36 protein-coding genes and 2 rRNA genes (1 of these 38 running past the window's edge) are annotated in these 43,270 nt (G+C 71.4%); 25 read left to right on the top strand and 13 right to left on the bottom strand.

The features are described from left to right. Both LY12_RS25545 and rrf read left to right on the top strand, forming a co-directional pair. Window positions 1-129 (top strand): 23S ribosomal RNA (locus LY12_RS25545); the annotation flags it as partial. A gap of 95 nt (window positions 130-224) precedes the next feature. After that, window positions 225-341, top strand: a 5S ribosomal RNA gene (rrf, locus tag LY12_RS25540). A gap of 418 nt (window positions 342-759) precedes the next feature. Here the strand turns inward: rrf and hisS are convergent. The 5 genes from hisS to LY12_RS25515 all read right to left on the bottom strand — a co-directional run bounded on the left by hisS (window position 760) and on the right by LY12_RS25515 (window position 6,685). Then, window positions 760-2,037, bottom strand: coding sequence for a histidine--tRNA ligase (hisS, locus tag LY12_RS25535; RefSeq protein ID WP_253860026.1), 1,278 nt, complete (start codon window positions 2,035-2,037; stop codon window positions 760-762). A gap of 47 nt (window positions 2,038-2,084) precedes the next feature. Beyond that, window positions 2,085-3,614 carry an MFS transporter gene (locus LY12_RS25530; RefSeq protein ID WP_253860025.1) on the bottom strand — a complete coding sequence of 510 codons (1,530 nt, stop codon included), beginning with the start codon at window positions 3,612-3,614 and terminating at the stop codon, window positions 2,085-2,087. After that, entirely contained in the window at window positions 3,611-4,285 is a 675-nt protein-coding gene (locus tag LY12_RS25525; protein ID WP_253860024.1) for an LppX_LprAFG lipoprotein, read from the bottom strand. Before LY12_RS25525 ends, LY12_RS25530 begins: the two co-directional genes overlap by 4 nt. A 228-nt stretch (window positions 4,286-4,513) precedes the next feature. Further along, on the bottom strand, window positions 4,514-4,966 hold the full coding sequence (locus tag LY12_RS25520; protein WP_253860022.1) for a flavodoxin family protein: 453 nt from the start codon (window positions 4,964-4,966) through the stop codon (window positions 4,514-4,516). Window positions 4,967-4,972: 6 nt separating this feature from the next. Next, window positions 4,973-6,685 (bottom strand): phospho-sugar mutase, encoded by a 1,713-nt coding sequence (locus LY12_RS25515; protein ID WP_372493643.1) that lies wholly within the window; start codon window positions 6,683-6,685, stop codon window positions 4,973-4,975. Between the two features lie 94 nt (window positions 6,686-6,779). Between LY12_RS25515 and LY12_RS25510 the strand changes: the two genes are divergently transcribed. Next, window positions 6,780-8,132 carry a PucR family transcriptional regulator gene (locus LY12_RS25510; protein ID WP_253860020.1) on the top strand — a complete coding sequence of 451 codons (1,353 nt, stop codon included), beginning with the start codon at window positions 6,780-6,782 and terminating at the stop codon, window positions 8,130-8,132. 99 nt (window positions 8,133-8,231) lie between these two features. After that, a complete protein-coding gene (locus tag LY12_RS25505; protein ID WP_253860019.1) occupies window positions 8,232-8,549 on the top strand; it encodes a hypothetical protein in 318 nt (105 codons plus the stop codon). Window positions 8,550-8,627: 78 nt separating this feature from the next. On the opposite strand, the gene LY12_RS25500 is transcribed toward LY12_RS25505, so the two are convergent. Together LY12_RS25500 and LY12_RS25495 are read right to left on the bottom strand one after the other, a co-directional pair. Next, window positions 8,628-9,446, bottom strand: coding sequence for a purine-nucleoside phosphorylase (locus LY12_RS25500; RefSeq protein ID WP_253860018.1), 819 nt, complete (start codon window positions 9,444-9,446; stop codon window positions 8,628-8,630). 119 nt (window positions 9,447-9,565) lie between these two features. After that, complete coding sequence (locus tag LY12_RS25495; RefSeq protein ID WP_308292174.1) at window positions 9,566-11,305, bottom strand: serine/threonine-protein kinase; 1,740 nt, start codon at window positions 11,303-11,305, stop codon at window positions 9,566-9,568. A 112-nt stretch (window positions 11,306-11,417) separates the two neighbouring features. On the opposite strand from LY12_RS25495, the gene LY12_RS25490 reads away from it, so the two are divergent. The 6 genes from LY12_RS25490 to LY12_RS25465 all read left to right on the top strand — a co-directional run bounded on the left by LY12_RS25490 (window position 11,418) and on the right by LY12_RS25465 (window position 20,087). Next, window positions 11,418-13,361 carry a methylmalonyl-CoA mutase family protein gene (locus tag LY12_RS25490; protein WP_253860017.1) on the top strand — a complete coding sequence of 648 codons (1,944 nt, stop codon included), beginning with the start codon at window positions 11,418-11,420 and terminating at the stop codon, window positions 13,359-13,361. Further along, window positions 13,358-15,553 carry a methylmalonyl-CoA mutase gene (gene scpA / locus LY12_RS25485; RefSeq protein WP_253860016.1) on the top strand — a complete coding sequence of 732 codons (2,196 nt, stop codon included), beginning with the start codon at window positions 13,358-13,360 and terminating at the stop codon, window positions 15,551-15,553. The genes LY12_RS25490 and scpA overlap by 4 nt, the downstream gene beginning before the upstream one ends. After that, window positions 15,553-16,569, top strand: coding sequence for a methylmalonyl Co-A mutase-associated GTPase MeaB (meaB, locus tag LY12_RS25480; RefSeq protein WP_253860015.1), 1,017 nt, complete (start codon window positions 15,553-15,555; stop codon window positions 16,567-16,569). Before scpA ends, meaB begins: the two co-directional genes overlap by 1 nt. Before the next feature lie 114 nt (window positions 16,570-16,683). Further along, window positions 16,684-17,139, top strand: a complete 456-nt coding sequence (locus LY12_RS25475) for a hypothetical protein (protein ID WP_253860014.1) — start codon at window positions 16,684-16,686, stop codon at window positions 17,137-17,139. A 496-nt stretch (window positions 17,140-17,635) separates the two neighbouring features. Further along, window positions 17,636-18,919 (top strand): M20 family metallopeptidase, encoded by a 1,284-nt coding sequence (locus tag LY12_RS25470; protein ID WP_253860013.1) that lies wholly within the window; start codon window positions 17,636-17,638, stop codon window positions 18,917-18,919. A gap of 379 nt (window positions 18,920-19,298) precedes the next feature. Beyond that, entirely contained in the window at window positions 19,299-20,087 is a 789-nt protein-coding gene (locus tag LY12_RS25465) for an endonuclease domain-containing protein (RefSeq protein ID WP_253860012.1), read from the top strand. Window positions 20,088-20,293: 206 nt separating this feature from the next. On the opposite strand, the gene LY12_RS25460 is transcribed toward LY12_RS25465, so the two are convergent. Next, window positions 20,294-20,746: a gamma-glutamylcyclotransferase gene (locus tag LY12_RS25460; protein WP_183779356.1), complete on the bottom strand. Its 453-nt coding sequence runs from the start codon at window positions 20,744-20,746 to the stop codon at window positions 20,294-20,296. Between the two features lie 84 nt (window positions 20,747-20,830). Between LY12_RS25460 and LY12_RS25455 the strand changes: the two genes are divergently transcribed. Beyond that, window positions 20,831-22,231: an NAD(P)H-quinone dehydrogenase gene (locus LY12_RS25455; protein ID WP_253860011.1), complete on the top strand. Its 1,401-nt coding sequence runs from the start codon at window positions 20,831-20,833 to the stop codon at window positions 22,229-22,231. A 71-nt stretch (window positions 22,232-22,302) separates the two neighbouring features. Next, a complete protein-coding gene (locus tag LY12_RS25450) occupies window positions 22,303-23,088 on the top strand; it encodes a VOC family protein (RefSeq protein ID WP_253860010.1) in 786 nt (261 codons plus the stop codon). Between the two features lie 20 nt (window positions 23,089-23,108). Here LY12_RS25450 and glpK read toward each other — a convergent pair whose 3' ends face one another. Both glpK and LY12_RS25440 read right to left on the bottom strand, forming a co-directional pair. Continuing rightward, entirely contained in the window at window positions 23,109-24,614 is a 1,506-nt protein-coding gene (glpK, locus tag LY12_RS25445; protein ID WP_253860009.1) for a glycerol kinase GlpK, read from the bottom strand. Between the two features lie 13 nt (window positions 24,615-24,627). Continuing rightward, window positions 24,628-25,377, bottom strand: a complete 750-nt coding sequence (locus tag LY12_RS25440; RefSeq protein WP_253860008.1) for an MIP/aquaporin family protein — start codon at window positions 25,375-25,377, stop codon at window positions 24,628-24,630. 259 nt (window positions 25,378-25,636) lie between these two features. Here LY12_RS25440 and LY12_RS25435 point away from each other — a divergent pair, with 259 nt between their 5' ends. Together LY12_RS25435 and LY12_RS25430 are read left to right on the top strand one after the other, a co-directional pair. After that, a complete protein-coding gene (locus LY12_RS25435) occupies window positions 25,637-27,394 on the top strand; it encodes a glycerol-3-phosphate dehydrogenase/oxidase (RefSeq protein ID WP_253860007.1) in 1,758 nt (585 codons plus the stop codon). 171 nt (window positions 27,395-27,565) lie between these two features. Next, complete coding sequence (locus tag LY12_RS25430) at window positions 27,566-28,150, top strand: GNAT family N-acetyltransferase (RefSeq protein WP_253860006.1); 585 nt, start codon at window positions 27,566-27,568, stop codon at window positions 28,148-28,150. Window positions 28,151-28,277: 127 nt separating this feature from the next. Here the strand turns inward: LY12_RS25430 and LY12_RS25425 are convergent, their stop codons facing one another. The 3 genes from LY12_RS25425 to LY12_RS25415 form a co-directional block, all read right to left on the bottom strand. Further along, entirely contained in the window at window positions 28,278-28,694 is a 417-nt protein-coding gene (locus LY12_RS25425) for a DUF1707 SHOCT-like domain-containing protein (protein WP_253860005.1), read from the bottom strand. Window positions 28,695-28,832: 138 nt separating this feature from the next. Next, window positions 28,833-30,629, bottom strand: a complete 1,797-nt coding sequence (locus LY12_RS25420) for an acetyl/propionyl/methylcrotonyl-CoA carboxylase subunit alpha (protein WP_372493640.1) — start codon at window positions 30,627-30,629, stop codon at window positions 28,833-28,835. A gap of 99 nt (window positions 30,630-30,728) precedes the next feature. Beyond that, entirely contained in the window at window positions 30,729-31,007 is a 279-nt protein-coding gene (locus LY12_RS25415; RefSeq protein WP_253860003.1) for an SAV_915 family protein, read from the bottom strand. A gap of 106 nt (window positions 31,008-31,113) precedes the next feature. On the opposite strand from LY12_RS25415, the gene LY12_RS25410 reads away from it, so the two are divergent. The 11 genes from LY12_RS25410 to LY12_RS25360 all read left to right on the top strand — a co-directional run. Next, a complete protein-coding gene (locus LY12_RS25410) occupies window positions 31,114-31,869 on the top strand; it encodes a hypothetical protein (protein ID WP_253860002.1) in 756 nt (251 codons plus the stop codon). 245 nt (window positions 31,870-32,114) lie between these two features. Next, window positions 32,115-33,314: an isochorismate synthase gene (locus LY12_RS25405; RefSeq protein ID WP_253860001.1), complete on the top strand. Its 1,200-nt coding sequence runs from the start codon at window positions 32,115-32,117 to the stop codon at window positions 33,312-33,314. 14 nt (window positions 33,315-33,328) lie between these two features. Next, window positions 33,329-35,005, top strand: a complete 1,677-nt coding sequence (locus LY12_RS25400; RefSeq protein ID WP_372493642.1) for a (2,3-dihydroxybenzoyl)adenylate synthase — start codon at window positions 33,329-33,331, stop codon at window positions 35,003-35,005. Further along, entirely contained in the window at window positions 35,005-35,676 is a 672-nt protein-coding gene (locus LY12_RS25395; RefSeq protein ID WP_253860000.1) for an isochorismatase family protein, read from the top strand. The genes LY12_RS25400 and LY12_RS25395 overlap by 1 nt, the downstream gene beginning before the upstream one ends. 64 nt (window positions 35,677-35,740) lie before the next feature. Then, entirely contained in the window at window positions 35,741-35,995 is a 255-nt protein-coding gene (locus tag LY12_RS25390) for a phosphopantetheine-binding protein (protein WP_253859999.1), read from the top strand. 109 nt (window positions 35,996-36,104) lie between these two features. Then, the gene (locus tag LY12_RS25385) at window positions 36,105-36,965 is read left to right on the top strand and encodes a siderophore-interacting protein (protein ID WP_253859998.1); all 861 of its coding nucleotides are present in this window, start codon (window positions 36,105-36,107) and stop codon (window positions 36,963-36,965) included. A 61-nt stretch (window positions 36,966-37,026) separates the two neighbouring features. Next, entirely contained in the window at window positions 37,027-38,028 is a 1,002-nt protein-coding gene (locus LY12_RS25380; protein ID WP_253859997.1) for an ABC transporter substrate-binding protein, read from the top strand. 10 nt (window positions 38,029-38,038) lie between these two features. Then, entirely contained in the window at window positions 38,039-39,055 is a 1,017-nt protein-coding gene (locus LY12_RS25375; protein WP_372493639.1) for a FecCD family ABC transporter permease, read from the top strand. A 173-nt stretch (window positions 39,056-39,228) separates the two neighbouring features. Next, window positions 39,229-40,158, top strand: a complete 930-nt coding sequence (locus LY12_RS25370) for a FecCD family ABC transporter permease (protein ID WP_301303219.1) — start codon at window positions 39,229-39,231, stop codon at window positions 40,156-40,158. After that, on the top strand, window positions 40,155-40,928 hold the full coding sequence (locus tag LY12_RS25365; RefSeq protein ID WP_253859995.1) for an ABC transporter ATP-binding protein: 774 nt from the start codon (window positions 40,155-40,157) through the stop codon (window positions 40,926-40,928). Before LY12_RS25370 ends, LY12_RS25365 begins: the two co-directional genes overlap by 4 nt. Window positions 40,929-40,990: 62 nt before the next feature. Beyond that, on the top strand, window positions 40,991-43,270 hold the beginning of the coding sequence (locus LY12_RS25360; protein ID WP_253859994.1) for a non-ribosomal peptide synthetase. It continues 8,304 nt past the right edge of the window; only the first 2,280 of its 10,584 coding nucleotides appear in the window; it begins with the start codon at window positions 40,991-40,993; its stop codon lies beyond the right edge, outside the window.

The raw sequence follows: 43,270 nt of genomic DNA, 5'->3' as shown, positions 1-43,270 counted from the left end.
CCTAGATGAGGTCTCCCACCCGTGATGGGTTAAGGCCCCCAAGAGATGATTGGGTTGATAGGCCAGACATGGAAGCGCAGTAATGTGTGTTGGAGTGGACTGGTACTAATCGGCCGAGGACTTGCCCACGAAGATGCTACGCACCCACTCTACGATCCTGAAACACCACACCACCCCACACGCGGGTGTGTGGGGAAGCGACAGCATGTGTTGTTTCGTAGTGTTTCGGTGGTGATAGCGGTAGGGGTACGCCCGGTCCCATTCCGAACCCGGAAGCTAAGCCTGCCAGCGCCGATGGTACTGCATCCGAAGGGGTGTGGGAGAGTAGGACACCGCCGAACTTAACCACAAAAGAAGGGGCCTGTCGGCTCGAGAACCACCCCGTCCTCGGGGTCACGGTCTCGCCGACAGGCCCCTCTTCTTTTGTGCTCTATACACAACACCACACCACCGAGCCCTTTTTCGTGTGCTCGATCAGGACTTCGGCAGGGGCGGATCCGTCGATGTCGGCGCCGAGAATTATCGGTTTCGGAGGCCCGGTTTCGGAGGCGACGGATCCGCCGTTTTGTGCATGCGGTTCGGTGTGTGCGGGTTCGGTCGACTATGCGGACGCTGTTACCGCGCCCGGATTTCTATCGCACTGGGTATCGCTGGCCCGCCCGGATGCTCATTGCGCCGGGTTATCGCGGTGCCCGGTTGCCACGGTGCACGGTTTTCGATGGGTGCCGCGACAACCGGGTGAGCCCGTTGTCGGTGGGCTCAGTCGTCGCCGCGGAGGGGGCGTTCGTCGAGCGTTCCGGCGTCGCCGTCGGCGCGAAGGTGGACGAACGATGTGAAGCCGGCGGCTTCCATGCGCTTCAACTGTGCGGCGAACTTGCCGCTGCGGCCGACGGGTGCGACCGATCGGCTGTCGCCACGCAGCTCGCGTGCGGTCGCGAGGACCGTCGAGGTCGGCACGTCGGCGTCGTAGAGCACCGCGAGGCGATCGCGCGTGGGCGGCTCCGACAGCAGATCCACGATGCGTTCGAAACCGATCGAGAACCCGCACGCGGGAACGTCGGTTCCGAGGGATCGGCCGATGAGGTTGTCGTAGCGGCCGCCGCCCGCAACCGAGCCTGCGGCGTCCGGTGCGGCCACCTCGAAGATGTGCCCGGTGTAGTAGCCCATGCCGCGCACGAGCGTCGGATCGAACTCCCACGCGACCGCGTTCTGCGCCCCGATGTCGGTGAGGCACGTCGCGGTGGTGGCCAGATCGTCGAGGACGACGTCCGGCAGGCTGGGGAGCACCTCGGCGAGCCTTGCGGCCAGTTTGTCGCCGGGAACGTCGCCGAGCGCCTCGATGCGGTCACGGGCGGCCGAGACCACCTCGGAACCGAAACCACGTTTCGTCAGCTCGCTGCCGACACCGTCCCAGCCGATCTTGTCCAGCTTGTCGAGCGTGATGAAGAAGCCGTCCTGAGCCTCCAGCGGCACACCGGCCTCGGTCGCCAGTGCCGACAGGAACCGGCGGTCGGAGATCCGTACCGTCGTGCCGGTGAGACCCACGCGGTTGAGAGCCTGCGTGGTGGCCTCGATCAGTTCGGCCTCGGCGAGCATGCCCGGTTCGCCGACCATGTCGATGTCGCACTGGTAGAACTGGCGGTACCGGCCCTTCTGCGGCCGCTCGGCACGCCATACGGGTCCGAACTGGAACGAACGGAACGGGGTGGGCAGCTCGCCGCGGTGCTGACCGTAGAACCGCGCCAGCGGAACCGTCAGGTCGTAACGCAGGCCCATGTCGACCAGCTCGGCGAGCTCGGTGTCGGCCTCGACACGCTCGGGCAGGCCGCGGCGCAACACCTGGAAGATCATCTTCTCGTTCTCGCCGCCCTCTCCGCCGGAGAGCCGCTCGATGCGTTCCAGGGCGGGAGTCTCGATGCGCTGATAGCCGTAGCGGCCGTACACGTCGGTGATCGTCGACAGCACATGGTCGCGCACCGCCACCGCCGAAGGAAGCAGGTCACGGGTGCCCCTCGCGGGGCTGTTGTCGATCTTCACCAGGGAGTCCTCGAACATCGGGTACGGGCATCGAATACCCGCTGAGTCTATCGAGCGCGTCGTGGACCGGTGAGCAGGGCGAGACCCGCGCCCACGAGGCACACGACGGAAGTGATCGCGAAGATCTCCGTGTACTGGGTCAGCATCGCGTCCTGCAGTTCGGCCGCATACTCGGCTGCGGCCCTGTCGAACGCCGCATCGCTGGGGTAGAGCATCGGCAGCGGTGTCTGCAGGTCCGCGGTGAGGCTGTGGAACCGGTGCAGCCCCCACGCCGACAGCGCCGAGATGCCGACGAGCATGCCCGTCATCCTCGCCACGACCACCGCCGCCGACGCCAGCCCGTGCTGACCGGCAGGCACGACCCGCAGCACGACCGCCGACAGCGGCGCGATGACCAGGCCCAGGCCGACGCCGACCACGATCAGATCCGTGTCCAGCCGGGGCAGCGTCAACGGGCCGAGCTCGTGCGGGGTGGACAGCACGTCGGCGGGCCAGTGCGACATCAGCAGGAACCCGCAGGCAGCGATGAGCAGGCCCGCCCCGGCCACCCAGCGTTCCGCGATCCGGTTCGCCAGCAGACCGCCGATCACCGCCCCCACCGGCAGCGCGACGAGGAACCGCAACAGCAGCAGCACCGCGCCCTCGTCCCGTTCGCCGAGCAGCGTCTGGGCGAACAGTTCGACGTCGACGAGCGTCACCATGAGCGCAGCCCCCGCGGCAAGACTGGCGCCGAGCGCGGCGAAGAACGGTCGCAGCTGCACGTTCGCTGTGTCGAGCAGCCGCGTGCGCGCCGTGGCCTCCCACGCGACGAACGCCACGAACGCCGCGGCCGCGGCGATCAGCGTTGCAGGGCCCCAACTCGGCAGGACCTGTTCCTGCGGCTCCGGGTTGTACAGCGCGACGACCAGTAGGCCCAGCGCCACCGCCAGCAGGCTCGCACCCACCACATCGGCCTTCTGCCGCTGCGCGGGACGTCCACCCTGGATCGACCGGTGCACCACGACCATCGCCAGCAGCGCGAGCGGCACGTTCACCCAGAACACGGCCCGCCAACCGGCCAGCCCGGCCAGCGCGATCCCGTACACCGGGCCGAGGACACTGCCCAGTTCCTGCGCGCCGCCGACCGCACCGAGCACCGCCGCCCGCCTGCGCTGCGCCCACAGGTCCGCAGCCAGCGCGAGCGTGACCGGAAGGAGCGCACCGCCCGCGACGCCCAGCACCACGCGTCCCGCCACCAGGAACGGCACCGACTCGGCCGCGGCCGTCAGCACCGACCCGGCGATGAACACCGTCAGGCACGTCTGCAGCAATGCCTTGCGGCCGAACCGGTCCGACGCCTGGCCGAGGAGTGGCATCGCGGCGACGTAGCCGAGTAGATAGCCCGTGACGATCGGCGTGACCCGCTCGATGCGGTTCAGCGGAACCTGCAGGTCCTCGACGATCTGCCGCAGCAGTCCGAGCACGACGTAGGTGTCCAGCGCTCCGAGCAGTACCGCGAGGCCGCCCGCGCTGATCGCGAGGCGGCGTGAGCCGGTGGCCGCGGTCGGGTCGGTGCCGGTGGCGTCGGGGGTGGTCACTGCGGAGACTCGACGGTGACCGGTTCGTTCACGTCGGACAGGGTGATGTCGACGGACGCATCGCCGGAGAACGTCGCCGTGGCCTTGACCGGCAGGCGGGACTCGTCGTCGCGGATCCAGAACGCCACGTCCGCCGCCGACGGCACGCCGGGCAACACCTCCGCCAGCACGTTCCGCGGAAGCTTGCCCTCGACCTTGAAGGCGTCGCCACCGGCGACCTCCTCCCTGGCGATCGTGCGCGGGTCCTCGAGGCTGGAGACGAGTCGGGCGACACCGCGGTCCGGGTCGAGCACCGCCGACGGATCGTAGATGCTCGACACCATCGACGCGGGCAGTTGCTGATAGCCACCGGTCGGGCCCTTGAGGTGCAGGGAGTCGGCGGTGAGCACGAAGTCGATCTCCACCAGCCGGCCTGCCTGGGTGATCGTGCCGCTGCCCTCGGCCTCGCCGTCGGCGGTCAGGTCGCCGTCCAGCGACTGGATCATCAGCCCCTGGACGTTGCCGTTGACCTGGATGGCGAAGTGCGTGCTGTCGATCTCGGCCGTGGCTTCGGCTGCGTCGTCGACGAGCGTCGCCGCGTCGGGAAGCGATTCGTCGGAGGCGGAAGAACATCCGCTGGCGGTGACGGCCGCGGCGACCAGCACCCCGGCGAGCAGTCGACGTGTGCGCATGCACCGAAAGGTACTGGGGCGCGGAGCGTCACCTTGTGGGCGGTGGTGGGAGAGGGGCCGGCCGTACTGGGACGCGAAGCGTCACCATTCCGTGCGGTACCAGTCCACGCGCATCTGTTACACCGAGTGAGCGCTCCGCGGGGTGGAACTGCCCCCAAGGGCACCTTGGGGGCGCTCAATGCCACCAAGGTGCCCTTGGGGGCGCCAACCCTGTGGGCTGAGTGGGGGTCACTCCATGAGGTGGGCGGCGGAGGTGGCGCCCAGTTCCCAACAGGCGGCGAGGTCGTCCTTGCCGGGTTCGCCCATGACGGTCACGGGCGCGGTCGCCTGCTGCCAGCCCAGCCCCGTCGTGACGGTCGTGATCGCCTTCTGCGCGCCCTCGACACCCTCGTTGCCGTGCACGTAGTACCCGAACGGCAGACTGCGCGTCGCGTCGAGGCACGGGTAGTAGACGGTGTCGAAGAAGTGCTTCAGCGCGCCCGACATGTAGCCCAGGTTGGCCGGCGTGCCGAGCACGATCCCGTCGGCGCCGAGCACGTCGGACGCGGTCGCCGACAGTGCAGGCCTGCGTACGACGTCGACGCCCTCGATCTCGGGGTCGGTCGCACCCGACACGACCGCCTCGAACATCGCCTGCAGGCTCGGCGACGGTGTGTGGTGAACGATCAGCAGCGTGGCCACGGCGTCTCAGGGTGCCTCGGCCGGTGCGGACTCGGCAAGCACGCGGTCGAGGTCGCCGCGCAGCGCGGTGAGCCGTTCCGCGGCGCGGGCCCGGGCCGCGGTGAGTTCGCCGCCGGGTGGTTCGGTCACCTCCAGGTAGGCCTTCAGCTTCGGTTCCGTGCCCGACGGCCGCAGCAGCACGCGGACGCCCTGGCCGCGCAGCCGCAGCACGTCGGCATCCGGCAGCAGGTCCTCGGCCGTGACGGCGACGCCGCCCAGTTCGGTGGGCGGTTCCGCGCGCAGCCGGGCCATCAGCTCGGCGCGCGCGGTCAGATCGGCGATGCGCAGCGACACCTGGTCGGTGGTATGCACGCCGTGACGGCCGGCGAGGTCGTCGAGCACGTCGAGTACGGTGCGTCCGCCCGCTTTCAGCGTGGCGACCACGTCGCACGCGACGAGTGCCGCGGAGATGCCGTCCTTGTCCCGCACGACATCCGGGGCGACGCACAGCCCGAGCGCCTCCTCGTAGGCGAACACCAGGCCCTCACCGGCCCGGGCGAGCCATTTGAAGCCGGTCAGCGTCTCCGCGTACCGCGCGCCGTGGGCCCGTGCGATCTCGCCGAGCAGTGACGACGACACGATCGTCGTGGCCACCAGCGGTGCGTCCGACTCGGTGACCGTGCCGTCCTCCTCGACGATCAGCTCACCGGCGGAGCCGCCCTGACCGGCGCGGTCGAGGCCGGACAGCACGTGCTCGCCGAGCACGACCCCGGTGTCGTCGCCGCGGAGCATCCGCCACGCGCCGTCGCGCCCGGGGACACCGAGGGCACACCGGTCCGCGTCCGGATCGAGCGCTATCGCCACGTCGGCGCCGACCTCGGAGGCCAGGGCGAGCAGCCGGTCGGTGGCGCCCGGTTCCTCGGGGTTGGGGAACGTGACGGTCGGGAAGTCGGGGTCCGGCGTGCGCTGGGTGTCGACCAGGTGGACGTCGGTGAACCCGGCGCCGCGCAGGGTGGCCTCCAGTACGTCGGCGCCGACGCCGTGCAGCGCCGTCGCCGCGATCCGCACGTCCCGTGCCCCTCCTCGCGGCAGACTCGTCGTCGCGGCGAGGTAGGCGTCGAGCACGTCGGCGGTCGCCGCTCCACCGGTCCGCGGCACCTGCCGCGCCGGGGGCGCCCCCTCGATGGCCGCTTCGATCCGCCGGTCGGCCGGGGGCACGATCTGCATGCCCGTGTGGTCGTAGAGCTTGTAGCCGTTGTCGGCGGGCGGGTTGTGCGATGCGGTGATCTGGATGCCGGCGGCCGCGCCGAGATGCCGCACCGCGAACGCCAGCAACGGCGTCGGCACGCCACCGGGCAGCACCGACACGGCGAACCCGGCCGCCGACAGCACCTCGCCCGCCGCGGCGGCGAACCGGTCCGACCCGTGGCGGGCGTCGCGGCCGATCACCACCGCCGCGCCCGCGTGGCCGGAGTCGGCGAGCCACTGCGCGACCCCGGCGGTGGTCCGGACCACCACCGCGGCGTTCATGCCGTTCGGTCCGGCCCGGACCGGGCCCCGCAGTCCCGCGGTGCCGAACGCCAGCGGTCCGGCCATCCGGTCGGCCAGGTCGGCGACCGCCGCCGTGTCACCGGCCATGGCACGCGCGAGCACGGCCTGCAGTTCCTTCGCGGTCGACTGATCGGGGTCGTCGGCGATCCACCGGTACGCGGCGTCGCGCAGGGCCGGCGTCAGGCTGATGGGTTCTGTGGGCTCGGGCACCGGCCCATGTTGTCAGGCGACGGCGGCGCTCGATAGCTTTGCTCTCGCCTGAGCCGAGTGGGGGTGGCCTGCAGTGTTGTCCGGTGCCGCGTTGTCCGGTGCCGCGCTGGTCGGTCCGGCCGCGCGGGAGGAGCTGGCGCGGATGGCGCCTGCGTTCCGGGAGCAGGCCGGGGCAGTGGCCCAGCGGATCATCGAGCAGATCCAGTACACGATTCCCGAGTACCAGCGGCCGTTGGAGGGCGCGTTCGGGAAGGCGATCCGCGACGGCGTCGAACAGGGCGTCGTCGATTTCCTCGACCGGTTGCTCGGCAACGCGCCCGTCGACGACCGCACGAACGAGGTGTTCCGCCAGCTCGGCAGATTCGAGGTCGCCGAGGGCCGCGGGCTGGAGGTGCTGCACTCGGCGTTCCGGCTGGGAGTGCGCGTCGGCTGGAAACGGCTCGCGGAGATCGGCCTCGGGGCGGGGCTGCAGGTCGAGACCATGTGTGAGCTGGCAGCGGCCCTGTTCGCCTACATGGACGAGCTGTCCGAGCTCTCGCACGAGGGCTACACCGCGGCGCAGCGGCGTGCCGCCGGGGCGCTCGAACGGAGGCGCAAACGGTTGCTCGAGGTGCTCGTGGCGGAGCCGCCCGCGCCGAGGGAGGTGCTCGAAGAGCTGGCGGCCGCCGCCTCGTGGCCGCTGCCGCAGCGCCTGGCCGTCGCGGTCGTCGACCCGCAGGGCGACGGTCCGGCCGGTTACCCCGACCTGCCCGACGACGTGCTCGTCGACCTCGAAGGCGGCGCGCCGTGCCTGGTGCTGCCGTGGCGGGAGGCGACCGGCGACGAGCCTGGCGAGGGCGGGTTCGCCGACGTCGCGCTACGCGGCAGAGGCGCGGTCGTCGGCCCGCCCGTTCCGGTGGAGGAGGCCGCGCACTCGCTGCGGTGGGCCCGCAGGCTCGCCGAGCTGCGCGCGGCGGGCGTCGTCACCTCACCGTCGTCCGTACCCGCCGCCGCATCGGACGACAGGGCATCCGACACCGCCGCATCGGACGACAGCGCACTCCACGCCGGCACATCCGGCGGCAGTGCACCCGGCGGTCCCGACGACGTGCTGCGCGCCGACGAACACCTGCTCACGCTGTGGCTGCTGAGCGACCCGCCGTTGGCCCGACTGCTCAGCGACAAGGCCGTGGCGCCGCTCGACGGGTTCAATGTGCGCCAGCGCGAGCGGCTCGCCGAGACGTTGCTGGCCTGGATCCAGCGGCGCGGCAGCGCCCCGGACATCGCTGCGCAGCTGGGCATCCACCCGCAGACCGTGCGCTACCGCATGCATCAGCTCGAACAGCGCTACGGCGACCGGCTCTACGACCCCGACGGGCGCGTGTGGATCGCCACCGGGCTGCTGGCGCGGAACCTGCTGCGCAAACAGGACGCCGCGCCGGCGTGACTGTCCGTGCACGGCGGGCGCGGGCACGTCCGCCCCGGGAAAGTGGCGTGCAGCACACTTCCGCGCGGACGTGACCGTCGTCGTCGCCGGGGCACGCCGGTGAAAGCGGACATCGACCGCGTGTCGGTGAGCAACCGGCCCCTTCGTTTTGTCAGCCCGGTGACAACCGGCTTCGCGACGCCGTCCGGCTACTCGAACGGGTTATTGTCGGGCACCACCCCGACGGGGGAGATTGACACCCGGCTCGAGCTGGTTCGGCTCGCGAACCGCCCGGTGTGGCGTGCGACGACGGTGTCGCCGCCTCGGTCACCGGGTGCCGCCGTTCGCGGGGACATCATTCCCAGGAAAGGACCCTCGATGACGCGCAGGGAAGTCACGGACGTGCCGATCATCACCGGCACCACCACGTCGAAGTAGCCGCCGCGCGGCGCACCTCGCCCGCCGGCCGGAGTCAGCCCCGGCCGATCGGCCCGCCCGGTGCCGGGTCCCGCGGGGTCAGGCGCCGGCGGCCAGGTCGCGCAGCAGCGAGCCCATGCGCTCCGCCGCGGCCCTGCCCGCCTCGATGACCTCTTCGTGGTTGAGCGGCTCGCCCGTGATCCCGGCGGCCAGGTTCGTCACCAGCGACAGCCCGAACACCTCCAGCCCGGCCGCCCGTGCCGCGATCGCCTCGAGCACGGTCGACATGCCGACCAGGTCGGCGCCCAGAGTGCGCAGCATGCGGATCTCGGCGGGCGTCTCGAAGTGCGGTCCCGGCATCGCCGCGTACACGCCCTCGGCCAGCGACGGGTCGATCGACGACGCCACCTCGCGCAGCCTGCTCGAATACAGATCGGTCAGGTCGACGAAGTTCGCGCCCACGATCGGCGACGTGGCCGTCATGTTCAGGTGATCGGAGATCATCACCGGCTGACCGACCTCGAACCCCTGCCGCAGACCGCCCGCGGCGTTGGTCAGCAGCACCGTCTTCACACCTGCCGCGGCGGCGGTGCGGATGCCGTGCACGACGTTCGCCACGCCACGGCCCTCGTACAGGTGGGTGCGGCCCAGCATCACCAGCGCCCGCTTGTCGCCGAGCGACACCGAACGCGCGGTACTGCCGTGACCGACGGCGCCGGGCTTGGCGAACCCGGGCAGCTCGCCCAGCTCCACCTCGGCGTCGGGCGCGCCGATGACGTCGGCGGCGGGTCGCCAGCCCGAGCCCAGCACGATCGCGATGTCGTGCCGTTCGCATCCGGTGCGCTCGGCGAGAACGGTGGCGGCGTGCTGCGCCGCCTGGTGGGCCTGGTCGGTGGGGGAAGAGTTCGAATCCGTCACGATCGCGCAGGTTACTGCAGGCCCGGCCACGCCCGCGGCGGGAACATCGGACCGGCCTTCCTCCCCCGAGGACGGCTCGTCGGGCGATGTCGCCCCGGTTGCCGCGGTCCCGCGGATCGTCAGTCCGTTTGGCGGAACGTCGGGACGATGCGGTCGAACAGGTGCTGCCTGCCGAGCCGCTCCTGGTCCACCGGAACGGTCACGGCGACCACCCACAGGCCGGTGCTGGTGGGGAACACGTCGGCCGTGGTGCTGCGGTTGATCGCGCGACCGTCCTCACCGGAGTCCTCGCCGCGGCCGCCGCGTTCGGCGGTGCGGTAGGTGATGCGCACGCCCTCACCGTCGTGGACCTTCTCCTGCTGCACGAGCGTGAAGTCCGGCCGGGCCCACGACTCGCGCAGCCGTCCCACGTACTGCTGGGCGCTCAGGTCCTCGCCCGCGAACCGCTCCACGCCGAGCGTCCGTGCCCCGTCGGCCGAGACGAACTGGATGTGCGTGCTGGTGGGCAGCGTGTCGGCGGGACGCTGGGTGACGAATCGCTTCCAGTCGGCGGGCACACGGACCGTGAACAGCCCGCCCTTCGCGCCGCGCATGTTGGTGGCGTCGCCGTGGCGAAGCTGCAGCGGCTGCGGTGCGGCCGGCTCGGCCTCTTCGGCGGTGCGTTCCGGCTGCGCCCCTTCGGCGGGCGGGCCGAGTGACTGCCCCGACACGGTGCGTACCAGCAGGAACCCGCCCGCGACGGCCAGCAGGAACACCACGATGACCGCCACCGAGATCAGCACGAGCCGCCTGCGCGAGGCGGGCTCCGGTTCGGCGGCACGGCTCGGTCTCTGCGACGGCGTGAACGGCAGCGGTCCCGGGTCGGCGGCCAGCTCACCGGACCCGGAGCCGTCCGCCTGGGCCGCTTCCGGGGCCGACGCGGCGTCCTGCGCCGCGGGCAGCCTCGGGATGATCTGCGTGGCTCCCGGGTCGTTCCCGCCGGCCGCCGCCGTGTCGTCGAACAGCGATGCGGGGAACACTTCCTCACCATGTGCGGGCAGTATCGGCCGCAACCTGCGGCGCACCTCGGCGAGGGGCGAACGCTCGCTCGGCTCCTTGGCCATCAGCCCTTGGATGACACCGGCGAGCGGGCCGGGCGACGGCGTCGGCGGGCTGCCCCGGACGACCTCGGTCACGGTGGCGAGCGGGTCGCCGCCCTCGTCGTAGGGCGGGCGCCCCTCCGTCGCGGCGAACAGCGTCGCGCCGAGGCCCCACAGGTCGGCCGCGTAGGTGACGGCGCCGCCCGAGGCGACCTCCGGCGCGATGAACGCCGGGGAGCCGAGCATCATCCCGGTGTGCGTCATCGTCACTTCGGAGACGTTGCGGGCGATGCCGAAGTCGGTCAGCTTGATCCGCCCGTCGTCGGCGATGAGCACGTTGCCCGGTTTGACGTCGCGGTGCGTGATGCCCGCAGCGTGGGCAGCCTCCAGCGCGGCAGCCACCGCCTCGGCGACCGTCGCCGCCTGCGCCGTGGTCAGCCGCTCGCGGTCGCTGTCGAGGATCGAGGCCAGGCTCCGCGAGTGCAGCAGCTCCATGACGACGTACGGATCGTGGCCCTCGCGGACGACGTCGTGCAGCACGACGACGTTCGGGTGTGACAGCGCCGCGATCGCACGTGCCTCGCGCAGCGTGCGTTCCCGCAGCTCGGCGAGTTGCTCGGCGGGCACACCCGGCGGGACGTGCACCTCTTTCAGCGCCACCTGCCGTTGCAGGAACTCGTCGGTCGCGACCCAGACCGTGCCCATCGAGCCGGCACCGAGCACGGAGTCGAGTCGGTAGCGGCCTGCGACGACACGCGGCTGGTCTGCGGACACGTACACATTCTGGCGGTCATCGGCGTTTGCCGGCGGCCGGGTACCCGCCCGCCGGTGTAGCCGGGTCGCGATCAGCCTCACACTTGACGGACGGCCGCGGGTCCTACCATCACTCGGTATGACGGAAGTGGCAGGGACGCCAGGTGCGGGCGGCCCGGAATCCCGGCGGGCCGGTTCGACAGCGGGTGCGGCCTCGGCCCCGAGCCTGTCGCTCGCGGCCGAGTTCGACACCCCCGATCACGAGACCTGGCAGCGGCTCGTCGCGGGCGTGCTCGGCAAGACCGGTGCACTGCCGGAGGGGTTCGACGGCGCGCCGGAGAGCCTGCTGACCACCACGACCTACGACGGCATCGAGATCCAGCCGCTGTACACGGCGCGTGACGACGTGCCCGAGGCGGGGTTTCCCGGGTTGCCGCCGTTCGTGCGCGGCCGCCGCCCCGAAGGCAACGTGGCCGCCGGGTGGGACGTCCGTTCCCGCCACGGACACGGCGACGCGCGCGCGGTCAACCGCGAGCTGCTCGCCGATCTGGAAAGCGGGGTCACCTCGGTGTGGCTGCGCGCGGGCCGTGGGGGCGTGCCGGTCGAGTCGCTGGCCGACGCGCTGCGCGAGGTGCGGCTCGACCTGGCGCCGGTGACCCTCGACGCGGGTGCGGACTACGTGGCCGCCGCCGACGCGCTGCTGGCCGTCCACGCCGAGCACGGAGTGCCCGACGCCGAGGTCGGCGGCTCGCTCGGTGCCGACCCGATCGGTGTGGGCGCACGCACCGGCACCGCCGGTGACCCGGAGCCCGCCGCAGCGCTCGCCGCACGGGTCGCGGCGCGGTACCCGCTGCTGCGCACCGTCGTCGCCGACGGGCTGCCGTTCCACGAAGCGGGCGGATCCGACGCCCAGGAGCTCGGTGCGACGATCGCCGCCGGTGTGGCCTACCTGCGTGCGCTGGTCGAGAGCGGCCTCGACGTCGACACCGCCGCCGGTCAACTGGAGTTCCGCCTCGCCGCGACGGCCGACCAGTTCCTGACGATCGCGAAGCTGCGCGCCGCCCGCAGGCTGTGGGCGCGGGTCGCCGAGGTGTCGGGTGTGACCGGCTCCGGCGCCGCCATGCGCCAGCACGCCGTCACCTCGCCCGCGATGTTCACCCGCCGCGATCCGTGGGTGAACCTGCTGCGCACGACGATTGCCGGGTTCGCGGCGGGCGCGGGAGGTGCCGACGCCGTCACGGTGCTGCCCTTCGACGAGGCCCTGGGCAGGCCCGAGGAGCTGTCGCTGCGCATCGCGCGCAACACGCAGGCGATCCTGCTCGAGGAAACCAGGCTGGCAGGCGTCGTGGACCCGGCGGGCGGGTCCTGGTACGTCGAGAAGCTCACCGACGAGCTGGCCCACACTGCGTGGCGCGAGTTCACCGCGATCGAGCGGGCGGGCGGTGTGGTCGCCGAGCTGACCTCGGGCGCACTCGCCGACCGACTGGCCGAGACCCGGCGCGAGCGGTCGGAGCGGATCGCCACCCGCCACGACCCGATCACCGGTGTCAGTGAGTTCCCGCTCGCCGGCGAACAGCTCCTCGAACGCAGGCCGACCGAACCGGACGGCCTCGACGGCGGACTGCCGCGCGTGCGGTACGCCCAGGACTTCGAGGCGCTGCGTGACCGCGCCGACGCCCACCTCGCCGCCACCGGCTCGCGCCCCGCGGTCTTCCTCGCCACGCTCGGCACCCTCGCCCAGCACACCGCGCGCGCCACGTTCACCACGAACTTCCTACAGGCGGGCGGCATCGAGCCCGTCGATCCCGGCGAGACCGATTCGGTCGCCGACCTCGTCGCCCGATTCCGCGAGAGCGGCGCTTCGGTGGCGTGCCTGTGCGGCACCGACTCCGCGTACGCCGAGCAGGCCGCCGACGTCGCCGCGGCGCTGCGCGATGCGGGTGCCACCGCGGTGTGGCTCGCCGGCGCGGCCCCGGACGGCGTCACCGTCGAGGGCACCATCCACTCCGGATGCAACGCGCTCGCCGCCCTCGCGCGCATCCTCGACACACTGGGAGTCGACGAGCAGGGAGCCGCCCGATGAGCATCCCCGATTTCTCCGATGTCGACCTCGGCGCACCCGCGGCCGGTGACCGCGAGCGCTGGGCCGAGGCACTGCAGTCGGCCACCGGCAAGGGAGCGGACGCGCTCGAATGGGAGACGCCCGAGGGCATCGGCGTCAAACCGCTCTACACGGCCTCCGACCTGTCCGATGTGGACTTCTTGAACACCTATCCCGGTGCGGCGCCGTTCCTGCGCGGCCCGTATCCGACGATGTACGTGAACCAGCCGTGGACCGTGCGGCAGTACGCGGGCTTCTCCACAGCCGCCCAGTCCAACGCCTTCTACCGGCGCAACCTCGCGGCGGGCCAGAAGGGACTGTCGGTGGCGTTCGACCTCGCCACGCACCGCGGCTACGACTCCGACCATCCGCGCGTCGCCGGTGACGTCGGCATGGCGGGCGTGGCGATCGACTCGATCTACGACATGCGCCAGCTGTTCGACGGGATTCCGCTCGACAAGATGTCGGTGTCGATGACCATGAACGGCGCGGTGCTGCCGGTGATGGCGCTCTACATCGTGGCCGCCGAGGAACAGGGCGTCGCACCGGAGAAGCTCGCGGGGACCATCCAGAACGACATCCTCAAAGAGTTCATGGTCCGCAACACCTACATCTATCCGCCGCAGCCGTCGATGCGGATCATCTCCGACATCTTCGCCTACACCTCGCAGCGGATGCCGAAGTTCAACTCGATCTCCATCTCCGGTTACCACATGCAGGAGGCCGGAGCGACCGCCGACCTCGAGCTGGCGTACACCCTCGCCGACGGTGTCGAGTACCTGCGTGCGGGCGAGGGCGCGGGCCTTGACATCGACGCGTTCGCGCCGCGGCTGTCGTTCTTCTGGGCGATCGGCATGAACTTCTTCATGGAGGTCGCCAAGCTGCGCGCGGCCCGCCTGCTGTGGGCCAAGCTCGTCAAGCGGTTCGGTGCGCAGAATCCGAAGTCGCTGTCGCTGCGCACGCACTCGCAGACCTCGGGCTGGTCACTCACGGCGCAGGACGTCCACAACAACGTCGTGCGCACGTGCGTCGAGGCCATGGCAGCCACCCAGGGTCACACCCAGTCGTTGCACACCAACGCGCTCGACGAGGCGCTCGCACTGCCCACGGACTTCTCGGCGCGCATCGCCCGCAACACGCAGCTGGTGCTGCAGCAGGAATCCGGCACCACCCGCGTGATCGACCCGTGGGGCGGCAGCGCGTTCGTCGAGAAGCTCACCTACGACCTCGCCCGCCGCGCGTGGGCGCACATCGAGGAGGTCGAGGCGGCCGGCGGCATGGCCAAGGCGATCGACGCCGGCATTCCGAAGCTGCGCATCGAGGAGGCCGCCGCACGCACCCAGGCGCGCATCGACTCCGGCCGCCAGCCCGTCATCGGCGTCAACAAGTACCGCCCCGAGGCCGACGAGCAGATCGACGTGCTCAAAGTGGACAACGTCGAGGTCCGCGCGCAGCAGCTGGACAAGCTGGAGCGGCTGCGGGCCGAACGGGACCCCGGCGCCGTCGAGGACGCGCTGCGCAGGCTCACCGCGGCGGCCGGGGACGGCAGCGGTGTCGGAAACGGTGACGGCAACCTGCTCGAACTCGCCGTCGACGCGGCCCGTGCCAAGGCGACCGTCGGCGAGATGTCCGAGGCGCTCGAGAAGGCGTGGGGGCGCCACGCTGGGCAGATTCGTACGATCTCGGGTGTGTACCGCGACGAGGTCGGCAAGACCGAGGGCGACGGCGGCATCGACACCGCACGGCAGCGCGTCGAGGCCTTCGCCGAGCAGGAGGGGCGCCGCCCGCGCATCCTCGTGGCCAAGATGGGCCAGGACGGCCACGACCGCGGCCAGAAGGTGATCGCCTCGGCGTTCGCGGACGTCGGTTTCGACGTCGACGTCGGCCCGCTGTTCTCGACTCCCGCCGAGGTGGCCGCCCAGGCGGTCGAGGCGGACGTGCACGTCGTCGGCGTCTCGTCGCTCGCGGCGGGACACCTGTCGCTCGTGCCCGCCCTGCGGTCGGAGCTGGCCGCCCTCGACCGGGAGGACATCCTCGTGGTGTGCGGCGGTGTCATCCCACCGCAGGACTACGACGAGCTCCACGCCGCGGGCGCCGCCGCGATCTTCGGCCCCGGCACCGTCATCGCCGACGCCGCGGTCGACCTGATCGACCAACTGGAGCAGGACGGATAGTGCCGCGCCGCAACGCCGTCGACGTCGCCGCGTACGCGAAAGGGGTGCGCGCCGGTGACCGCGGCATGCTGTCGCGGGCGATCACACTCGTCGAGTCGTCGAAACCCGAGCACCGGCAGCAGGCACAGGAACTGCTCGTCGAACTGCTGCCGCACGCCGGTGGTGCACGGCGGATCGGCATCACCGGCGTTCCCGGGGCGGGCAAATCGACGTTCATCGACCAGCTCGGCACCGAGCTGACCGAGGCGGGCCACCGCATCGGTGTGCTCGCGGTGGACCCGTCGTCGACTCGGACCGGCGGGTCGATCCTCGGTGACAAGACCCGCATGGCGCGGCTGGCCGTCGACCCGTCGGCGTTCATCCGCCCTTCGCCGACGTCCGGCACGCTCGGCGGTGTCGCCCGCGCAACCCGCGAGACGATCGCGCTGATGGAAGCGGCCGGCTACGACGTCGTGCTCGTCGAGACCGTCGGCGTCGGCCAGTCCGAGGTCACCGTCGCCGGCATGGTCGACTGTTTCCTGCTGCTCACCCTCGCCCGCACCGGCGACCAGCTGCAGGGCATCAAGAAGGGCGTGCTCGAACTCGCCGACGTCATCGCGGTGAACAAGGCCGACGGCGACCACGCCCGTGACGCCCGGCGTGCCGCCCGCGAACTGTCCGGCGCGCTGCGCATGCTCTACGGCGCCGACGCGACGTGGACTCCGCCCGTGCTGACCTGCAGCGGCCTGACCGGCGAGGGACTCGACGAGGTGTGGGGCAAGATCGGCGAGCACCGCGCCGCGCTCGAATCCACCGGCGAACTGGAGGCCAAGCGCACCCGCCAGCGCATCGACTGGACGTGGGCGATGGTGCGCGACCAGCTGCTCGACCGTCTCGCCGAGGATCCCGGCGTGCAGAAGGTCGCGGGCGAGGTCGAGCGCGGTGTCCGCGACGGCACCCTGACCGCGACCCTCGCCGCGGAACGGATCCTTGCCGCGTTCGGGTACGGCTTCGGCGACACACCGAGTGGGGGCTGACCACCCCGCGGATTCGGCGGCAGACTGACGGTGATGTGTGCCTGTCGAGTGTCTTCTCGTGTCGGGTCCTCTCGCGTCGGGTCCGCCGCTCCGCCGCCGCGTTGCGGCCGGGCCGTGCGCCGGATCGTGGTCCTTGCGGTACTGGCCGTCGCGTGCGGCGGCGTGTGGTTCGGCGTGGCCGCGGCCGGCGCACCCGCTGCGGCCGGCGCACCCGCTGCGGCCGGCGCACCCGCTGCGGCCGGCGCGACCGCCGCGGTCGCGGGATCGGCCGTGCCCGACGAGGCGCAGGACGCGGACGGGTGGGGCGCCGGCGTGACGCGTGCCGGCACTGCTGGGTCCGATGCTGTGGGGCCCGATGCGGTCGGGTCCGGGTCGGCCGGCGACCGGACGGCAGCGGTCACGGTGGTCGCGCAGGGAGGCGACTCCGGACCGGAACTCGATCCGCAGACCGAGGCCGACCAGGAGAACGCGAAGAACAAGCTCGTCGTCGGTCTCGCGGCGGCCGCACTGCTGGGCATCATCGTGTGGGGGCGCATCATCCGCCGCAAACGCGCCAAGAAGGACGACTGAGCTCCGGTCCCACTTGGCGGGCGCACTGAGCTCGGCGCACTGCAGTCGGGCCGACTGAGCTCGAGCCGCGGAACTCGGGGCAGGCTGAGCGCCGGGACGGCCGAGTGCTGGGACGGCCGAGCGCTGGGACGGCCGAGCGCCGTGACGTTCGGGTGCTGGGCGTTCGGGTGCTGGGCGTTCGGATCCGGGGTCGTTCGCCCGGCGGTGGCGGTCGGGCGGTCGCCGCGGAGAGGTGGGCGAGGTGTCGCCGGACGGTACGTCTGTGCAGGTCGATGTGCGTTCGGCGACGACCAGTGGTCATCGGTCGCGCGGTGGCCGGTAGCGGACGAAATTCGCATCGCCGCTCGCCGCAATCTGCCTACCGTCGGTCTCCCCGCTACGACATCCGGGTCTCGCGCTCACCTGTTCGGTGCAACACTGGGAGCAGGATTCATGAGGTGACGTCCGCGCGCCGTGGACAGGGTTCGGCGTCGGCGGGCGTGCGCGGAGGTGTGCGGTGACCGTTCTCGACTCGCGACCCGAGGTGCCGGGCGACCCGGACGGCTCGTCGGACGCGGTGCTCACCGATTCCGGTGTGAGCATGGCGCCGGTGGCCGACCTCGGTGCGGGCAGAGGGCCGGACTGGCTGGACGACTGGCTCGCCGACCACGCGGGCGACGTGCTGGCCTGGCGTCGGCACATTCACACCAACCCGGAGCTGGCGCGGCGCGAGTACGGCACGACGGAACTGGTTGCGGGCCTGCTGGAATCAGCGGGCCTGACGCCGCGGGTCATGCCCTCCGGAACGGGCCTGATCTGCGACATCGGCGACGGTCCGACCTGCGTCGCGCTGCGGGCCGACCTCGACGCGCTGCCGCTGACCGAGGCGAGCGGGCTGCCGTTCGCCTCGACGGTCGACGGCGCGGCTCACGCGTGCGGCCACGACCTCCACACGACGATCGTGCTGGCCGCGGGTCTGGCGCTGGCGCGTGCCGCCGACCGGCTGCCGGGACGGGTGCGGCTGATCTTCCAACCGGCCGAGGAGGTCATGCCCGGCGGTGCCCTCGACGTCATCCGCGCAGGCCACCTCGACGGCGTCGACCGGATCTTCGGTCTGCACTGCGACCCGCGCGTGGAGGTCGGCAAGGTCGGAACCCGCGTCGGGGCGCTGACGTCCGCGGCCGACCTCGTCGAACTCCGGCTGACCTCGCCGGGCGGGCACACGTCCCGGCCCCACCTGACGGCCGATCTCGTCCACGCGCTGGGCACGGTGATCACGTCGTTGCCGTCGGTGCTGTCACGGCGCGTCGACCCGAGGTCGGGCACGGTGCTCGTGTGGGGCTCGGTGCACGCGGGTGAGGCCCCGAACGCCGTGCCCCAGGACGGGCTGCTGCGCGGCACGTTGCGCACCGCCGACGAGGACACGTGGAAGCAGCTCGAATCGCTCGTCGAGTCGTCGGTGGAGTCGATGCTGGCGCCGCTGGGCGTCGGCTACGAGCTGAACTATCAGCGCGGGGTGCCGCCCGTCTTGAGCGGGCAGGACAGCACGGAGCTGCTGCGCGGCGGTGTCGAGGCCGCGCTCGGTGCGGATGCCCTGGTCGGCACGGAACAGTCGTCCGGTGGTGAGGACTTCGGCTGGTACCTGCAGCACGTGCCGGGTGCGTTCGCGCGGCTGGGCGTGTGGCCGGGAGAGGGCCCGAAACGCGACCTGCACCAGCCGACCTTCGAGGCCGACGAACGCGCACTGCTCACCGGTACGCGAGTCCTGGTCAACACCGCCCTGGCGGCCTTCAACCCCTGACCCGCATGTTGCGGGTTCCGGGGACCGTGTTGCGGATTCGGGGGACCGTGTTGCGGGTTCCGGGGATCGTGTTGCGGCAACTGGGTTCGTGTCGTGGGCCGGACAGGCGTGTTCGGCAGGCATGAGTGGCCCAACGGTCCTCAAGTTGTCCACAACGAGATCGGTTATCCACAGATTTGCTCACAGTCTCCTGCGGTGCCTCCCAGCAGGTCACAGTGACTGCATGTTCACACCGAACTGGGACCGTCATGGTGCGGCGAAGCGAAGCGCTCTCTTGTCCGCGCTCGGGGAACAGACCGTTCGGTCGGCGCTGCGTCACGGGTTACTGAGCCAGCCGTGGCGCGGGGTGGTCGTCGATCCGACTCGTTCGCTGGACATCGTGACCCGGAGTGCCGCGGGGCTCCTCGCCGCCGGTCCGGGCGCGGTTGTCTCGCACGGCACGGCAGCGGTGCTGCACGGATGTAGTGCGGCCGAGAACGGCGAGTTACACGTGACCGTGCCCTATGGCAGCACGGCCCGCTCACGTGGCGGGTTGACCGTGCATCGAGACAGATTCGCCGAGGACGACGTCGAATTCCGGTATGGCCTACCGGTTCTCTCGCTTGCTCCGACGTTGGTGGAGCTGTTGTGCGTCGAGCGGAGATGGGTAGCGCTGGCCACTGTTGACCAGGCGTTGGCGGCCGTACCGGACGACGAAGCCGGCGCGTTGGTGCAGAGCATCCGGAGCAGACTCGACCTCCGGGACGACCGGCGCGGAGTGCCGGGTGGCCAGGCGCTGCTGCAACTGGCGACAGGGGCCGCCGAGTCTCCACAGGAAAGCAGATTGCGCCTGCTCGTGGTGGACGCCGGGTTCCCCGCGCCGATCCCACAGTTCCAGGTGTTCGACCTCCGCGGCCGGCTGTCCTACGTGTTCGACCTGGCGTGGCCGGACGTCAAGATCGCGTTGGAGTACGACGGGTACGAGGCGCACGAGGATCGCGGTGCCTACGACGCCGAACGTGACCGGCGGATGGCGGAGCGTGGGTGGCTCACCGTCAGAGTCCGGAAGGAACGGTTCGCGAACCCGGAACCCGTACTCAACGAACTGTGGCGAGCATTCGAGACGCGGGGCCGACCGCTCGCGCCGAGTGCAGCCGACCGGCGACGCACGCAATCGGCGCGGCGCTGAACTCGGCCGCCCAGACGCGAGGCAGCCGTGGGGCTAGGGAACGGTGTGGTCTGGTGCGCGGCGTGTTTGGCGGTCGGTCAGCTGCGCGCTGACGAGGCGACAGGAATCCGCAACATGGCCTCCGGGAACCGCAACACGGCCCCCCGAATCCGCAACACGGGCCCCCAGAACCGCAACACGCGCCGGGTGTCGCACGCGGGGTTTGGTTACGGGCCGATGCCCTTGCAGGGGCGGGTGCGCAGGTCGGCCACGTAGTCGGCGGGCGCGCCCGCGGCTTCGGCGGCGTCGGCCAGCACGCCGAGGTAGCGCGCCGACGGCAGGCCGCCCTCGTAGGCGTCCAGCACGTACAGCCACGCCAGCACCGAACCGTCCATGGTCTGAACCCGGAGGCGGATCTTGTTGTGCAGGCCGAGCTCGTTGCCCTCCCAGCGGTCGAGCTGACCCTCGTCGAGCGAGGTGACGTCGTAGAGCACCACGAACACCCGGGAGTCGGGGTCCTCCACGATCGTGGAGAGCGCACCTTCCCACAACAGGTCTTCGCCGCCGAACGTCAACCGCCAGCCTTCCAGCCAGCCGGTTCCCGCCATCGGCGAGTGCGGCGCTCGCTCGGCCATCTGGGAGGGTTCCATGTTGGACCCGTACGCGGCATAGAGAGGCACGGCGACAGCGTAACGGCCTCTCGGGAAGTCGGAACCCGGCCACGCCTAAAGTGGGACCGGACGGCGTGTGAGGAGGCACCAGACGTGACCAAGATCGTGATCATGGGCGGCGGACCTGCCGGGTACGAGGCCGCACTCGTGGCGGCTCAGCACGGCGCGGACGTGACCGTCGTCGAGCGGGACGGTCTCGGTGGCGCCTGCGTGCTGTACGACTGCGTGCCGTCGAAGACGTTCATCGCGTCGTCGGGCGCCAGGGCGAGCCTGCACGGCTTCCGTGAGCTGGGTGTCGACGTCGACCTCGAGGACTCCCGCGTGGACCTGTCCACCGTGCACGGCCGGGTCCGCGGACTGGCGCTCGCCCAGTCGGCCGACATCCGCGCCCGGGTGCAACGGGAGGGTGTGCGGGTGATCACCGGCGCCGCGCGGTTCTGCGACGACGAGCCGGGCCTGGCCACGCACAAGATCGCCGTGGCGGGCAAGGACGGCGACGAGGTGCTGGACGCCGACGTCGTGCTGATCGCCACCGGTGCCACCCCGCGTGTGCTGCCCGGAGCCGTTCCGGACGGCGAGCGCATCCTCGACTGGCGTCAGCTCTACGACCTGCCCGAACTGCCGGAGCACCTCGCGGTCGTCGGGTCCGGTGTGACGGGTGCCGAGTTCGCGTCGGCCTACACCGAGATGGGCGTGAAGGTGACGGTCGTGTCCAGCCGTGACCGCGTGCTGCCGCACGAGGACGCCGACGCCGCTGCCGTGCTGGAGGAGGGCTTCTCCCGGCGCGGCACGTCCGTGGTCAAGCATGCGCGGGCCGACCGGGTGGAGCGTACCGAGAAGGGCGTGACGATCCATCTGGCCGACGGGCGCACCATCGAGGCGAGTCACGCGCTGATGACGGTCGGTTCGGTGCCGAACACCGCCGACATCGGCCTCGACCGGGTGGGCGTCGAGACGGCGCAGAACGGGTCGATCCCCGTCGACCGGGTGTCCCGAACCAGCGCGCCCGGCGTGTACGCCGCGGGTGACTGCACCGGGCTGCTGCCGTTGGCGTCCGTGGCGAGCATGCAGGGGCGCATCGCGATGTGGCACGCGCTCGGCGAGGGTGTCGCGCCGATCCGCCTGCGCACGGTCGCCGCGAACGTGTTCACCCACCCGGAGATCGCGACGGTCGGCATCGGCCAGCAGGCGATCGACTCCGGCGAGGTGCCCGCGCGCACGATCATGCTGCCGCTGTCGACCAACCCGCGCGCCAAGATGGAAGGCGTCCGGCACGGCTTCGTGAAGCTGTTCTGCCGCCCGGCCACGGGCGTGGTCGTCGGCGGTGTGGTCGTGGCGCCGACGGCGAGCGAGTTGATCCTGCCGATCGCGCTGGCCGTGCAGAACCAGCTCACGGTGGAGAACCTGGCGCTGACGTTCTCGGTCTACCCGTCGCTGTCCGGGTCGATCACCGAGGCGGGCCGGCAGCTGATGCAGCACGACGACCTGGACTGACGCTGATCGACGGCGCTTGCCCACCGGGTGCGCCGTGTCACACTGGACGCCAGGAGAGGAAAGGGGCGTCCGTGACCTTCCGCGACACCGCCTGGCCCGAGGGCGCGCCCTGCTGGGTCGACATGATGGCCGACGACGTCGACGAGGCCACCCGCTTCTACGGCGACCTGCTGGGCTGGGAGTTCGTCGACACCGGCGAGGACTACGGGCACTACTCGATCGCGATGGTCGACGGCCGCGCCACGGCGGCGATCGGCCCGAAGCCGCCGGGTGTGCAGGCGCCCTCGGCGTGGAGCACCTACCTCGCGGTCGACGATGCGGATGCGGCAGCGCAGCGGATCACTACGGCGGGCGGAAAGCTCATCCTGCCGCCGGGGGACGTCGGCGAGGCGGCGCGGATGGCCGTCGCGGTCGACCCCGCCGGCGCGGTGTTCGGTATCTGGCAGGCGGGTCGCACCACGGGGGTGCAGATCGCGAACGTGCCCGGCGCGCTCACCTGGAACGAGTGCGTCGTCCGCGACTATCCGGCCGCGAAGCGGTTCTACGCCGAGGTGTTCGGTTACGGCTTCGACGAGCCGTCCCACGGCGACTTCCAGTACGCCACGATCCGGGTCGACGCCGGTGACGGTGCCGAGGCGGCCGAGGTCGGCGGTATCGGCACGCTGCCGGACGCAGGGGTGGCGGAGATCCCGCCACATTGGACGACGTACTTCGCGGTCACCGAGGTGGACGCGGTCGTGACGCGACTCGTCGACCTCGGCGGCACCGTGCACGGCGGACCGGTCGACTCACCGCGCGGCAGGCTCGCGGCGGTCGCCGACCCGGGCGGCGCCTACTTCCGGGTGATCGAAAGCTGACGCCGCCGGGCCGGTACTGCTCACTCCACCCAGTCGAAGGTCTTCGTGACCGCCTTCTTCCAGTTGCGGTACTCGCGCTCGCGGCGCACCTCGTCCATGGCCGGATCCCACTCCTTGTCCTTGGCCCAGTTCGACCGGATGTCCTCTTCGGACTGCCAGAATCCGACGGCCAGTCCGGCGGCGTAGGCGGCGCCGAGGGCGGTGGTCTCGTTGACCTTCGGCCGGATCACGGAGACGCCGAGAATGTCGGCCTGGAACTGCATCAGCAGGTCGTTGACCACCATGCCGCCGTCGACCTTGAGCGTGCGCAGCGGCACTCCGGAGTCGGCGTTCATGGCGTCGATGACCTCGCGCGTCTGGAACGCCGTCGCCTCGAGTACCGCCCGTGCGAGGTGACCCTTGTTGACGTAGCGGGTCAGGCCGACGATCGCGCCGCGGGCGTCCGAGCGCCAGTACGGTGCGAACAGCCCCGAGAACGCGGGCACGAAGTAGGCACCGCCGTTGTCGTCGACGGTGCGCGCGTGGCCCTCGATCTCGGCGGCCGAGCCGATCATGCCGAGGTTGTCGCGGAGCCACTGCACCAGGGAGCCGGTGACGGCGATCGACCCTTCGAGCGCGTACACGGTGGCCTTCTCACCGATCTTGTAGCAGACCGTCGTGAGCAGGCCGTTCTCGGACAGCACCTTGTCGGTGCCCGTGTTGAGCAGCACGAAGTTGCCGGTGCCGTAGGTGTTCTTCGCCTCGCCGGGCGACAGGCAGGCCTGGCCGAACGTCGCGGCCTGCTGGTCGCCGAGGATGCCGGCGATCGGCACGCCGCCGAGCGCGCCGCGTTCGCGCACCGTGCCGTACACCTCGGACGAGGAGCGGATCTCGGGGAGCATCGACAACGGAATTCCCATGTCGGCGGCGATGCCCTCGTCCCACGACAGCGTGGACAGGTCCATCAGCATGGTGCGCGAGGCGTTGGTGGGGTCGGTGACGTGGATACCGCCGTCGACACCGCCGGTCATGTTCCACAGCACCCACGTGTCCATGTTGCCGAACAGCAGGTCACCGGCCTCGGCGCGCGCTCGCACACCTTCGACGTTGTCCAGGATCCACTTGATCTTCGGGCCGGAGAAGTACGTCGCGAGCGGCAGGCCGGTCTTCTCGCGGTACCGCTCCTGGCCCCCTCCCAACTCGCCGAGCTCGGTGATGACCCGGTCGGTGCGGGTGTCCTGCCAGACGATCGCGTTGTAGACGGGCTTGCCCGTGTGGCGGTCCCACACGACCGTGGTCTCGCGCTGGTTGGTGATGCCGACGCTCACCACGTCGGAGGCCGTGATGTCGGCGTTGGCGAGCGCACCCGCGGCCGTTGCGCGGGTGTTGGCCCAGATCTGTTCCGGGTCGTGTTCGACCCAGCCCGCCTGCGGGAAGATCTGCTCGTGCTCGCGTTGATCGACGGCCACGACGTTGCCGCCGTGGTCGAAGATCATCGTGCGGGTCGACGTCGTGCCCTGGTCGATGGCGGCGACAAAACGAGACACAGTTGCTCCAAACTCAGCTCAGGCCGCTGGTTGCGAGGTACAGGAGGCCGGCGAGACCGCCACCGACGAGCGGGCCGATGATCGGGACCCAGGAATACCCCCACTGCGGGTTACCCTTGCCGCGAATCGGCAGCACGAAGGCGTACGCGATACGAGGTCCGAGGTCACGTGCCGGGTTGATCGCGTAGCCCGTCGGGCCACCGAGCGAGGTACCGATCACCAACACGACGAACGACACGCCCGCGTAGCCGAGTGCGGCGTTGCCGAACACCGGCCCGCCCCCGGAGTCCAGGGACGCCGCAGGCGTGAACAGGATCCATGCCAGCAGCACGAAGGTGCCGATGACCTCGGTGACGGTGTTCCACAGTTTGTTCTCGATCGGCGGAACGGTGGAGAAGATACCGAGTGTCCCCTCCGGTTCCGGGTGGTCGTCGAACTGCAGCTTGTAAGCCAGCCACGTCAACACCGCACCGAGCACACCGCCGACGAGCTGGCCTGCCCAGTAGATGGGCACGTCCGCCCAGGACAGATCGCCGGCCACGGCGAGTCCGAACGTCACCGCCGGGTTGATGTGGCCGCCCGACGGGTCGGCGATGCTCGCGCCGACGAAGACCGCGAAGGCCCAGCCGATGGTGATGAACAGGAATCCACTGCCGCTCCCGAGGGTCTTGCGCAGCGCGTGGTTCGCGACGACGGCGGTACCCAGGAGCACGAGCATCGACGTGCCCAGCATCTCCCAGACGAAAACTGCTCCGGCGTTCATAGGCCCTCAGCCCTCCACCTTGGACGTCACGGTCGGGGCGGATCCGCCCACAGCCGCACCTGACATGTCCGCGCAGGGCGACGACCCCAGAGGTGGCGCCACTGCCGGTTCACGTTGGATGAAAACGCTACTCGCATGTGAGTGATCGCTCAAAGCGACGTTCGGCCTAGAAGCGGCACGCGGACGTGCGAGTGACGGCGAACGTGCCATGCTGGAACCGTCCCGGTGATCGGGCGCGACGTCGGCGAGGAGGAGTTACGTGACAGCGCAGCGTGGACGCGAGGCGAGGACGTCGGCGAGGGCCGCGGCGACGGCACAGCTGGGCCCGGAGACGCGCGCCGAGTCGTGGCAGCGGCTCGGGAAGGAGACCTTCGACCTCGTCGTGATCGGCGGTGGCATCGTGGGTGCCGGAACGGCGCTGGACGCGGCGACACGTGGCCTGCGCGTGGCGCTCATCGAGGCGCGCGACCTGGCCTCGGGCACGTCGAGCCGGTCGAGCAAGCTGTTCCACGGCGGGCTGCGCTATCTCGAACAGCTCGAGTTCGGTCTCGTCAGGGAAGCGCTGCGCGAACGCGAGCTCATGCTCAACCGGATCGCGCCGCACCTGGTCAAGCCGGTGAGCTTTCTGTACCCGCTGACGCACCGGGGGTGGGAGCGTCCCTACACCGCCGCCGGCCTGCTGCTCTACGACACGATGGGCGGCGCCCGCTCCGTACCCGGGCAGAAGCACCTCACGCGCGCGGGTGCGCTGCGCATGGTGCCCGCGTTGAAGCGGGATGCCCTGATCGGCGGCATCCGCTACTACGACGCGCAGGCCGACGACGCGCGCCACACCATGACCGTGGCCCGCACGGCCGCGCACTACGGCGCCGTGGTGCGCAACTCCACCCAGGTCGTCGGTTTCCTCCGCGAGGCCGACCGGGTGTCCGGAGTGCGCGTCCGCGACGTCGAGAGTGGACAGGAGACCGACGTCCAGGCGCACGCGGTGATCAACGCCACCGGTGTGTGGACCGACGAGCTGCAGCGGCTTTCCGGCAGCCGTGGGCGGTTCCGGGTGCGTTCGAGCAAGGGTGTCCACATCGTCGTGCCGCGGGACCGCATCGTCGCCGAGAGCGGCATGATCCTGCGGACGGAGAAGTCGGTCCTGTTCGTGATCCCGTGGCGCAACCACTGGATCGTCGGCACCACCGACACCGACTGGAACCTCGACCTGGCGCACCCTTCGGCGACGCGCAGCGACATCGACTACATCCTCGAGCACGTCAACAAGGTGCTGGCGACGCCGTTGACGCACGACGACATCGAAGGCGTGTACGCCGGGCTGCGGCCGTTGCTGGCCGGCGAGAGCGAGGAGACGTCGAAACTCTCCCGCGAGCACGCCGTCGCGCGCGTGGCGCCCGGCCTGGTGGCGATCGCGGGCGGCAAGTACACGACGTACCGCGTGATGGCGGCCGACGCGGTCGACGCCGCGGCCGTCGACGTGCCCGAGCGAGTGCAGGAGTCGATCACCGACAAGGTGCCGCTCGTGGGCGCCGACGGCTACCACGCGCTGGTCAACCAGGCCGACCACCTGGCGTCCGACCACGGGCTGCACCCGTACCGGGTGCGGCACCTGCTCGACCGGTACGGCTCGCTCATCGGCGACGTGCTCGCACTGGCGGAGGGCAGGCCGGACCTGCTCAAGCCGATCGAGGCGGCGCCGGACTACCTGCGCGTCGAGGTCGTCTACGCCGCCACCGACGAGGGTGCGCTGCACCTCGAGGACGTGCTGGCCCGGCGGACGCGCATCTCCATCGAGTACCCGCACCGGGGTGTCGACTGCGCCGAGCAGGTCGCCGACCTCGTCGGCGACGTGCTGGGCTGGACCCCGGAACAGCGGCAGCGTGAGGTCGAGGTGTACCGCGCCCGCGTGGAGGCCGAGCGCGACTCGCAGGCCCAGCCCGACGACGAGGCCGCCGACGCGAAGCGGGTCGCCGCACCGGAAGTGCGGGATCGTCTCACCGAACCGGTCAGCTGACACCCCGCGGCGCGTGTTCTGCACTCGGGTGGCCGTGTTCTGCACTCGGGTGGTTGCCGCCTGCGTCCGCCCGTCGCCCGTCCCTCACCGGCGCGCGGCTGTGCCCATGCGCCGGTGAGGGTGGCGGAAAAGCCGTGGAGCCGTGTCCGGCATGTCGCTAGGCTCGGGCGGATGATCGTCGACCGCACGCGGGTGTTGCGTACGCCCCGACTGGTGCTGCGCACGTTCGAGCAGGAAGATCTCGACGCGCTCCACGCGATCCGTTCGCGCGAGGACGTGAACCGGTATCTCTACGACCACCCGCTGTCCCGGGACGAGACGGCGGTGAAGCTGGCCACCCGGATCGAGCGGTACTCGACGCTGGCCGAGCCCGGTGACGCGCTGCTGCTGGCCGTGGCCCTGCGGCGCCCGGACGGTGAGGCGGGCGAGGTGATCGGTGACGTCAACCTGCACTGGCAGCACGGCGATCATCGGCAGGCCGAGGTCGGCTACGTGCTCCACCCCGATCACGCCGGGAGGGGGTTCGCCACCGAGGCCACCCGGCCGCTGGTGGACCTCGCCTTCGCCGAACTCGGTGTGCATCGGGTGTGCGGGCGGCTCGACGGCCGCAACGCGGCGTCCGCACGTGTACTGGAGAAGCTCGGCATGCGCCGCGAAGCGCAGCTGCGCGAGAACGAGTACGTCAAGGGCGAATGGACCGACGAGGTCGTCTACGCCGTGCTGGCACGGGAATGGGACGGAGCTGCCTCGTCCTGATCGCCGGTCCACATGCGACCTCGCCCACATAGATCATCCACTGTGGATTGTGCGGCCGGAGATTGTTGAGCCGGGCCCTGCGGTATAGGAACCGCAGGGGCTGAGAGCCTGAACCGGCCGTGGGGAGTCAGCGGCGGTTGACGACCATCCCGGCCAAGAGGGCAGCCGCAGCGGGGATCAGGAACACGAAGAACCCGGCGCGGGTGACGAAGAACAGTGCGATGGCCAGGACCGCTGCCGCCGGGACGGCCAGCGAGGCCAGTCGCTGCCGCCACGGCTGCACCGGTTCCACCGCGGGCGGGTTCGTCCGCGAGACCCCGCTGTCCTGTCGCGGGCGCTGTTCGAGGACGCTCGGCCGCGGTTCGGGCAGGTCGGCGAACAACGGTTTCAGATCCTTGCGGAACTTCGCTCCGCTGACTCCCACCGAGCGCTCGTCGAACTCGGACAGCTCGAGCCTGCCGGTGCGCACGTGCTCCGACAGCGCATCGAGGGCTTCCTGCCGCTCAGCGTCGCTGAGCCGCAACTCGGATCGATCAGCGGCCACACCTCGATCGTAGGCGTGCCGGCCGCCGCGGGACCACGGAACCTGCGAAACCGTTGCCCGGTGTTCGCCCCGAGCGCCGCCCCCAGGGGCACTTTGGTTGCGTTCAATGCAACCAAGGTGCCCCTGGGGGCTCCGAGGTCAGTCCTTGAGTTCGAGGAGGACGGCGCCCTGGTTGACGGTGGTGCCGGTCTCGGCGGCCAGGCCTGTCACCGTGCCGGACTTGTGCGCGGTCACCGGGTTCTCCATCTTCATGGCCTCGAGGACCACGATCTGCTCGCCCGCCTCGACGTACTGGCCGTCCTCGACGGCGACCTTGATGACCGTGCCCTGCATCGGGGCGGTCACGGCGTCGCCGCTGACCGCGGTCTTGCCGCCGCCCGTGCGCTTGCGCGGCTTCGACTTCGTCGCCGCGCCGCCACCACCGCCGCCCGCCGAGGCGAGGCCCGCGGGCAACGACACCTCGAGCCGTCGCCCGCCGACCTCGACGACGACGTTCTGCCTCGGCTCGTCGTCGGAGTCCTCGGCCTCGCCGCCTGCGTACGGCTCGATCGTGTTGTCGAACTCGGTCTCGATCCACCGGGTGTGCACCGAGAAGTCCTTGCCGTCGCCGACGAACGCCGGGTCCCGCAGGATCGTGCGGTGGAACGGCAGCACGGTGGCGATGCCCTCGGCGACCATCTCGTCGAGGGCGCGGCGCGACCGTTCGATGGCCTGGTCGCGGTCGGCGCCGGTGACGATGACCTTCGCCAGCATCGAGTCGAACTGGCCGCCGATGACGGTGCCGGTCTCCATGCCGGCGTCGACGCGCACGCCGGGGCCGGAGGGGAAGTCGAGGCGGGTCACCGTGCCGGGGGCAGGCAGGAAGCCCCGGCCCGCGTCCTCGCCGTTGATGCGGAACTCGATGGAGTGGCCGCGCGGCGCCGGGTCCTCGGTCAGCTGCAGCTCGTGGCCCTCGGCGATGCGGAACTGCTCGCGCACCAGGTCGAGGCCCGTGGTCTCCTCCGACACCGGGTGTTCGACCTGCAGCCGGGTGTTCACCTCGAGGAACGAGATCGTGCCGTCGACGCCCACGAGGTACTCGACAGTGCCCGCGCCGTGGTATCCGGCCTCGGAGCAGATCGCCTTGGCGGAGGCGTGGATGGTCTCGCGCTGCTCGTCGGTCAGGAACGGCGCGGGCGCCTCCTCGACGAGCTTCTGGTGACGGCGCTGCAGCGAGCAGTCGCGGGTGCCGACGACGATGACGCCTCCGTGCTGGTCGGCAAGCACCTGCGCCTCGACGTGCCGGGGCTTGTCGAGGTAGCGCTCGACGAAGCATTCGCCGCGGCCGAACGCGGCGACGGCCTCGCGGGTGGCGGATTCGAACAGCTCCGGGATCTCGTCGATCGTGCGGGCGACCTTGAGGCCGCGGCCGCCACCGCCGAAGGCGGCCTTGATGGCCACGGGCAGGCCGTGCTCCTCGGCGAACGCGACGATCTCGTCCGCGCTGCCCGCGGGGTCCTTGGTGCCGGGCACGAGGGGCGCGCCGGCCTTCAGCGCGATGTGCCGCGCGGTGACCTTGTCGCCGAGGTCGCGGATCGCCTGCGGCGACGGGCCGATCCACGTCAGACCCGCATCGATGACCGCCTGCGCGAAGTCCGCGTTCTCGGAGAGAAAGCCGTAGCCGGGGTGCACCGAGTCCGCCCCGGACCGCTTGGCCGCGTCGAGCAGCTTGTCGAACACCAGGTAGCTGTCCGCCGCCGTGTCCCCGCCCAGGGCGAACGCCTCGTCGGCGAGCCGGACGTGCGGAGCGTCCCTGTCCGGGTCGGCGTAGACGGCCACGCTGGCGACACCCGCGTCCTTCGCGGCACGGATCACGCGCACGGCGATCTCGCCACGGTTCGCGATGAGCACCTTCGTCACCGCGCCTGCCACGACCTTGCTGCCTCGCTCCGGCACGCCTACCTCCATGTCAAGCCGTTCTCGGTCGGAGTCTACGGACCGGCGGGCGGCCGTCGGTGAGACCCGAGTCACGGCCGGGTGACGTGGCGGGCGTGGTCACGCCGGGTGGCGCAGGTCCTCGGGGATCTCGGCGTCGACGAGGATCACGTCGTAGGGCTGGGACTCGTGCAGGGCCGGCAGGTCGGAGGTCTGCACGAGCATCCACGGCTGGTGCTCGCCGCAACACTCGACGAGCCGGTCGACGGCGGTGTAGGCCAGGAGCGCGAGGCGGCCGTCGGGGGTGCGGCGGAGTTCGACGTCGGTCTGCAGGGTGTGCCTGCCGTCGTGCGGGCCGGTTGGCAGGTACACCACGGGCGGCAGCTGGGGATTCGTCACCGACGTCACGGTAGTCGTGCGCGGTCCGTGATCCGGGTTGTCCCACGTCCGCGCGATGTGCCACGGATGAGCCGTCACGGGTCGTGGGGAGCTTTAGGCTCGGCGTGTGCGGAGTGAGTCGTCGGAACCGGAGGGGGCGGAGCGGCCGGAAGGGGCCGAGCCTGCCTCACGCAGGCCGCCGAGGCCGGTGTTGCTGACGGTGGCGCTCGCGGCCGTGGTGGTCGTGGCGTCGCTGGTGGCGGCCGTGCTGTTGCGCCAGGGCGACGACGACGAGGTGGCCGACGGGCTCTCGATGCCCACGCCGACGGCCGCCGACGGCTGCGCCGGTGGTCCGTGCCGCGTCGTGGCGTCGGCGTCGGTCAACGGCATGACGGTCGAGCTGCTGGCGGCCGAGCGTGGGTCGGCGGGCAGGCTGCGCGCGGGTGGGCCCGCGTCGTCGAGCGTGGCCGAGGTGGCGATCGGGACGATGGGGGTTCCGCTCAATCAGGACTCGCTGCGCTGCGAGGAGAGCGCGACGCCGGTGTGTCTCGTGCGCGGTCCGCACGACGGCGGCATGGTCGGTGAGCTCCACGTGTGGCGGGGCGACAGCTGGCGCTCGGATCAGCGGCCGTACTTCTCCGACGCGGGCAGTGTGACGCTCGACGACGTGGACGGTGACGACGTGCCCGAGGTGGTGGTCGTGAGTCACGACTGCAGTGACGTCGACAGTGTCGCGGCCTGCCGGGAGGCGCCGGTGCTGGCCGAGGTGTTCGATCTGGCCGGCGGAACGGTCGGCTGCACGGGTACCTACGGTTCGCCGGGGTCGATGCGGGGCTGGCCCGAGGTCGACGTCGAATCGTACGAGCTCATGGCGTGCTCGTAACAGAACGTCACGAATCCACTGGTCCGAACCGGTCATGGGGCTGTGAACCGGATCTCACGGAAGCATCTTTCATCTTAGCCTTACCTAACGTACGGTTCAGATTCGTTAGGTAAGGCTAACCATGATGTCGCTCATCGGGTCACCGAGCCGGCATCGAGGTTCGGCTCCGTCGCCGGGATCGCCGGCGAGGGCGAGCCGGCGGGAAACGAGGAGCGAACGCCGTGTCTCTCGAGGGAGTTGTCTGAGTGTCCTCACCGGTCCTGGCGCGGCCCCGGCCCCAGTACGACGCCGCCGACCTGCTGACGGCGTATCTGCCCGGCTCGTTCTACTACTCGTCGCGGCGGGGGACGCTGCTCGCCGACGGGGTACACGCGGTGGTGCCGGCCGAACCGGGTACGTCCAGGGCGCAGGCCGCGGCACGCGCCCTCGCCGACGCCCGCGCCGCGGGCCTGGCCGATCCGATCGTCGCCGGTGCCGTCGGATTCCGGCCCGACGACGCGGCGAGCCTGGTCGTGCCCGCTCTCGTCCGCCGAGCGCCCGCACCCGACGGGACGGCCACCGCCTCGGCGGCGTCGGTTCCGGTTCCCGCGGCCTGGACCGTCACACCCCAGCCCGATCCCGTCGACTACGCCGAGGCCGTCCGCAAGGCGCTGCTGCACATCGAGACCGGCGACATCGACAAGGTGGTCCTCGCCAGGGCCCTCGACGTCACCGCGGACGCACCGGTGTCCGTACCACCGCTGCTGGCGCGCCTCACCCGCGCCGACCCGGCCGCGCACGTCTTCGCCGTCGACGTCACGGCACCCGGCGACCCGGCCGCCCGCACCCTGTTCGGCGCCAGCCCCGAACTGCTGATCTCCCGGCGCGGCCGCACTGTCACGGTCAACCCCCTGGCGGGATCCCGGCCGCGCAGCGCCGACGACGCGGAGAACCGCAGGCGGATCGACGATCTGCGCACCGCCGCCAAGGACCACGCGGAGCACGCGCTCGTCATCCGGCAGGTCGCCGACGTGCTGCGGCCGTTCTGCTCCGACCTCGACGTTCCCGCGCCCGAGGTCGTCGGCACACCGACGATGTGGCACCTGTCGACCCGCATCACCGGCACGCTCGACGACCCCGACGATCCCGGATCCTCGTCGTTGGCCCTCGCAGAGGCACTGCACCCGACCCCGGCCGTGTGCGGCGTGCCGACGACGACCGCCCGCGACGTCATCGCCGACCTCGAACCCGCGAGCCGCGGCTACTACGCCGGGCTCGTCGGCTGGTCCGGCGCCGACGGCGACGGCGAATGGGTCGTGACGATCCGCTGCGCCGAGGCCTCGGGACGGTCCGTGCGCGTGCACGCGGGCGCAGGCATCGTCGCCGGGTCCGACCCCGAGGCGGAACTGGCGGAGACCCGGGCGAAGTTCCGCACGCTGCTGGGAGCGCTGGGGGTGGCCGAGTGAACGCCGACCCCGCCGTGAACCCCGACCCCGCCGTGGACTCCGTTGTGGACCCGGGGCCCGGCCACACGCCCTGGCCCGTGGCCGACGCGGCGCGGTACCGGGCGCTGGGTCACTGGCGCGGGCAGACGTTCGGCACGTGGCTGAGCGGGCTGGCCGCGGCGTACGCCGAGCGCACCGCGGTCGTCGGGGTCAGCGCGGCGACGGGCGAGCAGGTGCGCTGGAACTACGCCGAACTCGACGAGCAGGCGCACCGGCTCGCCGCCGGGTTCGCCGACCGGGGCATCGAGGCGGGCGAGCGCGTGCTGGTGCAGCTGCCGAACGTCGCCGAGTACGTACCGGTGATCTTCGGACTGTGGCGGGCGGGCGCGCTGCCGGTGTTCGCACTGCCCGCGCACCGGCATTCGGAACTGGTGCACTTCGCCGCGCACTCCGAGGCCGCGGCCATTGTCACGGTCGGCAGCCACGATCGCCACGACTACGCGGCAGCGGCGCACGCGGTGGCCGGCGAGGTGCCGTCGGTGCGCCGGGTGTTCGTCGTCGGGAGCGACGAGTTCGCCGAGCTGGCCGCGGCCGAGCCGCGGGAGCTGCCGGATCCGGACCCGGAGGGTCTCGCGTTCCTCCAGTTGTCGGGCGGCAGCACGGGGATGTCCAAACTCATCCCGCGCACGCACGATGACTACCTCTACAGCGTCCGCGAGAGCGCCCGGATCTGCCGGCTGCGCCCCGACAGCGTGTATCTCGTGGTGCTGCCCGTCGCGCACAACTATCCGATGAGCTCGCCGGGCATCCTCGGTGCGCTGCACGCCGGGGCGGCCGTGGTGCTCTCACCGCGGCCGGACGCGGACACCGCCTTCGCGCTGATCGAAGCCGAGGGCGTGACGATGTGCGGGGTCGTGCCGCCGCTGGCTGCCGCGTGGGTCCAGGCCGCAGGACGCACTCGGCGGGACCTGTCCACATTGGAGGTGCTGCTCGTCGGCGGTGCCAAGTGCGGGAGGGAACTCGCCGAACGCATCGAACCCGCGCTGGGATGCAGGCTGCAGCAGGTGTTCGGCATGGCCGAGGGGCTCGTGTTCTACACGCGACTCGACGACCCGGACGAGCTCGTGCTGTCCACCCAGGGCAGGCCGATCTCGCTCGACGACGAGATCCGCGTGGTGAACCCCGACGACCCTGATGCGGGATCCGGCGACGTCGTCGAACCCGGGCAGGCGGGTGCGCTGCTCACCCGCGGCCCGTACACGATCCGCGGCTACTACCGCGCAGCCGACCACAACGCGACGGCGTTCACGGCCGACGGTTTCTACCGGACCGGAGACCTGGTGCGGCTCCGTCCATCCGGTCACGTCGAGGTCGTCGGCCGGGTGAAGGAGCAGATCAACCGCGGCGGCGAGAAGGTCGCCCCCGAGGAGGTGGAGAACCACCTCATGGCCCATCCCGACGTCCTCGACGCCGCACTCGTCGGCGTGGCCGACGACTTCCTCGGTGAACGGACCTGCGCCTACGTGGTGCCGGTCGACGGGACCGAGCCGGGGGAGGCCGAGCTACGGCGTTTCGTGCGGGAACGCGGCGTCGCGGCGTTCAAGGTCCCGGATCGGGTCGTGCTCACCGCCGAGTTCCCCACGACCGGCGTCGGCAAGACGAGCAAGAGGGAGCTGCGGGCCGTGCTCGCGGCTCAGGCGAAGAACGGGTGATGTCGTTGTCCCTGCCGAAGATCGAACCCTACGCGCTGCCCGCGGCCGGCGAGCTGCCGGTGTCGCGTGTGGACTGGAGCGTCGATGCGAACCGGGCCGCTCTGCTCGTGCACGACATGCAGCGGTACTTCATGCGCCCGTTCGCCGGTGCGCCGATCCCGGAGATGACGGCCAACATCGCCGCGTTGGCCGCCACGTGCCGGGAGCGGGGCGTGCCGGTGTTCTACACCGCCCAGCCCGCGACCCCGCCGCCCGGCGAGCGCGGGCTGCAGACCGACTTCTGGGGCCAGGGCATGCGTGCCCACGTCGACGACGACCCGCACGTGGCCGACATCGTCGACGAGCTGACCCCGGCCACCGACGACACGGTGCTGACGAAGTGGCGTTACAGCGCGTTCCAGCGCAGCGACTTCGCCGAACGCCTCGCCGCCGCGGGCCGCGACCAGCTGATGATCACCGGCGTGTACGCCCATATCGGCTGTCAGGCCACCGCACAGGAGGCGTTCATGCGCGATGTCCGGCCGTTCCTCGTCGCCGACGCGGTGGCCGACTTCTCGCGGGACCGCCACGACCAGGCGTGCGCGTACGTGGCGGGCTGCTGCGGAGCCGTCGTCGACACGGCGACCACGGCCGCCGCGCTCACCGCGCCCGTGACCGCCGCCGCGCGGTGACCCGCCGGACGCCGCGTCACAGCACCACTCTCCGATACACCGCCACCACGATAGAGGACAGAGCATGGCAGATCCCACGCAGCAGGCCGGCCTCACGGCCGCATCCGTACGCGCCGACGTCGCCGACCTGCTCGGCCGTGACGCCGGCGACATCGGCGCCGACGAGAACCTCCTCGACGCCGGCCTCGACTCGATCCGCATCATGAGCCTCATCGAGCGCTGGCGTGCGGCGGGTGCGGACACGGTCGAGTTCCCCGACCTGGCCGAACGGCCCGAACTCGGCCGCTGGATCTCCCTGCTGACGCAGGAGAACGCATGACCGACGATCGTGCCGCCCAGGTCATGTGGTTCGACCGGGTTGGGCCCCCGTTGCGGCATGCTTTTTCGCCGCAAGCGGGGAGGGTGTCCCGCAGAACACAGGAGAACGCATGAGCCGCGTCGATCACCGCCACCGTCATCTCGACCGGATCGCCGAGGTGCGGGCCGGCGAGGGTGCCGAGAAGGTGGGCTATCCGATCGGTATCCGCACCGTCGAGGTCGTCCGCACCGCGATGGTGGGGTCCGGGCTGATCCGCCTCACGCTCGGCGGTCCCGGCGTCGACGGTTTCGAGGCCCATGTGCCCGATGAGCACGTCAAACTCGTCTTCGCCGACCCGGACGGCACGCTCCGGCTGCCGGAGCCGAACGGCACCATGCTGTCGTGGCCGCGCCCCTCGCCGACGTCGCGCGAGTACACGGTCCGCCGGTTCGACCCCGCGGCACGGGAACTCGACATCGACGTCGCGGTGCACGACGGCGGTCTCGCCGCGGAGTGGGCGCGCACGGTCGAGCCGGGCGAGCCCGTCCACGTGGCGGGCCCGCCCGGTGGGCTCGTCGTGCCCGACAGTTACGACAAGTACCTGCTCGGGGGTGACATCACCGCGTTGCCCGCGATCGCCAGGTGGCTCGAGGAGATGCCGCCGACGGCCGAGGGCTGGGCGGTGGTCGAGGTGGCCGACGCCGGTGAGGAGATTCCGCTCGACGCCCCCGACGGCGTCGCGGTCCACTGGCTCCACCGCGGCGCTGCGCGCCCGGGAACGGCGGATCTGCTCGAACCCGCGATCCGGTCCCTTCCCGTCCCCGGTCCGTCCGATGGGGACAGTCTCTACGTGTGGCTGGCCGGTGAGGCGGGCACGCTCAAGCCGCTCCGCAGGTGGGTCCGCGACGAACTCCGCCTCGCCCGCCGCGACTACGACATCACCGGCTACTGGAAGCTCGGCGTGGCCGACTACGACGACGACCACGAGTGAGCCCGAGGACCGACAACTGAATTCCCGACCCCACCCATCGAGTTGTTCAAGGACGAAAACGATGTCTCTGTTCAGATCCCGTCTCACCAAGGGAGTGGTCGCCGCGGCCGCCCTCGCCCTGACCGCCGGCATCTCCGGTTGCGGAGCAGCCGGTGGTGAGCAGTCCGAGGGACCCACTCGGCAGTTCGAGGCCGACAACGGCACCGTGGAGATTCCGCAGGACCCGAAGCGGGTCGTCGCGACCGGGTACGCGGTGCCCACGCTCATCGAGGCGGACGCCCCGCTCGTCGGTATCTCCTCGTGGGAGCGCGGCGAGCCGTTGATGTCCGACGAGGACCTCAAGTCCTATGAGGATCTGCCGCGGGTCGCCGGTGAGACGGCCGCGGAGACGAACTACGACGCGATCGCCGAGCAGGACCCGGACCTCATCGTCATCGGCGTCCCGAAACCCATCTTCGGCGAGATCGACGCCGAGCGTCTCGAATCGATCGCACCCGTCGTGGCCGTCGGCCCCGATGTGCCGTCGGCGTGGCGGGAGGTCTCCCGCAAGCAGGCCGACGCGGCCGGCGCGCTCGAGAAGTTCGACGAGGTCAAGAACGCGTACGAGAGCAAGGCCGACGAGCTGAAGCAGAAGTACGCCGATGTCCTGCCCGATCTCGAGTTGGCGCACGTCGGCAACTACGGCGAGGTCGAGAACGGCAACTTCCAGCGGGAGTTCGACGGTTCGTGGGGCACGAACATCGCCAACGACATCGGCGCGACGTACTACGGCGAGGTCGCGGAGAAGGGCAAGGGTTCCCGCGCGGTCAGCGAGTACCCGTCGCTGGAGCAGCTGCCGGAGGCCATGCGCGAGGCCGAGGCGATCACCTACAGCGTGAACGCCGACGGGTCGGTGCCCGAGGCGGTCAAGTACGTCATGGACTCGAACCTGTGGAAGAACCTGCCCGCGGTGAGGAAGGACATGACGTTCCCGATCAAGTACACCGAGGCGGCGACGTACGGCCAGGCGCAGCAGACGCTCGACGCACTGGACGAGACGTTCGCACCCCTGTTGAAGAAGTGACGCCGCGGACGTGACGAGCGCACCTGCCGCGAGTCCGCCCACGGCGAGGACGGCCCGCCCGGTCGTCCTCGCCGTGGCGGTCGTCGCCCTGCTGGCCGCCTGCGCGGCCAGCGTCACCGTCGGTTCCCGCGCCGTACCGCTCGGCGAGCTGTGGCGGGTACTGACGGACTTCGATCCGTTCGACGGCGACCACCTCGTCGTCCGCGACATCCGGGTCCCGCGGACCCTGCTCGGCGTGGCCGTCGGGGCGGCACTGGCCGTGGCGGGCGCGCTGATCCAGACGCTGTCGCGGAACCCGTTGGCGGAGCCGGGAATCCTCGGCGTCACCCACGGGGCCGGGTTCGCGCTCACCGTGGGCGCAGCGCTCGGCCTGGCGGGCTCGGCGGTCTCGCAGCTCGGTCTCGGTGTCGTGGGTTCGGTGCTGGCGACCGCACTGGTGTACGCCGTCGGCAGGTATTCCACGCTGCGGCTGCTGCTCGCGGGCGTCGCGTTCTCGGCCGTGCTGATGGGAGTGTCCCTCGGCATCCGGCTCACCTCACCGGACACATTGGACAAATACCGGTTCTGGGCGGTCGGTTCGCTGGCGGGCAGGGAGCAGACCGACCTGACGGTGCCGCTCGTCGCGATCGGTGTCGCGCTCGTCGGTGCCCTGGTGATCGGGCGGTCCCTCAACGCCGTCGCGCTCGGGGACACGGTCGCGCACACGCTGGGCGCCAACGTCGCGCGTGTCCGCACGCTGACGCTCGTGCTGATCACCGTGCTGGCGGGCGCGGCGACCGCGGTCGCGGGGCCGATCCTGTTCGTCGGCCTGATAGTGCCGCACCTGCTGCGCAGGCTGACGTCCGGTTCCGTGCCGTGGCTCGTCGGGCTGTCGGCGGTCGTGGGGCCGGTGCTCATGCTCGTCGCGGACACGCTCGCGCGGGTACTGCTGCACACCGGTGAGGTGCCGGTCGCCATCGTCACCGCCTTCCTCGGCGGCCCGATGCTGATCTGGGTGGTCCGGCGATACGGGGCGGGATCACTGTGACCGACACGCAACGACACGACACGCAGCGACAGGAAACGCAGCGTTCGGACACCCGGGAGACGCCGGAGTCCACGCTGCTGCGGCGCACCTCGGCGGTGCGGGTGCCCGTGCGTGGCCGCGCGTGGTTCGTGGAGCGTCGCACGATCACGCTCGTCGTCGGCTGTGTCGTGGCCATGCTCGCGCTCGGGTTCGTCGGCCTGTCCTACGGCACGAGCTGGGCCACGCCCGGTGAGGTGTTCGGCGCACTGACGGGGCTGGAACCGTCCGTGGTGATCGCCGAGTGGCGCGCGCCCCGTGTCGTCGCGGGGATGCTGTTCGGCGCGGCGCTCGGCGTGGCGGGTGCGATCTTCCAGAACCTGACACGTAACCCGATGGGCAGTCCGGACATCATCGGCCTGGACGCAGGCGCCTACACCGGAGCACTGCTGGTCATGACGGTGTTCGCCGGGGCGTCCACCACCGTGGCGTTCGGGGCGGTCGCCGGCGGGCTGGTGACCGCGGCGCTGGTGTACTCGCTGTCGCGGTCGAACGGCCTGTCCGGCATGCGCCTGGTCGTCATCGGCATCGCCGTCAACGCGATGGTCACGGCGCTGAACAACTGGCTCGTGCTGCGCGCGGAACTCGAGGTCGCGATGGCCGCGGTGGGCTGGAACTCGGGCTCGCTCAACGGCATCGACTGGGAGGACCTCCTCGTCCCGTTCACCGTCATCGCGCTGCTGCTGGCCGTCATCGGACTCCGGGCGTCGGCGCTGCAGCAGTCGGCACTCGGCGATTCGATCGCCGTGTCGACCGGCGTGCCGCTGGAGCGGCAGCGGCTGCTGATGGTGCTGGTCGGCGTCGGCTGCACCGCGACGGTGACGGCGGTGGCGGGGCCGGTGATGTTCGTTGCGCTCGCCGCGCCGCAGATCGGCCGCAGACTCGCGAAGGCGCCCGGCGTTCCGCTGCTGCCCGCCGCGCTGACCGGCGCGGTGCTGCTGCAGCTGGCCGACCTCATCGCGCAGATGCTGCTCGCCCCCGTGTCCCTTCCCGTCGGCGTCGTCACGACGGCGATCGGCGGCGGTTACCTGATCTGGCTGCTCGCTCAGGAGGTGAGGCGGAGATGACCACCCGGCTGTCCGCGCAGGACGTGACCCTGAGCTACGGCGACCGGGTCGTGTCGACCCGGCTGAGCCTCGACGTCCCGGACGGTGCGTTCACCGCCGTCGTCGGGCCGAACGGCTGCGGGAAGTCGACGTTGCTGCGGGCGTTCGTCCGGCTGCTGAAACCCGGCGAGGGCACCGTGTCGCTGGATTCCCGCTCGGTGTCGGACCTTCCGGCGAAGGCGCTGGCGCGCGAACTGGCGTTCCTGCCGCAGGATCCGCTCGCGCCCGAGGGCATCACGGTGCGCCAGCTCGTCGCACGTGGCCGGTATCCGCACCAGTCGCTGCTGGCGCTGTGGACCACGGCCGACGAGCAGGCGGTGGCCGAGGCGATGGTCACCGCCGAGGTGGAGGACTTCGCCGACCGGCCGGTGGCGGAACTGTCGGGCGGGCAGCGGCAGCGCGTGTGGGTGGCGATGGTGCTGGCTCAGGACACGCCGTACCTGCTGCTCGACGAGCCGACGTCCTTCCTGGACATCACGCACCAGTACCGGCTGCTCGCGCTGTTGTCGCGGCTGCGGGACGAGGGCCGCACCGTGATCGCGGTGCTGCACGACATCAACCAGGCCTGCCGGTACGCCGATCACCTCGTCGCGATGAAGGAAGGCCGGATCGCCGCGGAGGGCACGGCCGCCGACGTCGTCGACGCCGCACTGATCAAGGACGTGTTCGACCTGCCGAGCGTGATCGTCGCCGACCCGGTGAGCGGCACGCCGATGGTCGTGCCCGAGTAGCCGCAGCCGCCGATCGGCCGCACCCGGCCGGTTCTGCCCAAGGCCTTCGTGAGGAGCGAGAGTTGTCCCCGTCGGAACCCGCGGAATCCGCGGCACCTGCCGCCGAACTGTTCGAGCTGACCAGCGCGCAGCTGGGCATCTGGAACGCCCAGCGCCTCGAACCGGATTCGCCGCACTACGTCGTCGGTGACGTCGTGCAGCTCAGTGGTGAGGAGCCGGTGGACGTCGCGCTGCTGGCCGAGGCGATGACCGGCACCGTCGGCGACGCCGAGTCGCTGCGGCTGCGGCTGGCCGACACGGCCGAAGGGCCGCGGCAGTGGGTGAGCGACGATCCGGTGCCCGCGCCGCGGGTGGCCGACGTGAGCGGTGCGGCCGATCCGCGCGCCGCGGCGGAGGAACTCGTCGCGGCGGAGCGCCGCGCGCTGGCCGAGTCGTCGCGCGGCATGACCGGCCGCCCGCTGTACACCCAGGCGATCATCACGCTGTCGGCCACGGAGGTCTGGTACACGCAGCTGGGACACCACCTGGTGTTCGACGGGTACAGCGCGGCGATGCTGGCCCGTCGCACCGCCGCCCGGTACACGGCGCTGGTGCGGGGTGAGGAGCCGCCCGCGTGTCCGTTCAGCCCGCTGCACGACGTCGTCGCCGCCGACCGCGACTACCTGGCGAGCGACCGGCCCGACGCCGACCGCGCGTACTGGGTCGACCGGATGACGCCGTTGCCGGACCTTCCCGAGTGGACGGCTCCCGGTTCCGGACTCGCGGACACGGTGTCGGCGAGTGCGGAGCTGGCCGCCGAGGACATGGCCGAGCTGCGCGCGTGCGCGGACCGGGAGGGCGTCACGTGGGGCGACGCCCTCCTGGGCTGCTACGCCGTGTTCCTGCACCGGCTGCTCGGGCGCACCGACGTGGTGTTCGCACTGCCGCTGATGTGCCGCACGACCGGGGCGGAGCTGCGCACGCCGAGCATGGCGGTGAACGTGCTGCCGTTGCGGGTCGAGGTGCGCGGCGGCGACACGCTCGGCGTCGTCGCGCGGCGCGTGGCCGGGGCGATGGCGGAACTGCGTGCCCACCAGCGCTACCGCGGGGAGAACCTGCCCCGCGACCTGGCGGCCCCGGGCGCCGGGGCGATCCTGCACGGGGCCGGTGTGAACCTGAAGGCGTTCGACCTGACGCTGGACTTCGCGGGTTCGCGGGGTGTGATGCGCAACGTCGCCGGTGGACCGCCGGAGGACATGGGCCTGAGCGTGCTGCCGAGCCGTGAGGGCGGGCTGCTGCTCGGCTTCGAAGTGGACGCCCGAACCCACTCGCAGTCCGATGTGGATGCCAGGCTGGACGCGGTGCGGTCGATCGTCCGGCGGCTGTCGGCGGATCCGGACGGCACGGCAGGACGGGTATCGCTGCTGCCGGGGCAGGCGCGTCCTGCCGTGCCGGAGGAGTGGACACCGGCGGCGATCCCGGGCGAACCCGCTGCGGTGCCGGACGTGCTGGCCGCGCTGGCGACGTCGCGCGGCGGCGACACCGCGCTGGTCTGCGGCGACGAACGGCTCACCTACGCCGACCTGGCCGCCGGGGTGCACCGCCTCGCGCGGGCGTTGCGGGCGCGCGGCGCGGGACCCGACGACGTCGTGGCCGTCGCGCTGCCGAGGTCGGCCGACCTCGTCGTGGCACTGCTGGCCACGCTCGATGCGGGGGCGGCGTTCCTGCCGCTCGACCTCGACCACCCCGACGAGCGCCTGCGCCTGCTGTGTGACGACGCGCGGCCCGCGTTGGCGATCACCGACCCCGCGCTCGGCCGCGACCTCGGCGCGGTCCCCACCGTGACGGTCGCGGAGGCGTCCGGCTGCGACGACCGTCCACTGTCGACCGTGGAACTCGCCCGCGAACGCCGCCCCGACGACCTCGCCTACGTCATCTACACGTCCGGCTCGACCGGCACGCCCAAGGGCGTGCTCGTGCCTTCGGCCGGGCTGCGCGCACTGCTGCACCACCAGCGCGCGACGGTCGTCGCCGAGACCGAACGCAGGGCCGGCCGCGGGCTGCGTGTGGCCCACACGTACTCGTTCGCGTTCGACTCCGCCCTCGACCAGCTGCTGTGGCTGCTGTGCGGGCACGAACTGCACCTCTACGGCACCGAGGTCACCAAGGACGCCGACGCGCTGCTGGCCGCCTGCGAACGCGACGCGATCGACGTCGTCGACACCACGCCGTCGCTGGCCGCGCCGCTGCTCGACGCGGGCCTGCTCACCGGAGGGCACCGGCCGTCGCTGCTGGTGCTGGGCGGCGAGGCGACACCGCCCGCGTTGTGGCGGCGCATCGCCGACTCCGATGTGGCCGGACGC

It is taken from the genome of Prauserella alba, assembly GCF_024171735.1.
GTDB classification, from domain to species: domain Bacteria; phylum Actinomycetota; class Actinomycetes; order Mycobacteriales; family Pseudonocardiaceae; genus Prauserella; species Prauserella alba.
The sequence above is the reverse complement of the archived record's forward strand: the minus strand, read 5'-3'. Positions and strand labels throughout refer to the sequence as shown.

Excerpts from the sequence above, each read along its gene's own strand:
- LY12_RS25525 (WP_253860024.1), bottom strand. The coding sequence starts at position 4,285 with ATGCGCACACGTCGACTGCTCGCCGGGGTGCTGGTCGCCGCGGCCGTC.
- LY12_RS25490 (WP_253860017.1), top strand. The coding sequence starts at position 11,418 with ATGACGGAAGTGGCAGGGACGCCAGGTGCGGGCGGCCCGGAATCCCGG.
- scpA (WP_253860016.1), top strand. The coding sequence starts at position 13,358 with ATGAGCATCCCCGATTTCTCCGATGTCGACCTCGGCGCACCCGCGGCC.
- LY12_RS25440 (WP_253860008.1), bottom strand. The coding sequence starts at position 25,377 with ATGAACGCCGGAGCAGTTTTCGTCTGGGAGATGCTGGGCACGTCGATG.
- LY12_RS25430 (WP_253860006.1), top strand. The coding sequence starts at position 27,566 with ATGATCGTCGACCGCACGCGGGTGTTGCGTACGCCCCGACTGGTGCTG.
- LY12_RS25395 (WP_253860000.1), top strand. The coding sequence starts at position 35,005 with ATGTCGTTGTCCCTGCCGAAGATCGAACCCTACGCGCTGCCCGCGGCC.
- LY12_RS25390 (WP_253859999.1), top strand. The coding sequence starts at position 35,741 with ATGGCAGATCCCACGCAGCAGGCCGGCCTCACGGCCGCATCCGTACGC.
- LY12_RS25385 (WP_253859998.1), top strand. The coding sequence starts at position 36,105 with ATGAGCCGCGTCGATCACCGCCACCGTCATCTCGACCGGATCGCCGAG.
- LY12_RS25380 (WP_253859997.1), top strand. The coding sequence starts at position 37,027 with ATGTCTCTGTTCAGATCCCGTCTCACCAAGGGAGTGGTCGCCGCGGCC.
- LY12_RS25370 (WP_301303219.1), top strand. The coding sequence starts at position 39,229 with ATGCTCGCGCTCGGGTTCGTCGGCCTGTCCTACGGCACGAGCTGGGCC.
- LY12_RS25365 (WP_253859995.1), top strand. The coding sequence starts at position 40,155 with ATGACCACCCGGCTGTCCGCGCAGGACGTGACCCTGAGCTACGGCGAC.